The sequence below is a fragment of the Mycobacterium montefiorense genome, from assembly GCF_025823255.1.
GTDB lineage: Bacteria > Actinomycetota > Actinomycetes > Mycobacteriales > Mycobacteriaceae > Mycobacterium > Mycobacterium montefiorense.
Map to the genome: position 1 here is coordinate 1 of NZ_JACKVL010000010.1, position 57,671 is coordinate 57,671.

Here is a 57,671-nt window from a genome sequence, read left to right on the forward strand (position 1 = left end):
GTAGGCCGCCCCCGACTTGAGCACCGCCAAAATCGCCACGATCGCCTCGGCCGAGCGCGAAAACATCACCGCCACACACCGACCCGGACTCGCACCCAGCCCAACCAGCAAGTGCGCCAAACGATTAGACGCCTCGTCAAGCTCTCGATAACTCATCGAGCGGGCCGCACAACTAATCGCCACCGCATCCGGCGTGCGAGCGACTTGGGCGGCAAACAATTCCGGTATCGACTCCCCGGCCACCGGCCGAACCAACATCGCGCGATTGCCCAACAGGTCCAACCGCGCCCGCTCATCGTCGCCGAGCAACGGCACCTCGCCCACCACCACGGACGGATCCGCCGACAGCAGACGGTCAAAGAGCGATTCCAGACGCGTGATGTGCCCGGCGATCTCGTCGGCGGCGTACCGGTCCGGATTCCAGGCGAAGTGAACCTGCGGTGCGCCGTCACCCAGCTGTGGATAGATGTTGACCGCGATGTCTTGGATGGGGAAGTTGCTCAGTATGTTGACGATGGCTTCGGACGAGCCGAAATAGAGCGGGGCCGCAAAGTCCAGCACGTTGACCGTCGGGCCGAACTCGAGGTTCATGTCGTGACGGTTTCCATCGCCGGCGATGTCCGGGAAGCCCCTGAACTGTTGATGCCGCAGTGCGCCCACCACGGCCGTGCCAACCCGATCGGTGAGTGCGCCAATGGTGTCTCCGTCGAGAACATCGATGACCAGCGGCACCATGTTGGACACCATGCCCGCACATTTTTTCAGCGCAGCGGTGGTGCGCGCCGAAACCGGCAGCGACAGCGAAACAGTCTGTTGCCCTGTCGTTTTCGCGAGGAATACCGCCATGGCCGCGACAACCCTCGCGACGTCGAACCGATGTGGGCAGGCCAATTCGCGCACCAGCGGGTGGCGCGGGGCCACTGTCCGCTGTCTTCCCGACAAGTCGGTGACTTCCGGGGACCCGCGCAGCACGTTCTGCCAGTACTCGGCATCGGCTTGACTGCGTGAAGAGCTCCGATATTTCTCGTCCGCGACACGGAATAGGTCGAACTCCGAGAAATCAACCTCACCCGTAGTGGCAGCCGCTCCGGAGTAGACCTCCGCCACGTGCCGCATGAAACTGTAGGAGCCGTAGCCGTCCAGAAGGACGTGGTGCACCCGCAGGTAAAAGTAGGCCAAGTTGTCGGTAATTCGAAGCAGCACGAAATCGGTGAGCCGGTCGCGAACCATATCGACCGGCCGGCGGTAGTCGTGGTCCATCCAGGCGCGAGCAGCGGCTACCGGGTCGAACTCGGCCCGCAGATCGATACATTGCAGGGTCTGCGGAACCGAATGGTCGAGCATGAACACCGGTTCGCCATCGTCGAGGGACAGCCGAGCACATGGTGTGCCGAACCGCGTCGCCGCCGATCTGCACGCGTCCATCAGCCTCTCGGCATCGACATCGTGATCGATCGCGACGTAACCGGCGAAGTTGTAGGGGACTTCGGGCAGCAGTTCCTGGGCAACCCACATCGAACGCTGCGCGGGGGTCAGCGGCCCCAACACTTCGGGTTGCGTACCGTAATTCAGCATCTACGACGGACCGAAATCATCAGCCGCGCAAGAATTTCCAGTCGATCGTCGCACTATGCGTGGCTATCCAGGTAGCCCCCGTGCCGAAAGTACTTCTCCCCAGAGCATTCGACTCCGTCCGACGAACGGACCCGAGTGATCAGCAATCCGCGATTAGAGCCCCGGCGTGTGTCGGACCCGCACACCACGACTCCGCCTTCTTCCTGCACCATCACCCGGCCCGGCGTCCCGCCGTAACGGGCATCGGAAACACTCGCCTCGAGGATCTCGATCCGCTCACCCCGATAGAAGGAGTACGCACGCGGATAGGGTTCGGACAGTGCGCGGACAAACCGCGCCAGGTCCTCGGCCGGCCAACTCCAGTCGATCAAACTGTCGCGCTCCGAACGCTTGTGGAAGTAGCTGCGCTCAGCCTTTTCTTGCGGCCGAAAGACAGCATTGCCGGACTCCAAAGCACTCAGCGCTTCGTCCAGCGCGCCTGGAATCAAACCCATTCCCCGCATTACCAATTCGGTGCCGGTATCGGTCGGACCTATCGGCAGCGAGCGCTGCACCAGGATGTCCCCGGTGTCCAGACCGCCATCCATCCGGTGCATGGTCAATCCGAACTCGGACTCGCCACTGATCAACGCCCACAGCACAGGAGAAAACCCGGTGAATTTCGGCAGCAGCGAATCGTGAAAGTTCAAGGTGCAGTGTCGCGGCAGGTCGTACAACTCGGCCGGCATCCGGTGGTACCAGCTATTGACGACTATGACATCGGGCTCAAAGTGATTGACCAAATCGATGGTCTCGGCGTCGACCCGCTCGGCGAAGTGGACTGGGATGCCGTGCTCCCGCGCGAGTTCGTCAACCGGCGCCGACCAGATCGCCTTGTAGGATTCGCTGCTGGCCGGGTGGGTGACGGCGAGTACGACTTCGTGCTCGAGATCTATCAACGCCCGAAGCGTCTTGTATCCCCACGTCTGAAATCCGAAAAACACAATGCGCATTACGCGAAACCCACTCACTCTGTTCGCCCCGGCAACGACGGCGCTAAGCGAGCACCGCCTACAAGCGTGAGAGCTTACCTTAGGCTCCCCTAACTTAGCGACCCGCCCGCGGCTGCATGAACGCGAAAAATCAGTCCTCGACTGCTGGCGTGGGCTGTGCTGTTTTTTTCCTCGGCAGAAATGCCGTGGGGACGATCGTGCAGGTGGCCAGAGCGGCAGCCACCACAAACACCGTCGTGTAGGCGTGCGCAAGGTGGGGGGAGGTACCCATGTCGTCATGGCGGCTGAGCTGATTGGTCAGCAGCACCGCCATCAACGCGGCGCCGATGGCGCCACCGAGTTGATCGTTGATGCCCAGCAGTGTTGTCGCCCGCGCAATCTGATTCGGTGCCAACGACTGCACACACCCCGCGGAAAGTGGCGTCGCCGAGCAGCCGATTCCCAGGCCCATGATCAGCAGGCCTACCAGCAGTGTCGGCGAATAGTCGGCTTGTCGGGCGACTCCGACGGTGAAAATGCCCAAGCCCGCTGCCATCAGCGGGAATCCGATCAGCACCATCCTGCCGGGACCGAATTTATCCATGACTGCCCCCGACAGCGGCGTGGTCACGATGACGCCGACTCCCATCGCAATCAAGTGCAGCCCCGACTGCATTGGTGTCTGGTGCAGCGCGACCTGGAAATAGCTTGGAATAAGCAGCAAGACGCCGACGTAGGTAGCGGCGAAGAGCAGCAGCGTCACGTTGGCCAATGCGACCACACGGTTGCCAAACAGTCGCAAGTCGACGAGTGGGTGATCGGTGCGACGCCAGGCATGAACGACAAAGGCAACGATCAATGTCAGGCCGATCAGGATAGGTAGCGACACATGCGGATCGGCGACCGTGTGATGCTCGGGAATCGATGACACCCCGGCCAGCAATGTCGCCACGCCGGGTGATAGCAGCAGCACACCGACGACGTCGAGTGCCTCCGATGGCGCCGGACGATCCTTCGGGAACAGGATTGCCGCGAGCGCGAGGGTCATCAGCCCGATGGGCAGGTTGATCAGGAATATCCACTTCCAGCCGTAGTTGCCGATCAACCACCCGCCCAGGATCGGCCCACCAATGGGGCCGAGCAAGAAGGGAACCGCTCCCACCGCAATTAACCGGCCGAGTCGCTTGGGGCCGGCCTCACGCGTCACGATCACAAAGCTCAGTGGTGACAAAATGCCACCACCGGCACCCTGAAGCACCCGGAAGATTATGAGCAGCAAGATGTTTGGCGCGATCGTGCACAGCAGCGACGCCACCGTGAACACCGCGACCGCGGCCATGAAAAGTCGCTTGGTGCCGAACCGGTCGACTGCCCAGCCGGTCACCGGGACCACGGCCGCGAACGCGAGTAGGTAGCCGGCGATCGTCCATGAGACCACGGCCGGCGTGGAACCGAATTGTGCGACGAAGGTGCGCTGGGCAACGGCGACCGCGGTGGCGTCCAGAAACCCCATCAGGGTCGCCAGCCCGCATACCGCACCGATGCGGAGCAGCCTGGCGTCTAGCTTGTCGGGGTGGTCGCTGTCATCCACGCCCGATTGCCCGGTGGTTGCGGACGACGCGTCGTTCATAGCGTTGCCGAGCATATAGACGGCGACCGATTGCTCCCAACCGGCCTGTGCGACCCGCGCGGACTAATCCTCGGAGTTGTCGGACTTATCGGAGGATTCGTCCTTGTCGTCCGAGCCGTCGGACTTATCGGAGTCCCCCGACTCGTCGAGTTTGTTGGCGAACTTCGTCAACAGGCCAGCAAGTTCGCGGGCCTCCGCTGCCGCCAGCGAATCTTCGGACACCTGGTCTTCGTCGGCAGAGATGCGCTCAAGGCAAATCGCGTTGCTCTTGATACTGACGTCCCACCGGCTCCCCTCTTGACTAGCCATTTGATCCCGCCTTCCCGAGTAGCAACCTGTTTTCTGAGCTCACGTCCCGCGCGCTACTGAGTCGTTTACCCACTTCCGCGATGCCGGAACGGTCTTAGATTCTTGGGTACTTACTCGGCCTGGCCGCGAGAACCGCGTTGCATTAGCGTCGTCGGCGTGACCCTCAAAAACATCGCCCTGACCACCCTCGACGGCACACCGACCACGCTGGCCGAATTGTCCGACGGCGCAACGCTGGTCGTGAACGTAGCCTCCAAATGCGGACTTACTCCGCAATACACAGCGCTGGAGAAACTGGCAAAGGACTACGGCGACCGTGGCCTGACGGTCGTCGGCGTCCCGTGCAACCAGTTCATGGGCCAGGAACCGGGCACCGCCGATGAGATCCAGGAGTTCTGCTCGACGACCTACGGAGTGACCTTCCCGCTGCTGGCGAAGGCGGACGTCAACGGCGGTGACCGCCACCCGCTGTATGACGAGTTGACCAAGGCCGCCGATGCCGACGGTGGGGCAGGCGACATCCAGTGGAACTTCGAGAAGTTCCTGCTAGCGCCCGACGGTGCGGTGACCAACCGATTCCGGCCGCGCACTGAGCCCGATGCCCCCGAGGTAATCACCGCTATCGAGGCTGTGCTGCCCCGATAGCCACACCCGCCACGAGCACGACTGTGTCGACCACGCAGACGTCAGCGCGATGTGGGGTGCCGCCTGCCCCAACCGGCCCGAACCGCCAACCGGTTCCGCATGTCCGGCTGGGAACGTTCGATCGGAGTAAGGATCACCGCAAGCCATCCCGCGCACAACACCAGGGTCATCAGATCGGCGAGCACCAGCCACGAGACCCCGATCGCCAAGGTTCCGGTACGCGCCCACCAGAAGGCGCCGATCCCGATCACCGCGGCTAATCCGCAGCAATACGCCGCGGCGCAGCACCAGCGAAAGCGTCGCAGCGCAAGTGCCAATGCCGAGAGGGCTGACGCCGCGACAAAGAACACGACAGCCGCAGCAGGCAAGGCGATAGCCGCACCCGACAATCCCCGGGCTACAGCCTCAAGCCACCACGCCCACGCCGCGATTGCCAGCACTACTGCCAAGGCACCGCCCGCGCCCCGCCGGGCGCGTGCAATCCAAACTTGTTCGAGGACCCGGTTTTCGATTCTTCGCAGCATGCGCCGTTGGCCGGAGGGGCACCGCTGATCGGTCATCCACTTTCTCCTCTATGCAGTTCCCGAGCGACGAGCGACGAGACGTCGGTGCTCGAGGAACGGTCTGGCCATCACCGCCGATTACGCGAGAGCTCGCGCAACATGGCGTTGTAGGCGTCAAGTTCGTCGTCGACGTAGCCGGAATCGGCATGCCGATCCGCTCGAGTTGCGGTTCGACGATCCTCGCGCGCCCACTGTGTGACAAGTGCAATCACCACCAAGATGACCGGCAGTTCGCTGGAACCCCAAGCGATCGCTCCACCCAAGTGCTGGTCACCACGGAGGCTGGACAGCCAGGGCAGCGCGACCTCGCGGTAGAACCGGCCACCGATGATTGTCGTCATCGCCATGGTGGCAATGCCGAAAAACGCATGGAAGGGCATTACGGCGAAAAGCAGCCCGAGCCGGCCCAAGAATGGCAGCTTCCGCGGCCCCGCATCGATACCGATGATGCCCCAGTAGAACAGGTACCCGACCAGCAAAAAATGCAGACTCATCAACTCATGACCCCAGTGATAGCGGCCCAGGGTGTCAAACAGCGGAGTGAAATACACGACGTACAAGGAGGACACAAAAAGCAGGAAGGCCGTGACGGGGTGCGCCAAAAACGCAACCACGTTGGAGTGAATCAGCCACCGAAGCCACTCCCTCGGGCCCGCGGGCTGATTGTCCCGAGCCGGCCGCAACGCTCGCAACGCCAATGTCACCGGCCCCCCTAACACCAGCAATGCCGGAACAAACATGTTCAGGGTCATGTGTTCGGCCATGTGGACGCTGAACATCGCCGAACCGTAGGCCTTCACCCCGGAACTAGTGGTAAACAACAAGATCAGGCACCCTAGAAGCCAGCTGACGAGACGCCCGGACGGCCAACTATCGCCACGGCGGCGCAGGCGGACAAAGCCCCACACATACCCCGCGGCCAACGCCGCAGCCGCGACACCGATAAAGGTGTCGAACCTCCAGACTGTCAGTATCCCCAGCACGCTCGGCGGTTCTGGCAACGTAAACCCCAGGAAGACATCCCACGTCGTGAATCGGTGCGCAAGCAGCCGCGGTGCCGTCTGCGTCGCCATCGATGAGGTCAACGCAACCACCGCGATCATCACGAGGGCACCCACGGCGCTGCGAGACCCGGACGCGGGCAGACTGCGGGTCCGCGGGAATGCCAACGACGTGACGTCGCCGAGCCAAACCAGCAACAGCAGAGCGGCGGCCGTGATGGCTGCCCGCCCGTACGTAGTTTCGCCCGGATGCGCTGAACCCACCAGCAAGCACAGCAGCACCGTGCCGTAACCGAGAGCGGTTGCACCGCAAACGGTTTCCAGGACAAGCACGCGGCGCACAAGCGCCGCGGCGGGTGGACTGATCACCGAGGCCACCTTGGTGCCGGTAAGCACTGCCAGCGCAACGGCGAACACGATGACGGTGCTCGTCGCGTAGTCGTGATCGGGTCCCTGCCCTGCGTTGCCATTCACCGGCACAGCGACGATGCCGAGCAGCGCGGGCACGATCAAAACGAAATGCGTCAGCCAACTCAAGGACAGCCGAATGCAAATCGCCACAATGACGCCGGCGACCGCAACCGCGATCCACGCCCGCGACATCTCGGAGGCAGCAATGGCGTCCGCCAATGCGGCACTCCGGATCAGCCGGGCCGCCGACACACCCGCGTCATTAGCGGCCTGCACCACCACCATTGCCATTGCGGTAACCGTCCATAGCACCGCCGACCGCTCGACGATCAGATGTGTCCGGAATACCCTTTCGTCGATCACCAGATGTACGTCGGGGCGCGCGACAACCACCACGTAGAGCAGCCCGCCTAAACAAACGCAGCCGGCCAAAGTTGCGACGAAGTAGCCCAACGGCTCCGCCGTCGCGGTTGGTGCACCTGGATACGAGTCACCCTTGGCGGTGTAGACCCGCTGGCCGGAGGCGAGTGCGTAATAGGCCAGGCCGCCCAACGCCGTGACACAGCCGACGGCCAACGACAGTAGGAACCCGCGTCGGTTCGCCGGCTCCGGCCGAACGGTCTGGCTCAGTTGCACCGTCGCTGCGCCCTTTCACTGAGCCAATGCGATCGTCAGCAGTCTACGACTGGCCGTCGTATCACCGGACTAGGCCGCCGAGCCGTCGGTGGGAAACAAATGGCCGCGACGATGCCCATGTGATGCGTTCTCGGGCAATACGATATCGAGTTCCCCCACCGCGTCCGGCGCCGACCGGGAGCGAGAGCTTTTTCGCCACAACGATATTGCGAGGACCGTACCGATCACCACCGGCAGGTGAGTGACCATTATCACGCCCTTGAGAGTGCCGGGCTCTGTGGCGATGACGACACCAACGGTGAGAACAGTGACGAATACTGTCAAAACGCCCGCCAGCCGCAGCACCGCGCGCGGACGCAGCGCCGCGCCCACGCCGGGCAGGGTGCAACGCCGCCAAGTCATTGCTGAACGGCACGGCGCCGGGCATTCCGCGTACCGGCCAACAGCCGCGATGACCGCCCGGGACTGGATCAGCTGGTGGAGCCCGGCCGCTTGGGTCGCTACCTGGTCAAACCATGCGCGGCACACGGCACACTGGTTCAGGTGCTCATCGACCCGGGCCGAGGGCACGGGCTCTCGCTCGGCGTCGATCCGGGCAGAAAGCGCCTCGCGAGCTACTTCGCAATCCATGTCCCTATAGTCGTGCAAAGGCGTTGGAATGTTCCCTGTGACCCAGTGGTCGTCGCCGGCGCCGCTGCCCGAAAATGCCGCGCCTCGGCGAAAGTTGCGTGGAACTTTTTGCCTACCAGCGACGACTTCCTCTGGGTAGCACGGGGGGGTTTGCGAGAGGATGTGAGAAATCACAATGTCGTCAGCGACGGCACCTGAGGCACGGCTCGTGCCTGGGCAGCGAGTACAACTCGAGATCACCGGGATGTCATGCGGTGCCTGCGCCGGACGACTCGAGTCCGCGCTCAACAAGTTGCCGGACGTTCGGGCATCAGTGAATTTCGCCACCCGACTCGCGACCATCGACACCACCGAGGACGTAACGTCCGACGCGCTGTGCGAGGCGGTTCGCCAGGCGGGCTATGACGCCGAACCAGCGGCGGCCGGCAGTCAAAGCGACAGCGACCCCGACAGCGATCACGCGCGGTATCTCCTGATCCGGTTAGCGGTCGCCGCAGTACTTTTCGTTCCGTTGGCCGACTTGTCGGTGATGTTCGCGGTGGTGCCCAGCACCCGTATCATCGGCTGGGGGTGGGTACTCACCGGGCTGGCGATCCCCGTGGTCACGTGGGCGGCGTGGCCATTCCACCGCGTTGCGTTACGCAACGCACGCCACCATGGCGCCTCCATGGAAACGTTGATCTCGACCGGTATCACCGCGGCCACGGTGTGGTCCCTCTACACCGTCTTCGGCAATCATCAATCCACCGATCGCAAGGGGATCTGGCAAGCGCTACTGGGAAGTGACGCCATCTACTTCGAGGTGGCCGCGGGCGTCACGGTATTCGTATTGGCGGGACGATATTTCGAGGCCCGCGCCAAGTCGAAGGCAACCGGCGCGTTGCGGGCCCTGGCAGCCCTGAGCGCCAAAGATGTCACTGTCCTGCGGCCCGACGGAGCCGAAATGGTCATTCCGGCCGCGGAACTCGAAGAACAGCACCGGTTTGTGGTGCGGCCCGGGCAGACGATCGCCGCCGACGGTCTCGTCATCGACGGGTCCGCCGCGATCGACATGAGCGCCATGACCGGCGAGGCCAAGCCGGTCCGGGTGGCGCCCGGCACCAACGTCATCGGCGGCACCGTGGTGCTCGATGGCAGGCTGATCGTGGAAGCCGCCGCGGTCGGTGCCGACACCCAGTTCGCCGGCATGGTCCGCCTGGTCGAACGAGCACAGGAGCAGAAAGCCAACGCGCAGCGACTCGCTGACCGCGTCGCCTCGGTTTTCGTGCCCTGCGTCTTCGCCGTCGCGGTACTGACCGCCACGGGATGGCTCGTGGCCGGCGGCGGGCTGGACCGGGCATTCTCGGCTGCCCTCGCGGTCCTTGTCATCGCCTGCCCGTGCGCGCTGGGACTCGCGACCCCGACTGCGATGATGGTGGCGTCGGGCCGCGGAGCCCAACTCGGAATATTCCTCAAGGGCCATAGCTCGCTGGAAGCCACTCGCGCGGTCGACACCGTGGTCTTTGACAAGACAGGCACTTTGACCACGGGTCGGTTGACGGTCAGCGCGCTGCGAGCCGCGCCCGGCTGGAGCACCGAAGAAATTCTCGAACTGGCCGCGTCGGTGGAAGCTGCGTCCGAGCACGCCATAGGGCTTGTGATCGCGTCGTCAACGGCACAGCGAGAACCGGTCGTCGACTTTTGCGCCGTACCCGGACGCGGAGTCAGTGGCACCGTGGCGGGACGAGAAATCCGGGTTGGCAAGCCGTCATGGATTGCGCCGGCGTGCAGCTCGACAGAGTTGGTCACCACTCGGCGTGCCGCCGAATCACGAGGCGAGACGGCAGTATTCGTCGAGATCGATGGTGAAGCGTGCGGGGTCATCTCGGTCGCCGATGCGGTGAAGAGCTCGGCGGCTGCCGCCGTGGCGGCACTACATCGCCGCGGCCTGCGAACCATCTTGTTGACCGGCGACAACCCCGCATCGGCAGCCGCGGTGGCCACCAACGTGGGCATCGACGAGGTAATCGCCGACATTCTTCCTGAAGGCAAGGTCGACGTCATCGAGCAGCTACGCGACCGCGGCCGGATAGTCGCCATGGTCGGAGACGGCATCAACGACGGACCCGCACTCGCGTGTGCTGATCTGGGTATGGCCATCGGACACGGCACCGACGTGGCCATCGGCGCCGCCGACATCATCCTCGTCCGAGATGACCTCAACGTCGTGCCGCTGGCCCTTGATCTTGCCGCGGCAACGATGCGCACCATCAAACTCAACATGGTCTGGGCATTCGGCTACAACATCGCCGCGATCCCCGTTGCTGCGGCGGGGTTGCTCAACCCCGTGATCGCCGGCGCGGCCATGGCGTTCTCGTCGTTCTTCGTGGTTTCAAACAGCCTGCGATTGCGCAACTTCGGAACACCCGTTGCGAATCAACCGAATTCGACCAGCGTCACGGGGCCCCGGAAGCGACGCAGCGGAGCTAGCCGGTAGACCAAAGGGATCGCCCACCGCAATAACATGCCTCGGCCCGGCGGCGCCGGCAGTTCACGCACCGCGCGGATACCGGCGATAGCGCGGAGTTCGTCGTACTGGTTGGCGGTGAACCAGAACGGCATCGAGGGTGCCGTGTAGTACTGGCTGAGCTTGAAGCCGCCGCGCCGCCGCGAATAGAAGCTCAGATACCACGGAACGCTGTCGAAAATAAGCTGACCGTTTGAAAAGCGTTCGGCACAGGCCGCAATCAGATCGAACACCACGTCGCGTTCCAGATACTGCAGCAGCCCCTCTGCCGTTATCAGCACCCCATTACTGTCGTCGACTTCGTCCATCCAGGAATAGTCGAGTACGGACTGAGCACACGAGCGCAGCCGCTCCGACGCTGGGAGAAGCTGCTCGCGCAGTTGGACGATCGGCGCTAGGTCGACCGAAAGCCAGTTCAGCGCACCGTTGTCGAGGCGCCAGAAGCTGGTCTGCAGTCCCTCCGCCAGCGCGACCACCGTTGCGCGCGGATGTGTATTCAGGTACTCACCGGATGCATGATCAAATGCCATGGCCCGCAGGGCAATCGTCTGATGCGTGCGACCGAAGTGATGGTAGTCGTAATCGATGCTGTCGTGCAGGACGATCGCCTCCGGGTCGTCGATGACACCGTCGGTCCGGGCCGCCTCGACCGCTCGTTGATGCAGTGTCAGGAGTGCGGTTTCGGAAATCCCGCCCAGATGACGAGCGTCGGTCGCTGGCATGAATCAGACTGTACTAGTTGATGGCTCGCGATGGGTGGGCGAGAACAATTGGGATTCAGGCAATTCCGCACACCTAGTGCGTCGTTCACTCATCCAACTCGTAGGAATTTGGCCTGAAAAGCAGCGTAGGGCTTGATTCACGACGAAAGCTCTGCCCCTCACGACGTTGCTGTGCGACAGCTCGCCACGACTTCGCAGCGATAGTCACACCTGGCCGAGTGACACGGAAGCCGATGACCCCGGCATTGAGAGCTGGCTATCAATGGGGCGGTGCCTAGGGATGCCTTTTCGGACCTGCATGGAAATGCATTGGACGACAACGACCTAACCACGACCAGCGGCGACCGCTGGCCTCAGCGCAGGTCGCTGCCCTGCGCCGCTGACGACTATCAGCGCCGACCGTGCCGAAGGGCAGGTGGTGCAGAAAACCAAAACCAGGCCAGATACAGCGGGAACTTTTTGTTTGCTCCAGCCGACTAACAACTCAGTGAGAGACGAAGCGGTTGGGGGACCGTCCGATCGCGCACTTGACGCTTGCGTAAGGAGGTTAGGCATTTGACGGTCCCCCTATGGATGGCTGTGCCTCCAGAGGTGCACTCCGCTCTGTTGAGCGCCGGGCCCGGTCCGGGATCATTACTTGCCGCGGCCGCGCAGTGGCAAGAGCTCAGCAGTCAATATGCTCGCACCGCCGCAGAACTGGCTCAAGTGCTGGCCGACGCACTAGCCGGCAGCTGGCAGGGAACCACTGCAACCCAGTACGTCGCGGCGCACACGCCATACTTGGCATGGCTCGAACAAGCCTCCGTCGACAGCGAACTGACCGCCGCACAACACGAAACGGCCGCAGTCGCGTACAGCAGCGCCCTGGCCGCCATGCCCACCCTGGCAGAACTGGCCACCAACCATGCCGCTCATGGCAACCTCACGGCCACAAACTTCTTCGGTATCAACACGATTCCGATCGCGCTCAACGAAGCCGACTACGTCCGGATGTGGATTCAAGCCGCCGACACGATGACCGCCTACCAGGCCGTCACCGAGGCAGCAAGCTCAGCGACACCACTCATCCAGCCGGCGCCACGCATCCTTGCCGTCGCTGGCGAAGCCGCGAACAGTCAGGCCAATGGATGGAATTCAATCGGTCAACTCCTCCAGGACATCCTGGATTTTCTCGCCGACCCGCTTAAGTACTTTCGCGAGTTCTTCCAACGACTCGGATTTCATCCCGCCACCGCCATCATCTTGGCATTCATCGCGCTATTGGCCTACGACGTGCTTTGGTACCCGTACTACGCTTCCTACGCACTGCTGCTACTCCCCTTCTTCGCTCCCGCACTGAGCGCACTGAGTGCCTTGGTGCTGTTGTTCGGCACGGACCCGTTCGACCTTGACATAGATGACCTCCCTGCGGGTTTCGCAGAACCTCACCCTGCCAACGACATTGGCCCAAGCGCGATGGCTGCCGCGCCCGTGAGCCTGACCACGTCCAGCGCAAGCCCGTACCCAACGAGCCCCGCGCCGAACTCCGCTCCGGCTAGCGCGCCCGCACCCCCACCCACCGTCAACTACGCAGTCTTGGGTCTGGCTCCCCCCGGGGTTGGTTCTGGCCCCAAATCTGACGCCAAGTTGCCCGACACCACCCCTGACAACGTTGTCGCCGCCGTGGCAGCACGCAGCGGCATCCCCGCCGCAGCCCGACGCAAAAGGCGTCGCAAGGGCACGGCCGGCGCGCGCGGCTATCGCGAAGAATTTCTCAACGGAACAGCCACTTTTGGCGATGCCGACCCCTTCGCCGACGCTGACTGCACTGCCCGTTCGACGAGCAGCCAAGGCTGCGGACCCCTCGGGTTTAGCGGGACCGCAGCCAGAGCCACCGGCGGCACTCCCGCCGGACTGGTACAGCTGCCGTCGGACAGCGCTACCGCCACCGCGCCGTTGCTTCCCGCCACTTGGACAACCGACAAAGCACCGGGGGCGAACGGGAGGGGCCCTTAACACCATGCATGCGATGGGACGACCCAAGGTTGGACGGAACACGACAAACTTCACGAGGAGAAGATTCCGATGACGCTGAATGTGAAAGGCGAGGGACTCGGTGCACAAATCACTGGGCTCGACGCCGAAGACTTGGACAAGATGTCCACCGGTGAGATACGCGAAATAGTTTACGAGAACAAGCTTGTCATCCTCAAAGACGTCCATCCATCGCCGGAGCAGTTCGTCAAATTGGGCAGAATAATCGGCGACATCGTGCCGTATTACGAGCCCATGTACCACCACAAACAGCATCCGGAGATTTTTGTTTCGTCCACCGAGGAGGGCCAGGGCGTTCCGCGCACCGGCGCATTCTGGCACGTCGACTATGGCTTCATGCCAAAACCCATCGCGTTCACCATGGTTGTGCCGCTCGCTGTCCCCGGGGCTGACCGCGGTACCTATTTCATCGATCTCAACAAGGTGTGGGAGTCCCTGCCGACTAAGACGCAAAACCCGGTCCGCGGGACATTCAGCACACACGACCCGCGGAGTTTCATCAAGATCCGCCCGAGCGACGTCCACAAACCCATCGGAGACATTTGGGACGACATCACTCGAACCACGCCGCCCAGAACATGGCCAACAGTGATCAGGCACCCGAAGACGGATCAAGAGATCCTCTACATCTGTGCGAAGGCAACGACCAAGATCCAGGACAGGGACGGCAATGTCCTCGACCCGACGGTGCTGCAAGAACTGATGACAGCAACCGGGCAACTCGATCCCGAGTACAGATCACCGTTCATCCACACTCAGCATTACCAGGTCGGGGACATAATTCTGTGGGATAACCGGGTCCTCATCCATCGGGCCAAGCACGGTACCGCCGAGGGCACGCTGACAACCCACCGTCTGACGATGCTCGACGGTCTCGAGACACCCGGATACGCGGCATGAGCACCGAGTTGAGCGCGCCCGCACCGTCCACCCAGACCGAAATGGAACTCAAGACCACGGTTCCGATCACCGAGGAGCTGATCAGTGAAGTGCTGGAACCTTACTCCCACAAGGGATGCCGCTATCTGCTGGACGCGCAGTACGGCGCTGGCCCCACTCACGTGATGGCGTACGGGAACTTCAGCATCGCCGAGTCCGCCTACATTCGGAGCACGGGACACTTCAATGCGGCCGAACTGATGATTTGCTTCAACCAACTCGCTTACTGCGCTTTCGCTCCCGCCGTCATCAACAAGCAGATCCCCTCGGTCCCAGGCTATTCCATCGAAGACTTCTTCGACAATCAGCTTCCCGCCATGCTGATCAAGAGCACGTCGTCTCGATTCAGGAAGCCGATCAACGCCCAGAGATTTTCCGCACGTCTGATGTGCCAAAACTTCAGAGTCGTCGAACGAGCGTTGCGCTACCTGTTGATTCCGTGCGTCATCGAGTTTTGGGACGACAACGGCGGGGCGGCATCCGGCGAGGTCGAACTCGCGGCCCTCAACATCCCCTAACCCATTGGAGGGAACCACTTATGGCTAAATCTCACCACCCAGCGCGCACGGTGCTGGAACGAGTCTTCGAGCAGGCGAGGCAGCGGCCGGGGGCGATAGCCATGCGTCGCTGCGATCAGACGAGCGTAATCCGGTACGGGGAACTCGTCGCCGAAGTGGACAGGTTCGCTGCGGCGTTACGGGAGCGGTCTGTTTCTCAGGGCTGCCGGGTGCTCATCGTTTCGGACAACGGGCCCGAGACGTATCTTTCGGTGCTGGCATGCGCGAAGCTCGGGGCCATCGCGGTGATGTCCGACGGCTATCTCCCGCCCGCAACGATCGAACGTTTCTGTGAGATCACTGCCCCCAGTGCAATTCTCATCGCGCCGGGGAGCAGGGTTTCGCTGCCGCAGACACTCGCCTCGATACCGGCGATCACGGTAGACATGGCGGTCGTCATGGACGACACCGACGTAAGAGTCCAGGCGGATTGGCTTGCCGGAACGCCGGCATTGGGTCCCGATGATCCCCTGGCGATGGTATTCACCAGTGGCACCACGGGCGAGCCCAAGGCCGTGTTGCTGGCCAATCGCACCTTCTTCGCGATCTCGGATATCTTGCGGGACGAAGGTTTGGACTGGATCACCTGGGTCGCCGGCGAAACCACCTACTCGCCGCTGCCCGCTACGCACATCGGTGGGCTGTGGTGGATCCTCACCTGTTTGTCGCACGGCATGCTGTGCATCACCGGTGCAGAGAACACGACGTCACTGCTGGAGATTCTCAACACCAATGCGGTGACGACGACATGCCTGGTGCCGTTTCTTATTTCGAAGCTCGTTTCCGAGCTGAAGTCGAGTGACACGACAGTTCAGTCGCTGCGAGAATTGGGATATGGTGGCTCGCGCGCAATCGCGGCCGATCTGCGCTTCATCGAAGCCGCCGGTATCCACACCGTTCAGGTCTACGGTTTGAGCGAGACCGGTTGCACCGCCATGTGTCTGCCGACCGATGATGGCTCGATCTCCAAAATCGAGGAGGGTGCGGTGGGCCGCCCGTACCCCGGCGTGGACGTCTATCTGGCAGATCCCGACGGCCATGGACCCGCCGCGGCCGGTGCACCGCCTTCCGCCACGTTCGGCACACTGTGGATCAAGTCACCGGCGAACATGTTGGGCTACTGGAACAATCCCGAACGCACCCGGGAAGTACTGGTTGACGGATGGGTGAATACCGGCGACCTCCTCGAGCGTCGCGAGGACGGGTACTTCTACATCAAGGGAAGATCGTCGGAGCTGATCATCTCCGGCGGCGTCAACGTGGTGCCCGACGAGGTCGACCGCATCGCGCAAAGCGTCACTGGGGTTCGCGAGGCCGCGTGTTACGAAATTCTCGATGATGTATTCGGGGCGCTCGTCGGTCTGGCCGTAGTCCCCGCGACGGCCATCGACGAGTCCGGGGCCCGCAAGCTCAAGCAGACGATCGCGGCCCGATATCGGCGTGAGTCCGAATCGATGGCGCGGCCGTCGGAAATCGTTCTTGTCGCCGATATTCCGCGAACGCAATCCGGCAAGGTCATGCGGACATCGCTGGCCGCGACAATCAACGGCGACGATGCCGCAGTGATGGTAGGTGGCTGAGGCGGTGCGGGAACGGATCTTCGATGCACTCCGTGAGGTGCTGTACATCGACGAAGCAGATCTCATCGACGGCGACGCAACCGATCTCCGCGACCTCGGTCTGGACTCCGTTCGATTCGTTCTCCTGATGAAGCAACTCGGCGTGAACCAAGAATCCCAGTTACCGGCCCGACTGGCGAAGAACCTGTCGATCAGCGGCTGGGTTGCGGAACTCGGGAAACCCGAGCTGGAAAAGTCCTCGTGACGGTGCCGGCAGAGGCTCCCGTGGATCGAGTTGCCTTAAGTAAGTCTCAGCAGAACCTCTATAACGGGGTGCAGCACGATAACGACCCCGCTTTGTATCTGATCCGCAAGAGCTATCGGTTCCACCCTTTGAAGTTGCCGAAGTTACTGGCCGCCCTGGAAACGACGATCCTCGAAAACCCGTTGCAACTCTGCGTTCTCCAGGCACCACCGGCGGGGGTTGACTATCCAGATCTGGTGCCACGCCTGCAGCCCGGCGACATAGTGCGGGTGCGGCGAGACAATCAGCACCAGACAGAGCACTGCGACGATGAGCTCGAACGCACCTGGTCTCCCGATATCTTCGCCAAGCCACTTGTGCGCTACACCGTGCGGACCGACGAACGCGGTTGGGTTTCGGGCCTCGACGTCCGCACCCATCACATCCTGCTCGACGGCGGCGCAACGGCAATCATCGAGGCCGATCTGGCTCGACATCTCACCACCAACAGCCCAACTGAACTCCCTTGCGTGACAAACTCTCTGCGCAAGGTAGCGGCGGCGAACCTGCGTGAGACGACGAAGGTCGAGGAATCACAGCAGCGTCTCGCGGGCCGCGTCCGGCGTGAGTTTGCCGACGAGGCGCGCCACGGCGGGCACGGCCGGCATTCGTACGACGCTCCCGGGACCACAGCCAAGGGCGTACTTTCCGAATCCGCGCTGATATCCGGCCGCACCTTCGATGCGATCCTCGCTCTCTCCGAGGCCGAGCAGATACCACTCAATGTGCTGGTGGCCGCCGCGGCGGTGGCCGTGGATGCGAGCCTGCGACAGAGCACCGAGAGCTTATTGGTGCACGCGGTGGACAACCGCTTCGGTGATCCCGATCTGAACGTCGCGACGTGTCTGGTCAATTCGGTGGCACACTCGGTCCGGTTTCCGCCATACGCTTCGGTGGAGGATGTCGTACGAGCGCTTGACCGTGACTATGTCAAGGCCGCCAGACGCCGGTGGCTTCGTGAAGAGCACTACCGCCGAATGTATTTGGCGGTCAACCATACACCCCACGTAGAGGCATTGACGCTCAACTTCATCCGCGAGGCATGCGCGCCCGGGCTGCGGCCGTTCTTGTCGGAAACCCCGGTTGCGACCGACATCGGTCCCGTCGAGGGCATGACCGTGGCCTCCGTTCTAGACGAAGACCAACGCACACTCAGCGTCGCCATCTGGAACCGGGCCGACCTGCCCGAACCGAAGATCCACCGCGGCGTCGCGAAGCGGATCGCCGCGGCGTTGGAATCGATGACCGCGCTGTGGAATCAACCTGTCGCAATGATCGTCAGCGAGTGGTTCGGCGTCGACCCGGACGGGGCCTGCCACCCGCCCGGTGCGGCAGTCGGAACGCACCGAAAAGCCACACCCGCCTGGTTTCTCGAGCCGGCAAGCCAGCAGTTTCTCGAAAGGCGTCGCCACATTTTTCCGTGGGTTGCCTGGCTGGTGCGCAGCGGCGTAGCACCGGGTGACGTCGTGGTGTTCAGCGACGACGACACGGACAAGACCATCGACCTGCTGATCGCGTGCCACCTTGCGGGGTGCGGTTACAGCGTCTGCGACGACGCCGACGACGTTTCCTTACGCGCGAACGCGATTGCCAACTCGGGTGATGGAATCTCGGTGCGGGTGGCCGACACCGCTGCCACCAGTCTCGCGGTGATTCCGGAGGGCGAACTACGAGACTTGGTCGACGCCCGCATCGAACAGGTGGCTGCCGACGACGCGCTCGCCACCAAAACGGCGTACATCATGCCGACCTCAGGGTCGACCGGGCAGCCCAAGCTCGTCCGAGTCTCACACGGCTCACTCGCACTTTTCTGTGACGCGGTCAGACAGGCCTATGGATGGGGACCCCGCGACACCGTCCTGCAATGCGCACCGTTGACATCGGACGTCAGTGTCGAGGAAATCTTCGGTGCTGCGCTGTGCGGGTCCGCGCTGATCCGATCCGCCGCGACGAGAGCCGGTGACCTGGCCGCCCTCGCGCGAGACCTGGTCGCCAGCCAAGCAACTCTCCTCGACCTACCGACCGCCCTCTGGCATCTGCTGTGCGAGGACTGCGACGCGATGGACGCGATCCGCCGCTCACGCCTGCGCCAGATCGTCATCGGCGGTGAAACCGTCCGCCCGAGCGCGGTCGACAAGTGGATCGATTCCGGTTGTTCACAAGGGATCTCGCTAGTCTCGACATACGGACCGACAGAGGCCACCGTGGTCGTCACCCATCTTCGGATCGCCGACCACAACGCAACCGTCGCCGGCGACGCTCGACTGAGGCTGGGCGGGCCGATGGTTGCCGGCACCGTGTTCATCGCCTTCGGTGAAGTCGTCATCGTCGGAGATCTGGTCGCCTCCGGTTATCTGGGGATCGATGGTCACGGCTTCGGAACCGTGACCACCACAAACGGCCTGCGATACCGTGCATTTGCCACTGCCGATCGGGTAGTCATCGACGACGAAGGCTTTCCCGTCTTCGCTGGGCGTAAAGACGCCATCGTCAAAATCTCCGGCAAGCGAGTCGACACCGCCGAGGTGACAAGACGCATCTCTGGTGACCCCGCGATCGTCGATGTTGCCGTCGAGCCACACAACGGCAGCCTGGCGGTGTGGTTCGAATCGCACCGGACCCGCAACGGCATCGAGGACGCGGCGACAGCGGCGCGAATCAGGCTCGTTCTGGTAAGTCTTGGGGTGTCATCGTTTTTCGTGCTCGATGTGCCGACTATCCCCCGGAAGGCAAACGGGAAGGTCGACAGCGAAACCCTGCGGGCAATGCCCGAGGTCGTCGACGCTCTGCCGGCCCAGACCGCGGGGGGTGAACGAGCGACTGGCTTGGCGCAGCTGTGGAGTCAGCATCTCGGCAGGGCGGTAACGCCTGAAACATCGCTGCTCGGCACGGGAATCGGCTCGTTGGATCTCATCAAGATCCTGCCCGATACACGCAGGTATCTGGGCCGGCACCTCTCGATCTTTGATCTGATCAGTGCCGACACGGCCACCAACCTGGTCTCCGACATCGGCATGGGCGCTCCGACAGATACCTGGATGGACGCCGACACCGCTGCCGAGATAGAACACGATCTCGCCGCGCTGTCGGTGCAACCCCCTTCTGTCGCGGCAACCCTGGCACCCCCCACAAACGGCCCGACAGACCGGCGCGCGATCGTTGTGCTGGGCGCGTCCGGAATTCTCGGCACTGGGTTCGCCCAGGCGGTCCTGGACCTGCGACGGCCTGGGGCGCCTTCTCCCAAGGTAGTTCTGGCTACCAGATCGGCGCTGCCCGAACATGATCCGTGGACGACGCTGCGCGATGTCGCTGGGGTGCGGATTGAACAACTCCCGCCCGAGTTCGGCGCGGCAGAACTAGAAGCCCTGCTCCGCGAGGCTGACGCCGGAGCCGTGGTGAACTGCATCGGCAACACCAATGTGCTGGTGGGATACCGCGCGCTTCGGTCGGCGAATGTGGAAATGGTTTCGACGATCGCCGAGGCGTGCGCGACCCGCGGGACGCGACTGGTGCATCTGTCGACGTTCGTTGTCAACGGCCAGGTCACGGTGCCGCGAGTCACCGACCCCCGCAGCGCGCCCTACCCGTATGCGGCATCCAAGTCACTTGCCGAGCTGGCACTGACCACCTCACCCCCGGAACTGGACTTCACGATCGCACGTCTGCCCCGAGTGCTCGGCGACGACTACCAATTGCGCGACTCTGCCGACATTCTGGTTTCGGTAGTCGATGCCTGTATTGCGTTGCGGGCCTACCCTTCCGTGACATTGACGGAGGAAGTCACCACGGCCCGAGCCGTCGCGAATGCCCTATTGGGTGTGCTGGCAGACGTGGCCGGACCACCTCGACTGGGACGTGGAATCACCGTGGTGCGCGGTGCAGCGGTGGCATACGCGGATTTTCTGCGCCAATACGAGCTCGAAGAGGTCGATCCCCTCGAGTGGAAGGATCGGCTGGATCAAAGCGACTGGGCGAAGCGAAATCCGGGCAGGTGGTCGGTGCTCGACGCGTGGGTCACGCTGGGGATGAGATTGGGTACCCGGTCCTACGCGGAGTACCTCGCGGACTACCCCACGATCGCCCTCGACGTGGCGTCAGTCGCCGAACTCGATGCGAAGCCACTGTCGGTTCGGGCGCTTATCGACGCACTCGGCGTAGGCGCTGTATCTCACCATCAGGAAGGTGTCTAGCATGGAAAGCATTGTGGCACACGGAAATATCGCGTGAGCAACACCGGATCCGAACCGTCCGGTGCCATCCATGCCAACCGGGCATTCATCGCCAGGACGATCCACACCTTCGCGGTGCCGATCATCCTCTTCTGGCTGGCAGTCGTTGTCATCCTCACCGTGTTCGTCCCCCCGCTGGAGGTGGTCGGACAAGAGCGGTCGGTGGCGCTAAGCCCTACGGCAGCACCGTCGTTGGTGGCCCTGAAACGTATCGGCCACGTCTTCAACGAGGGAGAAACGGACAGTGTGGCGCTCATCCTGCTGGAGGGTGACAAGCCCCTGGGCGTTGACGCCCACAAGTTCTATGACGCCGTGGTTCGCAAGTTGCGTGCAGACAAGCAGCACGTGGTCGGTGTCCAGGACTTGTGGGGAGATCCGCTGTTGGCGGCGGGCTCGCAGAGCAACGATGGCAAGGCCGCATACCTGCAAGTGAACCTCGCCGGTAACCAAGGCGAGCAGCTCGCCAACGATTCGGTTGACGCGGTCCGTAGCACCGTGGACAGCACGCCGGCGCCGCCCGGGGTCAAGGCCTACGTCACCGGGCCGTCGGCGCTGGCCTCGGATCTGCATCACAGCAGCGACAAGTCCATCGCGAAAATCACCCTCGTCTCCGTCGTGGCAATCTTCGCTATGTTGCTCCTGGTCTATCGGTCGCTTCCCACGGTGATTCTGCTACTGCTCACGGTTGGCGTCGAATTATCAACGGCGCGAGGAGTTGTCGCGCTTATCGCGCACGGCGGGCTGGTCGGGCTGTCGGCCTTCGCGGTCAGCTTGCTCACTTCGCTGGCGATTGCCGCCGGAACGGATTACGGGATATTCCTGTTCGGTCGCTACCAGGAGGCCCGTCAGGCCGGCGAGGACCGGGAAGCGGCTTTCCACACCATGTACCGGGGAACGGCCCATGTCATCTTGGGCTCGGGCATCACGATCGCCGCTGCGACGTTGTGCCTCAGTTTCGCCCGGATGCCGTACTTCCAAACCCTGGGAATTCCGTGCGCGGTGGGGATGCTGGTCGCGGTTCTCGTCGCGCTGACACTCGGACCGGCCGTCCTGGCCGTCGGCAGCCGATTCGGTCTCTGCGACCCGAAGCGACGGCTTGACGTCCGTGGCTGGCGACGAGTCGGCACGGTGGTAGTGCGCTGGCCGCTGCCCGTTCTTGCCCTTACCTGCGCGGTCGCCCTGGTCGGCCTGATCAGCCTGCCCGGCTACCGTCCCAGCTACGACGATCGGGCCTACCTACCCAGCTTCATCCCGGCCAATCAAGGCTTGGCGATCGCGGATCGCCACTTTCCCCAGGCACGGATGAAGCCGGAGGTATTGATGCTGGATTCCGACCACGATTTACGCAATCCGACGGACTTTCTGACCTTGGATAAGTTGGCCAAAGGCATCTTTCACGTTCAGGGGATCTCGCGCGTTCAAGCCATCACCCGACCCGACGGGGCGACGATGGACCACACATCAATACCGTTCCAACTCAGCATGCAAAACGCCGGGATCGCACAGGACATGAAGTTTCAGCGCGATCGGACGGACGACATGCGCAAGCAGGCTGACGAGATGGGCAAGACGGTCGCCACGATGCAGCGGATGTATGACTTGATGATGCAACTTGCGGCCAACACGCATCGGGTGGTGGCCGATACCGAAGAAATGCAACAAATCACGAACGACCTGCGCGATCGCATTGCCGACTTCGACGACTTTTGGCGGCCCATCCGGTCCTACTTCTACTGGGAGAGGCACTGTTACGACGTTGCGATCTGCTGGTCGGTCCGATCGATGTTCGACGCGGTTGACGGCGTGGACCGGATCGACGAGAAACTGAACACATTGCTGGCTGACGTCAAAGGGTTCGATCGGCTGATGCCCGAGATGATCGCCCAGCTGCCACCCATGATCGAGACCATGGCGAACATGCGGACCATGATGCTGACGCTGCACAGCACCATGTCCGGCATTTTCAATCAGATGGACGACATGACCAAACATGCGTCGGCCATGGGTCGTGCTTTTGACGGTTCCAAGAACGACGACTCGTTCTACCTTCCGCCGGAAGTCTTTGAAAATGCCGACTTCCGGCGGGCTATGAGTAACTTCCTGTCGCCGGACGGCCACGCGGCACGCTTCATCATTCTGCATCGGGGTGACCCTGCGTCTGATGAGGGGATCGCGAGTATCGACACGATACGCACGGCGGCCGAGGAGTCGCTCAAGGGAACTCCGCTGGAGAGCAGCAAGATCTACGTCGCCGGAATTGGCGCCGTCTTCAAAGACATTTCCCAGGGCGCCAAATGGGATCTCGTGATCGCGGGCATTTCCTCGCTGTGCCTGATTTTCATCATCATGCTGATCTTCACCCGAGCCCTGGTGCCGGCTGGGGTGATTGTGGGGACGGTCGCGATGTCGCTCGGCGCTTCGTTTGGGTTGTCGGTGTTGGTCTGGCAGTACATTCTCGGCACCCCGTTGCACTGGCTGGTGCTTGCGATGTCCGTCATCGTCTTGTTGGCGGTGGGCTCGGACTACAACCTGCTGCTGGTCTCCCGATTCCGACAAGAGATACACGCCGGCCTCAATACCGGAATCATCCGGTCCATGGGCGGCACCGGCAAAGTCGTGACGAACGCCGGCTTAGTGTTCGCATTCACGATGGCGTCGATGATAGTCAGCGACGTGAAGATGATCGGTCAGCTCGGCACCACCATTGGTCTGGGTCTGCTGTTCGACACCTTGATCGTCCGGGCGTTCATGACGCCGTCCATCGCTGCGCTGCTGGGTCGCTGGTTCTGGTGGCCCATCAGGGTGCGCTCACGACCGGCCCGGCGGTCGACCGTGCCCGTCCAAGCCGATCCGTCCGATCGTTCTCTGGTGCCGCAAACGTCAACTTGTTAGTAGCGAATTCGAGTAGTCGACTACGCATGCTCGATGTCGGGCAGCTGCCTACGTTTAAAAGGTGCGGCCACATCGAATCCGCAACCGGTTTCAGGGAGGACGAATGTCTCAAATCATCGGTGACCACAACCCCTTGGTGAACTTCACCTTGAATCCGGGCGCGGGCGTTCAGGTGTGGTGGACCGGCGTCGGTGCCTACAACATCGGGTTTCCGTTCCCATCGGCGGTATGGACTCAGTCGAGCCGCGTCGTAGCCGACAGTCACTCGATGGACTGGTCTCGCGGCGCGGGTCCCAGCGGAATCGTGTACACGGTGAATCTGCATGCGGAGGGCAACGGCACGGGTAGCCCGGCCGCTTTCCGAGTCCAAATTGGTCAATTGAGCTGAGGAGGATCCATGAAGCGACTCGTTGTGAGCGACAAAAGCGGACACATCATCGCGACCGGTCCGCATCCAGACGAAAAGCCGAACAGCCACGTGATGTACGGCTTCAACGCACTCGATGGGCAGCAGATCCATGAACTCGAGCTGCCCGAGCACGTCAGGACGATCGAGCACGTCGTCGAACTGCATACGACGCACGTCGTCCGGGTGCAGGGCAACAAGGCGACCTTGATGGCGGCAAAGAGCTCGTGATTGTCGGCCAAACATGGACGTGGCCCCCGGAGGATCCCGGGGGCCACTCGCTAGTAGCGGGGACAGGATTCGAACCTGCGACCTCTGGGTTATGAGCCCAGCGAGCTACCGAGCTGCTCCACCCCGCGTCGGTGAATGCAAGGTTACCGGCCCGGTGTCGAGCCGACCAAATCGCGGGCTCAGCGGGGGTAGCGGAAGGGTCAGTGCGAAGGCGGGTTCAGCCCATAACGCTGCGCGATGTCGTCCATCCAGGCCGGCGACCCGTAGGTCAGCCCGTACTTGTCGGCCAGTTCGCCGAACTCGGGCAACTCATGCAGCGGCGTACCCACCGGGTCGTTGGCGTGTTCGACGAGCAGCTCGCCGAGCTCCCGGAAATAGTTCTCGAATCCACCCGGGGTGATGATCTCGACGATACGCCCGGGCTCGTTGCCGGCGTTCCACATCGCGTGCATCTGCCCGCGCGGCTTGGTGATGTAGCCGCCGGGACCGAGCACCACTTCGCTGTCATCGGAGCGGAAGCCGATCTCGCCCGCCAGCACAATCGAATGCTCGTCCTCGCGGGTGTGCCGATGCGCCGCGGTCAGCAAGCCGACCCCGAACGGGTGCTCAACAATGGACACCTCCCCGCCGTTGGTCTGGCCGGAAAGCTTGAACACCGCCCCGAAGCCCGGGAGCGCGACGACATCGCCCTCCCCCGGCTGCACGACGGTGACCCCAATTTGGTCCATCTGATCCACCTTCCTCGGAAATCCCTTGCGCTGCAAGCCTCATTCATCCCACCATGGCTGACAGGGCGTTCCGAGGCGGCCAGAGTGGCTGCGGCACTTCGATTCCGAACGGCTTGCCCCAACCGTTTCGAGATGAAACCTCGTGCACCGGATGGCGATTGGCCGCGATGCCCCACTTACCCAACGGATAACCCAGGGTCAGCATGGCCGACATCTTCCAGCCTTCGGCAACTGGCACGCCCAGTAACTCGTTCACCCTGTCCTCGAAATTGCGGAGCACCATCGTCATGACACCGCCGACGCCCTCGGCTCGGGCGGCGAGCAACACACTCCAGATCGCCGGGTAGATGTTGGCACCGCCGAGGTCGTCGATGGCGAAGACGAAGAGCAACAGGGGGATCTCTTCGAAATGGTCGGCCAGGTAATCCCCCGAGCCTTTCATTCGACGCATTGTGTCGGCGTGAGCGGCCGGGTCCGCCCCGGGCGCTGTCGCGACCATCGGTCCCGTGCCCGTTTTGAATTTGTCGTATTCCAGGGCGCGGGCCCGGCGGAACAGCTGGGCGAATTCGCGGATGAGTTCGCGATCGTCAACGGCCAGGAAGTGCCAGCGTTGGGTATTGCCCCCGTTGGGAGCGCGAACGGCCGCGTCGAGAATGCGGGCCTGCGTATCCAGCGGAATCGGATCCGGCCGCAACAGGCGCATCATCCTGGTGGTGTAAAGGCCTTCATAGATGTCCATTTCGCTGCTCCTACTCGGGCCAGCTGTTGCCCACGATGATGTCGACGAAGTTGTCGCGGATGAATGCGGGGTCGAAGTGCGCAAGTACGTCGTCGTTGACGGTGCCGAAGGTGCTGTGCGGGCGGTGCTTCATCCCGTCGTTGAACGCCGTCAGGATGCGCTGCTTGAAATTCGGGCGCGGATGGACAGCGGTGACTGCGGCAAGATCCTCGGGTGAAAGCTCGTCGCGGTCGATGCCCAGCACGTCGGTTTCGACACCGGCAGTGACCAGAGCGACTTCGGGTGCCAAGAACTCAGGGATGCCGGGAGTGGTGTGCAACGCGATGCTCAGCCACACCTTGTCGGCGTCGGCCTGATCAACGTCGCGCTCCAACAGGAACTTCCGTGCCGCATTGGCGCTGTCCACCTCGAAGCGCAGCTGCGAAGTCCGGTATCGCTCGGTGAGACCCAGGTCGTGGAACATCGCTCCGGCGTAAAGCAACTCCAGGTTTGGCTCCAGCCCCCGGCGGCGCCCCTGCAACGCACCGAAGAGGAATACCCGGCGGGAGTGGTCAAAGAGCAAGTCGTCTTCGGCCTCGCGGATGACCTCGGTGATCTCGCGTACCAGTGCAGTGTCGGGTATCGCGATGTCGGCAATGGTGTCCATCAACTGAATATCCATGAGCTGCCTCCTGGTGTGGTCTTGCTAGCGAGTGTGCGACGTCGCGAGCCAACCGGCCCATGTCGTTCCAGCCGTCTTTTCCACAGAAAGCGACACAATGACTTCGTGGCCGAAGCCGGAGCGCGTTCGCGAGTGATAGTAATCGTCGTCTTCGACGAGGTGACGCTGTTAGACGTCGCGGGAGCGGGAGAAGTGTTCGTCGAGGCCAACCGGTTCGGCGCCGACTATCAGCTCAAAATCGCGTCGCTGGACGGCAGCGACGTGAAGACCTCGATCGGCACCCCGTTGGGTGTCACCGACGGCATCTCGTCGATCGATTCCGCCGACACCGTTCTGGTCGCCGGCAGCGACAGCCTGCCCGGGCGGGCGATCGATCCCGCGCTCGTCGAGGCCATCAGGGCTCTGTCGGCGCGGACCCGGCGCCTGGCCTCCATTTGCACGGGGTCGTTCCTCCTCGCGCAGGCCGGCTTGCTCCGCGGCCGCCGCGCCACCACCCACTGGCACGACACCCGGCTACTGGCCCGGGCCTTCCCCGACACCACCGTCGAGCCGGACGCGATCTTCGTCCGCGACGGCGATGTCTTCACCTCGGCCGGTATTTCGTCGGGCATCGACCTGGCGCTGGCGCTGGTCGAAATGGATTACGGCACCGAGCTGGTGCGCGACGTGGCCCGGTGGTTGGTCGTCTACCTCAAACGCGCCGGTGGGCAATCGCAATTCTCGGTGCTGGTCGAGGCCGATCCGCCGCCGGGTTCGCCGCTACGTACGGTCACCGATGCGATCACCGCCGATCCCGCTCGCGACCACAGCGTCAAGAAGCTCGCGGCGCGGGCATCGTTGAGTACCCGTCAGCTCACCCGGTTGTTTCAGGCCGAACTGGGGATGACGCCGGCTCGCTACGTCGAGTCGGTGCGCGTCGATTTCGCCCGTGCCGGCCTGGAATCCGGCCGCACCGTGACCGAGGCCGCGCACCTGGCGGGCTTCGGTAGCAGCGAAACGCTACGGCGGGTATTCGCCAGACACCTGGGTATCAGCCCGAAGGCCTACCGAGATCGGTTCCGCACCGCCTGCGCGTGAAAGTTGCTGTAGCTCAACTAAAATCGGTTGGTATCAGCAGATCCGAAAGTCCGACGCGATGCAGCATCTCGGCCTTGAGCCGATCGAGCACGGCGAAGCCGACGTCGGCGCCGTCCTGGGACGGATCGATGGTAACCCGGAACGGGCGCTTGCCGAATGGCGTGTCGACCACGTCGACCAACGCATCCGCAACCTCGGCCACATCGGCGTCGGCGGGCACGATGGCGTTGAAGGCCTGCTGCACTCGGGTTCCGAAGTCCGGATAGGGGCCCTGTTCGTATTCGTCCACCACGGCCTGGTCCCCGGGCGTGCCGGCATTGGCAAAGTGGTTGGTACCACTGGTAAATGCGCCGGGCACGATGATCGAAGTCTCGATGCCCCACCGGGTCAGCTCGCGTGCATAGGACACGGCCAGCGAATCCATCGCGGCCTTGGCTGCGAAGTACGGCGCCAGATACGGCGGCGTGCCCCCGGCCGAGCTGCTGCTGGACACCCACACCAGCAGACCTCGCTGCTGGCGCCGCATGTGCGGCAGCACAGCCTTGTTGACCCGTTGTGTGCTGACCACATTGATGTCGTAGAGCTGCGCGATCTGTTCGGGCGTAAACGCCTCGGCCGGGCCGAACACCATGTGGCCCGCGTTGTGCACCAGCACATCGATGCGGCCATTGGCGCTGACAACTTCTTGGATCGCGGTATCAATCGAAGGCTGCGACTGCACATCCATTTCCACGGTCCGCAGGTCGACGCCGTTCTCCTTGGCGAAGTTGCCGGCAGCCTGAACCTGGGATGCGTTGCGGCCCTTGATGTCACGCATTGACGCGTAGACCGTGTGGCCGGCGCGCGCCAACGCTTCGGCGCTCAGCCGGCCAAAACCGCTCGATGCGCCGGTAACCACGATGACGTGACCCATGGCGCGCTACTTGGTGTTGTTGTACTTGGTGATGGCGTCGTCGAGCCGCTGCAGCGCGGCGCCGTAGCCGGCGAAATCACCCTTCTTCTGGGCGTCCCGGGCCGCGTTGATCTGGGTCTGAATGTCCTGTAGGGCAGCGGCTTTGGCCGGCGATAAGGTCGACGATCCGTCCGGAGCGGGCGGCACCGCCGTCGGCGGCGGCGGCGATCCCGGTGGCCCGGCCTGTGGCGTGGGTGGACCGGCAGGCGGGCTCTGCGGCGCACCCCCGTCGGTAGGAACGATCCCCGTCGCGGCCGCACCCGCACCGGGCCCGAACAACCCGGTGAGCGCGTCGCCGACGGTCGGGCCGTAGCCGATCTTGTCGTTGTACATCATCGCAACACGGATCAACCGCGGGTACGACGAGGCGGCATCGCTGGCCCCCGGAGAGGCGTAAACCGGTTCGACGTACAGCAGCCCACCCTGAGCAACCGGCAGCGTCAGCAAGTTGCCCCACCGTATTCGGTTCTGGTTGTCTCGCCCGATCACACCAAGATCCTGGGACACCGCCGGGTCGGTGGTGATCGCGTTATTCGCCAGCTTCGGACCGTTGACCTGACCCGGGATGGTCAGCACCGTGATCTTGCCGTAGGTCGCGGGATCGGAGCTGGCGCTGATGTAGGCAGCGAGATAATCGCGCTTGAACCTGTTCATCGCGCTCGTCAGCTGATACGAAGACGTATTGTCGTTCTTCGCAATGTTTTTCGCGACGATGTAATACGGCGGCTGATAGCTGCTGGCTGTCGGGTTCGGGTCCAGCGGCACATCCCAGAAATCCGAAGTGGAGAAGAACGTCACGGGGTCGTTGACGTGATACTTCGCCAGCAGCATCCGCTGCACCTTGAACAGGTCTTCGGGATACCGCAAGTGCTCGGCGAGCTCGGGGCTGATGTCACTTTTGGGCTTGACCGTCCCCGGAAAGACCTGCATCCAGGCCTTCAGCACCGGATCCTGCTCGTCTTGCTGGTAAAGCGTCACCGTCCCGTCGTAGGCGTCCACCGTGGCCTTCACCGAGTTGCGGATGTAGGAGACCTGCTTGTCGGGACCCAGCTTGTTGAACGCCACCTCGGTCGAGTCGGCGGTCGCGGATTCCAAGGAAGTCAGCTCGGAATACGGGTAGTTGTCCAACGTGGTGTAGCCGTCGATGATCCACACCAGGCGCTTGTTGACGATCGCCGGGTACACCGAGCTGTCGGTCGTGAGCCACGGCGCCACCGCCTCCACCCGCGCTGCCGGATCGCGGTTGAACAGAATCTTGCTGTTGGAGCCGATCACGCTGGAAAACAGGAAGTTCCGCTCGGCGAACTTGGCGGCGAACACGCTGCGGGATAGCCAATCGCCGATCGGGACTCCCCCGATCCCGGTGTAGGTGTAATTCTTGGTTTCGGTGTTGGTCTCGTAGTCGTATTCGCGGTCGGCGCCGCTTTTCCCGACGATCGCGTAGTCAGCCGAGGTGTTGGAGATTACGGGTCCGAAGTAGATACGCGGCTGATCGAGCGGTGCCGGTCCGTCGGACACGACGCTGCCGTTGGCGCCGACGACGTTGGCGAGAAACTCTGGGTAACCGCCGTTTTGGGTGGGATCGTTGGCGATGCCGCGCACCGTGTTGGCTGGAGACGCGATGAATCCGTTGCCGTGGGTGTAGACGGTATGCCGGTTGATCCAGTCGCGCTGATTGTCGATAAGCCTGTCCGGGTTGAGTTCTCGGGCCGCGACCACGTAATCACGCAACGAGCCGTTGCGATCCAGGTAGCGGTCGATGGACAGCTGGTCGGGGAAGTAGTAGAAGTTCTTGCCCTGCTGGAACTGGGTGAAGGCCGGGCTGATGATCGTCGGGTCGAGCAACCGGATGTTCGAGGTCGTCGCGCGGTCGGCCGCGACCTGCTGGGCGGTGGCCTGGCCGTCGCCGCTGTAGTTGCGATACGTCACCTGATCGGACGTCAGCCCATACGCTTCCCGCGTCGCGGTGATACTTCGGCCGATGTATTCGCTTTCCTTTTGCGCGGCATTGGGTCTCACGCTGATCTGCTCGACGATCAACGGCCAGCCGGCGCCCACGATCAACGACGACAGCAACAAAAGAACCAGGCCGATCGCCGGAATCCGCAAGTCGCGCAGCACGACCGCGGAAAAGACCGCGGCGGCACAAATCACCGCGATCGCCATCAGGATCAGCTTCGCCGGCAACACCGCGTTGATATCGGTGTATCCGGCACCGGTGAACGGCTTGCCGCCGCGCGTGTGCGACAACAGCTCGAAGCGGTCCAGCCAATAGGCAAGGGCCTTGAGTAACACCAGGGTGCCGATCAGGCTGACCAGCTGAATCCGCGCCGAGCGACTCAGCGCGCCGGTACGGCCGGACAGCCGGATGCCGCCAAAAATGTAGTGCGCCAGCAGGTTCGCCACGAACGCCAGGAACACCGACACAAACAGGTAGCTGAGCGCCAGCCGATAGAACGGCAGCTCGAATGCGTAGAAGCCCAGGTCCTTACCGAACTGCGGATCCCTGATCCCAAAGTCTTGGCCGTGCAAGAACAGCTGAATGCGCACCCAGTAGCTCTGCGCGATGATGCCGGCCAGCAGCCCGATCGCCGCCGGGACACCGATGGCGACCAGCCGCAGCCGCGACATGACCACGGTGCGATATCTGGCCACCGGATCGTTGTCATTGCTCGGGACGAACACCGGGCGGGTGCGGTAGGCCACCGCAAGTCCGGCGAACACGATGCCGCCGACCAGCAGGCCGGCGATCAGGAACACCACAATGCGGGTCACCAGGACGGTGGTGAACACCGACCGGTACCCGAGCTCCCCGAACCACAACCAGTCGACGTAGGCGTCGATGAGTCGCGGGCCGGCAAGCAGCAACGCGATCACACCAAGCGCGATCAAGATCAGAATCCGGCTGCGCCGGGTCAGCTTCGGCATCCTTGCGGTGGGCCGCATCCCCACTGGCTACGCTCCCTGATCAATGTGGCCGGGACGGTCACAACTGTACGCACCGCAACACGCGGAATCGCAGGCTAACAACTCGGTGCCTGACCTCCTTGTTGGATCGCGTGTAGCGCGTCCACGGCTTGACCGAGAGTCTCTACCTTGATCAAGCGCAAACCGTGCGGGTTGTCCGAGGTCGCTTCATAGCAGTTCTTAGCGGGCACCAGGAATACCGTGGCGCCTGCTTCCTGGGCGGCGACCATTTTGTGCGTGATGCCACCGATCTGGCCGACCTTGCCGTCGGACGTGATCGTTCCGGTCCCCGCGATAAACGTCGAGCCGGCCAGATCGCCGGTGGTCAGCTTGTCGACGACCGCCAGGCTGAACATCAGGCCGGCCGAGGGCCCGCCCACGTTGGCGAGGTTGAAGTCCACCGAGAACGGCGCCCACGGCGCATCGAGCACCGCGACACCCAGGAAGCCGTAGTCACGGTCCTTGTTTGTGCCCAGCGTGATCTGCGCGACGCCGGCCGGTTCGTTCTTGCGACGGAAGTCGATCGTCACCTCCTGGCCGGGCTTGGTGTTCTTCAGCAATCCGGTGAACTGCTCGAGATTGACCACCGGGGCGCCGTTGACCGCGTCGATCGCATCACCGGCCTTCAGCTTGCCCGTCGACGGACCGGTGTCGGTGACGGTCGCGACGGTGACCGCGGGTGCGAATTTCAGATAGCCCAGGGCGGCATAGGCAGCGCTGTCCTCGGAATCTTTGAAGTCGGCGGTGTTGGCCTTGTCGACGTCGTCGCGGGACTTGCCGGGCGGGTAGATCAGATCGCGCGGTACCAGCTGTTCCTGGCCTGAGAACCACAGCGTGAGGGCTTCGCCCAAGGTCAGATCGTCGCGCTGGGACACCGTCGTCATGTTCAGATGGCCAGTGGTCGGGTGGGTCTGGGTGCCTTCGATCGCGACCACCTGCTTGCCGTCGACCTCACCAAGCGTGTCGAAAGTGGGTCCGGGGCCCAGCGAGACAAACGGCACCGTCACCACCGCGAGCAACACGCCGAAGACCAGAATCGGCACCAGCGCGACCATCAAGGTGAGAATCCGCCTGTTCACGCCGCTTACCCTAACCGGACACCGCTGCGGCTCGTTCAGCTACAAGCGTGACGGCGGATGGATCCTTCTGTTCCCGCGGTGGGTACCGTTGGGGTTATGGCTGACCTGCCTTTCGGCTTCAATTCCGGAGAGGACCCCGAGCCCGACAAGCACGGGAAGAACGATCCCGAGTCCGGCTCGGGCGCGTCAGACCCGCTCGGCGCATTCGGCATGGGCGGGGATTTCAACATGGGTGACCTCGGCCAGATCTTCACGCAGCTGGGTCAGATGTTTTCCAACGCGGGCACGATGCCCGGCGGTGGCACCCCGTCGGGACCCGTCAACTACGAACTGGCCCGGCAGGTCGCGTCCAGCTCGATTGGATTCGTCGCTCCGATCCCCGCCGCGACGAACTCGGCGATCGCCGACGCGGTACACCTCGCCGACACCTGGCTCGACGGCGCCACCGCGCTGCCCGCCGGCACCACCAAGGCGATCGGCTGGAGTCCCAGCGACTGGGTGGACAACACTCTGGAGACCTGGAAGCGGCTGTGCGACCCGATGGCTCAACAGATCTCGACGGTGTGGGCGTCTTCGCTGCCCGAAGAGGCCAAGGGCATGGCAGGCCCGCTGATGGCGATGATGTCGCAGATGGGCGGCATGGCATTCGGCTCGCAGCTGGGCCAGGCCCTGGGCCGGTTGTCCCGGGAGGTGTTGACGTCAACCGACATCGGTCTGCCCCTGGGTCCCAAGGGCGTGGCGGCGATCATGCCGGAAGCTGTCGAAGCGTTCGCCGCCGGACTCGAGCAGCCCCGCAGCGAGATCATGACGTTCCTGGCCGCCCGTGAGGCCGCCCACCACCGGCTGTTCAGCCACGTTCCCTGGCTGGCCAGCCAGCTGCTGGGCGCCGTCGAGGCCTACGCGATGGGCATGAAGATCGACATGAGCGGGATCGAGGAGCTGGCGCGCGACTTCAACCCCGCCTCGCTGTCCGATCCGGCCGCGATCGAAAACCTGCTCGGCCAAGGCGTTTTCGAGCCCAAGGCAACGCCCGCGCAGACCCAGGCGCTGGAACGGCTGGAGACGCTGCTCGCGCTGATCGAAGGCTGGGTGCAGGTCGTGGTTACCGCGGCCCTGGGCGACCGGATTCCGGGCGCGGCCGCGCTCAGTGAAACGCTGCGCCGACGTCGCGCCAGCGCAGGCCCGGCCGAGCAGACGTTCGCCACGCTGGTCGGCCTGGAGCTGCGGCCGCGCAAGCTGCGGGAGGCCGCCGCATTGTGGGAGCGCCTGACCGAAGCCGCGGGCGCCGACGTCCGTGACCGCGTGTGGCAACACCCCGATCTGTTGCCGGGCGCCGAGGATCTCGACGAGCCAGCCGGCTTCATCGACGGGGTCATCGGCGGTGACACCTCCGGTATCGACGAAGCGATCGCGCGACTCGAGCAGGACGACTCGGGTTCTGACGGCGGCTCCGCGGATAACTGATCAGGCCGGCTGCCGCCTTATTGGAATTGTGTTGAATTCAGCCCCCGCTGTTTGCTGAGGGGTGCTACTTTGTCGACCAACCAATTGTCCGACTGGCCTTGGCGGCAACATGTTCAACTCTCGGATTGCAACCGCGCTGCGCACTGCTTTGGTTTGCGCGTCTGTCGGCGTGGCCAACATTTCGGTGGTCTCGGCGTGCGGTACGGCGCCGCCATCGGTGCACGCGACGACGTCACCTGCTCCCCCCGCCGGCAGCACATCGGGCAACCCGCCCGCGACGGCCAAGGCGAGCGCCAGCGGTGTATACGGCGACCCGGCGGCGGCCGCCAAGTATTGGGTGCAGCAGTCGACCGAGGACACCTGCGGGCTGGCTTCGGTGGCCGACGTCGTCGGTGAGGTCACCGGCACCGCTCCGACGGAGCAGCAGATCATCAAGGTGGCACAGAACACTCCCTCGTCGATCCGCGACGGTCCGATCTACCTGCCCACCGGCGACCCCGGCCACGAAACCGAGAAGGGTGGCATCGATGCGGCCGACACCGTCGTGCTGCTCGAGCACTACGGCGTGAAATCGCGCATGACCTGGGACAAAAACCCCGACGAGGTGACTCTGCCCGCGCTGGAGGGGTACCTCGGCGCCAACCGTAAGCTCATTGCCTGGGTCAATGGGGGAACCATCTTGGACAGCAACGATCAGCGTAAAACGGCCGATCACTTGCTCGTTGTCACCGGGATCGACACCAACAACGAGACCGTTCACCTCAACGACCCCTACGCCGACTCCGGCAACACGAAGGTCAGCATCACCAGATTCATGACCGCTTGGAAAACCGGGCAGCAAACGGTCATCGTCACCGCGCCGACCAGCTGACCCCCGGCGCTCTGTGGATAACTGATCGGGGCAGCTGCCCCGGCCGTGGCACAGTCTGGATCCATGCCGAGGGCCGCTGTCTACGCACTGGACCCGGCGATGCCGGTGCTACTGCGCCCCGACGGCGCCGTGCAAGTGGGCTGGGATCCGCGCCGTGCGGTGCTGGTTCGTCCGCCAGGTGGGTTGGCCGCCTCGGCGCTGGCGGCGCTACTGCGCTCGATGCGATCACCCGTGGCGATCACCGAGCTGCAGCGCCAAGCGATCGAGCGCGGGTTGTCCGACGCCGACGGCCTGGCGCACCTAGTCACGCAGCTGATCGGCGCCGGCGTGGTGACCCGCGGCTGCCGGCAGACCGGCGGGCGGGCGGCATCGATCCGCGTCCACGGCCGCGGGCCGCTGTCGGACCTGCTGATGGAGTCGTTGCGCTGCTCGGGCGCCCGGATCGCGCACAGTAGCCAGCCGCATGCCGCGGTGTCGCGCGCCGCCGTCGATCTGGTGGTGCTGGCCGACTACCTGGTCGCCGACCCACATATGGTGCGCGACCTGCACACCCAGGGCGTTGCGCACCTGGCGGTCCGGGTCCGAGATGGCACCGGGCTGGTCGGGCCGCTCGTCATCCCCGGCGTCACCAGCTGCCTGGGCTGCGCCGACCTACACCGCAGCGACCGCGACGCCGCGTGGCCGGCGGTCGCCGCCCAGTTGCGCGAGACCGTCGGGGTGGCCGATCGAGCCACCCTGCTGGCGACCGCGGCGCTGGCGCTCAGTCAGGTGAATCGCGTGATCGCCGCGGTGCGCGGGCACGACGCGGGGCATGATCCCGGGCCCCCGCAGGCTTTGAATGCCACCCTGGAATTCGACCTCAACGCCGGCGCCATCGTCACCCGGCAGTGGGCCAGGCATCCGTTGTGTTCGTGCTGATGGAGCCGGTATCCGAGCGGTCAGAAAAGCCCGCCGCAACGTGACCACCGGTCGCCCTGACACCCCACTGTTGCCTAGATCAACCCCGGCACCCCCCTGCCATCATGGATGATGGGTGTTGTGTCTGAGATCAAACGGGGGCGCGCTGCGCGCAATGCGAAGCTGGCCAGCATTCCGGTCGGGTTCGCCGCGCGGTCGGCGCTGGGCTTCGGTAAACGGCTGACCGGTAAGTCAAAAGACGAGGTCCAGGCCGAATTATTGGAGAAGGCGGCCAACCAGCTGTTCACCGTGCTCGGTGAGCTCAAGGGCGGGGCGATGAAGGTCGGCCAGGCCTTGTCGGTGCTGGAAGCCGCCATTCCCGAGGAGTTCGGCGAGCCCTACCGCGAAGCGCTGACGAAGCTGCAGAAGGACGCCCCGCCGCTACCCGCCGAGAAGGTGCACCGCGTGCTCGACGCGCAGCTGGGCACCAAGTGGCGCGACAGGTTCAGCTCGTTCGACGACACCCCGGTGGCCTCGGCCAGCATCGGCCAGGTGCACAAGGCGGTGTGGTCTGACGGTCGTGAGGTGGCCGTCAAGATCCAGTACCCGGGCGCCGACGAGGCACTGCGGGCCGACCTCAAGACCATGCAGCGGTTGGTCGGAGTGGCCAAACAGCTCGCACCCGGCGCCGACGTCAAAGGCGTGGTCGACGAGCTGATCGAGCGCACCGAGATGGAGCTCGACTACCGGCTAGAGGCCGACAACCAGCGCGCATTCGCCAAGGCGTATCAGGACCACCCGGACTTCGCGGTGCCACACGTGGTGGCCAGCGCGCCCAAGGTGGTGGTCCAGGAATGGATCCAGGGCGTGCCGATGGCCGAGATCATCCGCGACGGGACCCGCGAACAACGCGATCTGATCGGCACCCGCCTCCTCGAGCTCACTTTCGATGCGCCACGACGGCTGCAGATGCTGCACGGCGATGCCCACCCGGGCAACTTCATGCTGCTCGATGACGGCCGGATGGCCGTCATCGACTTCGGCGCCGTCCCGCCCATGCCCGGTGGCTTTCCGATCGAACTCGGGATGACCATTCGGTTGGCCCGCGACAAGAACTACGACCTGCTGCTGCCGACGATGGAAAAGGCCGGCTTCATCCAGAAAGGCCAGCAGGTGTCGGTGCGCGACATCGACGACATGCTGCGCCAGTACGTCGAGCCGGTCGAGGTGGAGGTCTTCCACTACACCCGTAAATGGCTGCAGAAGATGTCCACCATCGAGATCGACCGGTCGGTGTCGCAGATCCGGACGGCCCGGCAGATGGACCTCCCGCCCAAGCTGGTGATCCCGATGCGGGTGATCATGTCGGTGGCCGCGATTCTGTGCCAGCTCGACGCCCACGTGCCGATCAAGGCGCTGTCTGAAGACCTGATCCCCGGGTTCGTCGAGCCCGACACAGCCGCCATCTAGGCGGCAACCACACCCTTGCGGGGGCGTCCGCGCGGACGTTTGTAGCCCACGACCGAGCCCCGCTCGAATATCTCGCCGCCCCAGACGCCCCACGGTTCGGCACGGTCCAGTGCAGCCGTCAGGCATTGCCGCCGGACCGGGCAATCCGTGCAGAGCGTCTTGGCGCGCTCCAGGTCGGCCGGGGTCTCGGCGAACCATAGGTCGGGATTGCCGGCGTGACATGGCAACGCCGGCTGCGGCTGTCTGGGGACTGTCAGTGCCGACATGTCCTGCTCACCTACTTCCTGGTTGGGTGTCCTTTTCGGTGATCCGGACCAGGTTGCGGGCTTTGAAAAAATTCAGGTCCCAAAAACTATGGCCACGGATCCTTGTGACTTCGGGTCCGTGGCCATTTGAAATTCGGGCTGATTACGTAGTTCCCCGATCCACGGACGCGTCAGTCGCGGCGGCGCGATGCTTTGCACCGGCCGCCGGTACGGCGGCGTGGGTGGCATGGGAGGTCCCCGCGATCAGCGCCGCGCCGGCCACTACTACCGCGAACGTGTCGTTGATCATCGTGGCCACCTCCTCTCGCCTAGACGTGCGCCGGCCTGCAGCCGGCAGCGGAATGCGTTTCTGAGGATAGATGCTAGCCGACGGCACTGACAAACGATTTTCTGACCTGCACATTTGTCTGCGGGATCGCGTCGTCGCCGATCAAGACCGGCCGCGGACCAGCTCCAACACGTCGGACCCGTACTGCTCAAGTTTGCGTGCGCCGATACCCGGGATCGCGATCAACGCGGCTTCGTCGCCGGGCAGCAGTTCGGCGATCGCGATCAGCGTGTTGTCGGTGAACACCACATACGCGGGCACCTTCTGCTCCTTGGCGACGTCGAGGCGCCACTGTCTGAGCCGCAACAACAACTCCTCGTCGACGTCGGCGGCACACGTCTCACAACGCCGCAGCATGACGGCCGCCGGCGTGCTCAGGTTCTTGTTGCAGATCCGGCAGCGGGTCGCGCCTTGCTTGCGCCGGGATTTGCCCGGCGCAGGGTCGGCCCGTGTCTGTGGCGCAATACCGTTGAGAAACCGCGACGGCTTGCGGCTCTGCCGACCGCCCGGGCTGCGCGACAGTGCCCAGCTGAGCGCCAAATACACTCGGGCCCTTGTGATTCCGACGTAGAGCAGGCGACGCTCTTCTTCTACCGGCTCGCTCTCGGCGCCGTGCGCCAATGCGTGCGAGATGGGCAGCGTGCCGTCGGCCAATCCGACCAGGAACACCGCATCCCATTCCAGCCCCTTGGCGGCGTGCAACGACGCCAGCGTCACGCCCTGCACCACCGGTGGGTGCCGCGCGTCGGCCCGAATCCGCAACTCGGCCACCAGGCCGGGCAGTTCCAGCTGCGGACGCTGGGCTGCCTCGTCGTCCACCAATTCGGCCAACGCGGTCAGCGCCTCCCAGCGCTCCCGGGCACGAGTACCGACGGGTTCGTCAGCCGTCAGACCCAGCGGTTCCAGGACCGCGCGCACCACCTCGGGCAATGGGCCTTGCAGGCCGCGCTCGGCGGCCCGATGCAGAGCCACCATCGCCTGTTTGATCTCCTGGCGATTGAAGAAGCCCTCGCCGCCGCGAACCTGGTAGGCAATGCCCGCCTCGGTCAAGGCTTCCTCGTAAATCTCGGACTGCGCATTGACGCGGTAGAGCACCGCGATTTCGGATGGCGCGGTGCCGGATTCGATCAGCCCGGCGATCGCCTTCGCGACCGCGGCCGCCTCGACGGTTTCGTCGGGATGCTCGCGAAACGTCGGAACCGGACCCGGCGCACGCTGGCCGGACAGTTGCAGCTTGCTGCCGGCGACCCGGCCGCGCGCCGCGGCGATCACCTGGTTGGCCAGCGAGACGACCTGCGGGGTGGAGCGGTAGTCGCGCTCCAGGCGCACCACGGTGGCGTCCGGGAACTGCCGCGAGAAGTCGAGCAGGAAGCGCGGGGAGGCCCCGGTGAACGAGTAGATGGTCTGGTTGGCATCGCCGACGACCGTCAGGTCGTCTCGATCGCCCAGCCACGCCGACAGCACCCGCTGCTGCAGCGGGGTGACGTCCTGGTACTCGTCGACCACGAAGCAGCGGTAGCGGTCGCGGAATTCCTCGGCAACCGCGGCGTCGTTCTCGATCGCCGCCGCGGTGTGCAGCAGCAGGTCGTCGAAGTCGAGCAGCGTCACCGATTCGTCGCGAACCTTGAGAGCCTCGTAGGCGGCGTAGACCTCGGCGATCTTGCCGGCGTCCAGCGGGATGTCGCGGCCCGAGCCGGCCACCGCGCCCGGGTACGCCTCGGGGCTGATCAGCGACGCCTTGGCCCATTCGATCTCGCCGGCCAGGTCGCGCACGTCGTCGGTGCTGGCGTTGAGCCTGATGCGGCTGGCGGCCCTGGCCACGACGGCGAATTTGGTGTCCAGCAGTTGCCAGCCGGTGCCACCGACCACCCGCGGCCAGAAATACCGCAATTGGCGGTGTGCGGCCGAGTGAAAGGTCAGGGCCTGCACGGCGGCGACGCCAGATCCGGACCGCGCGGCCGCGTCCAGCGTCCGCAATCGCGACCGCATCTCCCCCGCGGCACGCTGGGTGAACGTGACCGCAAGCACCTGCCCGGCGGCGACATGCCCACTCGCCACCAGCTGGGCGATGCGGTGAGTGATGGTGCGGGTCTTGCCTGTTCCGGCTCCCGCAAGCACACAGACCGGTCCGCGCGGTGCCAGCACGGCCTCGCGCTGTTCGTCGTCCAGTCCGGCGGTCAGTGGGTCGGCGACCATCGGCATGATGTCCATCTTGGCAGCGGTCGCCGACAAACCGGGTGTTTCGCCACGCCCGAACCTGGCGCCCCCGGTGCACAACGCAGCGCGGCAGGGCTACGTTATCGAGTTATGAGCAACGCTGCGATCACCGTTTACACGACATCATGGTGCGGCTATTGCCACCGGCTCATGACGGTGCTGAAGTCCAACGGAATCCCCTACGAAACCGTCGATATCGAACACGATTCGGCGGCCGCGGAATTCGTGGGTTCGGTCAACGGTGGCAATAAAACGGTGCCGACGGTGAAGTTTGCCGACGGATCGACGCTGACCAACCCGAGTGCCGCCGAGGTAAAGGCAAAGCTGGCTGAGGTCGCCGGCTGAGAGCGGCAAAGTCTGGTACTGCGCGATGCTTCTCAATCGTTTTACGGCGCAATGCGTCTCAATCGTTTTACGATACGGACTATGGCGTCGAAGTTGCGGTGGGGAAAAGGCGGCGCAATTTGTAGCACCGTATTGGCTTTCGCTTGCTGCGCGGTGATGCTTATCTCGGGTTGCTCGCATTCGAGCTCTCCGGCTAAGTCGCCGAGCACCGTCACACATGTCGACGACATGATCGTCGGCCTTGACACTGTCCGGCGCATCGCCAAAGCGGACGACCTCATCCCACGCGACGAGGACACCTCGCACAGGCCGGTGCCGTCGGAAGCCAACGCTCCGGGGCCGTGCCGGGCGGTGGGTCACAACGACCTCACCTTCGGTAGCAACTGGACCGAGTTTCGCAGTGCGGGCTATCACGGCGTCACCGACGACGTCAAACCGCTGGGCCGGGATATGATCAACGGAGTCACTCAAGCGGCGGCGCGATATGCGAACCCCGATGCGGCGCAGGGCGCATTCCGCCAGCTGGAATCGTCGCTGCAGGCCTGTACGGATCTGCACGATCCCAACTACGACTTCGCCCTGGACAGGCCGGCGCCATCGACGCTGAGGATCGGCGCCCACAAGTGGAGCCATCTGTACCGCCTCAAATCCGCGGTGATCGTATCGGTCGGCGTGGTAGGTCTTGAATCGGCCGATGAGATCGCGAACTCGGTCATGCAAATCATCACCGATCGCATCAGTTGACGTCTCAGTCGAGCGCAGCCCACAATTCGATAATGACCCGCGCAATCGAAATCGAGCCCGGCAGAAGCAGTTTGGAATCCGTAGAGCTGCTCCAATCGCCCGCTTCCAGCGCTGTGCGCACCTCGTCGCGAGTGAACCACGCCGCCTCGGCGATCTCCCCGTCGTTGAACGAGAAGGCCTCGTCGGGGTCGCCCAGGGCATGGAAGCCAACCATCAGCGAACGCGGAAAAGGCCAGGGCTGGCTGCCCAGATAGCGAACGTCGCGCACGGTCAGGCCGATCTCCTCACGGATCTCGCGAACCACGCAGACCTCGAAAGACTCACCGGCTTCGACGAATCCGGCCAGCAGCGAGAACATTCGCTCGGGCCACACCGCCTGGCGGGCCAGCACCGCACGGTCACCGCCATCGTGCACCAGACAGATGACCGCTGGGTCGATGCGCGGGAACTCCTCGTGACCGGTGACCGGGTTGACGCGCGACCAGCCCGCCCGGGCCGGTTTCGTCGGGGAGCCGTCCACGGCGCTAAACCGTGCTCGCTCATGCCAATTCAACAGTGCGACTGCCGACGACACCAGTTGGCTGCTGGTGTCGTCGAAGATCGGGCCGAGACTGCGCAGGTTCACCACTTCGGTCGCAACGTCGGGGTCCTCGGGTGCTTGCAACGCGCCCCGGATGGCCCAGACGTGCTGGCCGTTCTCGATGCGGCCGAGAAACACCGCGTCGTGCGGTGGCTCATCGCCCAGTCCGGCCGCCGAGCCGAGCACGACGCGGCCGTTTGCGACCAGCACCTGGTTGCGCGAATCCACCCGCAGCAGCGCCGCGTCCGCCCATCCGGCGGTGGCGGCGTCGACATCGGTGCGCAATTGATCGGCTCGGTCGGCGCCGACGCGCGAAAGCAACGGAACACTCCGCAGCTGAAAGTCCACGCTATTCCTCCTGGTGCCGAGCCGCGCCCGGCTTCGCCGCGCTCGTGATCGCCGCTAATGTCCCGCGTGTTTGATGTAGAGCAGCCGGTCGGTGGCCTCGATGGCGTCCACTTCGGGGGCGCCGATGCGAACGAGGTGTCCGTCGCGCACCACGCCGAGCACGATGTCGCGCAGGTGTCGCGGGGATCCGCCGACTTCGCTCGGCTCCACTTCGCGTTCGGCGATGGCCAGGCCGGCGTCCGGAGTGAGCAGATCCTCGATCATCTCCACGACGCTGGGCGTGGTGGTGGCAAGACCGAGCAGCCGCCCCGCGGTGTCCGAGGAGACCACCACCGAGTCAGCACCCGATTGCTGCAGCAGGTGCGAATTCTCGGCCTCCCGGATGGCGGCCACGATTCTGGCCTTGGGCGCGATCTCCCGCGCCGTCAGGGTCACCAACACAGCGGTGTCGTCACGATTGGTGGCGACGATGATCGACGACGCGTGTTGGGTGCCGGCCAGCCGCAACACGTCGGATTTGGTGGCGTCGCCGTGCACGGTGACCAGACCGGCGGTTGCGGCATGCTCGAGGGCGCCGCGATCGGTGTCGACGACCACGATCTCGCCCTGCGCGGCCTCATCGCTGACGCGGGCATCGACGGCCCGTTTGCCCTTGGTGCCATACCCGATCACCACGGTGTGATTACGCACTCTGTTCCTCCAACGCTGGATCTTCCATCCTTGCCGGGACCGCTCGGAGAGCAGCTCGAGCGTGGTGCCGACCAACAGGACCAGGAACGCAATCCGCAACGGCGTAAAGACCACGGTGTTGACCAGACGCGCCACCTCGCTGTACGGCGTGATGTCGCCGTATCCGGTCGCCGAGAGCGAGACGACCGAGAAGTAGAGGCAGTCCAGGAAGCTCAGCGGTTCGCCGCGTACGTCGCGATAACCAGTGCGGTCCGCGTACACAGTGACGGCGGCCCCGAACAACAACACCAGCGCAATGAGCAGCCTGCGGGCGATGACACGGCCCGGGCTGCCAAGGTCTTCGGGGATGCGCAGCACGCCGACCAGCAGATGTCCGGGCTGGGCGGTCAGTCTCTCGTCGAGACCCCTCAGCCGTCGCAACCTACCCTCGGCCACAGCGGCCCGTCATCGGGAAAACACCACCGCACGCCGCACCCACGATTCACATGTAACCACGATCGCCGGTTCTCAGACACTTGATCGCCTCAGACGGCGACATCGCCCTCGCCAACGCGACCGGTTAGCAGCCCGGCCAGCTCGGTGGGATCGGGCAGCTCGCCGGGGACAACGGTGACCCCGGTGCGCACGTAATGGAACGCGGTCCGCACGCAGGATTCCGGGCATCCGGACAACGCCGCCCACGCCAGGCGGTAGACGGCGAGCTGGACGGCGGCCTGACGCATCGCCTCGGGCTCGCGCGGGGGCTCGCCCGTCTTCCAGTCCACCACGGTGGCTCCGCCGTCGGGTTCGGCGAAGACCGCGTCGATGCGCCCGCGCACCACGGTGTCGCCGATCGGCATCTCGAAGGGGACCTCGACGGCGACGGGCGTGCGGGCCGCCCACTGCGATCGGGTAAACGCCTCTTGTAGCGCGGCCAATTCTTCGGTGTGGCCAAGATCGGAGTCCGCCGCACCCGGCAGATCGCCAAGGTCGAACAACCATTCGGTTCCGTAGAACTGTTGCACCCAGGAGTGAAAGGCATTGCCCCGCAGTGTATGTGGATCGGGTCGAGTCGGTAGACGATGCACCAGCCGCTGCACCGCGCCCTCGGGGTCGCGGGCCAGGTCCACCAGACCGCTGACCGAAAGCTGGCTGGGCAGCGCACGGGCGACCCGTCGCTGCGAGCGCGCTCGCTCGGCCAGTAGCGCGTCGACATCGGCCGACCAGCCGTCGACGTCGACGCAGTCTGCCACCGCGTCCGCCCTCATCACCCCGGCCACCAGCGCCGCCCCATATTCGACCTCGGCACGACGCCCGGCCAGCGGATCTGCGGGCCAGATAGCTTCGATAGTGCTGTTGCGCAGTGGGTTTCGCTCACCATCCGCGGGCGCGGCAGCCCACTCTTCGACCACTCCGCAGGGATCACCGTCCGCGGTGGACCTTTCGATGACGTCCTTGAGCTCGCACAGGAACTCCGACGGGCCGCGCGGTTTGATCCCGGTGGGGCCCCAGTGATGACCAGAGACCAGCAGCGTGTCCTCGGCCCGGGTGATGCCGACATACAGCAGCCGGCGCTCTTCGTCGACGCGACGCTGGTCCAGCTGGCGACGATGTTCGGAAATCTTGTCCGACAGCTGCTTTCGATTAGTGACGTCCGAAAGGTCCAACACCGGGATGCCCAGTGCACCTTCCGAAGCACGGTCGCCGCGTAGCAACGGCGGCAGCTCGGCGGCATCGGTGAGCCAGCTGCTGCGCGACGCGGTCGACGGGAATATTCCGCCGCACAGGTGCGCCACCGCGACCACTTCCCACTCCAGGCCCTTGGCGGAGTGCACGGTGAGCACCTGAACCCGATCCCGCGCGACCGTCAACGGCGCTGGTGCCAAGCCATTTTCGACAACCTCGGCCGCGTCCAGGTAGGCCAGCAGCCCCGTGACCGATGCCGCTGCCGACACGTCCGTTGCGCTGGTTCGTTCCGCGTAGCCGGCGACCACATCGGCGAAGGCGTCGAGGTGTTCGGCGCCGGCCCAGCCGCCGTGGCCCGCGGCGGCGCGGACTTCGCAGTCGACACCCAGCAGGCGTCGCACCTCGGCAACCAAGTCGGGCAGTGAATGACCGAGATGGCCGCGCAGCGCGCTCAGCTCGGCGGCCAGCGCGGCGATGCGTTGATACCCCGCAACCGAATACGCGGCGGCCGGGCCGGGATCACCGATCGCGTCGGCCAGGCATGCGGTGTCGGCATCCGGACCGGCTGCCATCGCGATCGCCTGGGCGCAGGCCGCGTCAGCGCAGCGTCCCGCACCAAGAGCCAGCGCGCGCTGCCAGAGCGCGGCGATGTCCCGGCCACCGAGCCGCCAGCGCGGGCCGGTCAATACCCGCATCGCGCCCGCGCCGGCCGTTGGGTCGGCGACCAAGCGCAGCATGGCCACCAGTTCGGCCACCTCTTGGATGGACAACAGGCCGGCCAGCCCGACGACCTCGACCGGAATGCCGCGCGCGCGAAGCGCATCGGCGATCGGTGCGGCATCGGCGTTGCGGCGCACCAACACCGCGGCGGTCGGCGGGTTGACGCCGTCGGCGTGCGCGCGCTGGTAATGCCCGTGTAGGTGGTCGGCGATCCACTCGCGTTCGGCGGCGGCGTCGGCGAGCAGCGCGGCGCGGACGGTGCCCGGCGGGGCGTCCGGGCGAGGTCGCAACGCGTGCACGGCCACGGACCGGCGTCGTGCCTCCGCCGAGATCGCGTTGGCGATATGCAGTGTGCTGGGCGGGTTGCGCCAGCTGGTCCGCAGCTCCAGCACCGGCGCCGGCGTGCCGTCGGATCGCGGGAAGTCGGTGGTGAACCGCGGCAAGTTGGTTGCCGAGGCGCCGCGCCAGCCGTAGATCGACTGAATCGGGTCGCCTACAGCGGTCAGGGCCAGCCCGTCGTCGACGCCGCCGCCGAACAACGCCGACAAGGCAACTCGCTGGGCATGGCCGGTGTCCTGGTACTCGTCGAGCAATACCACCCGGTAGCGGTTGCGCAGGTCGTCGGCAACCTGCGGGAAGTTCGCGGCTAGCCGTGCCGCCGAAGCCATCTGCACGCCGAAGTCCATCACCTTGTCGGTGCGCATGCGGTCTTGCAGGGCGTCGAGCAGCGGCACCAGTTCGGTGCGCTCGGTCTGGGCGGCCAGCAGCCGCAGCAACCATTGACTTGGTCCGCGGTCGCGCTGGTAAGGGCCGGCGGGCAGGGCGTGGATCAGCCGCTCCAGCTCCAGGTGGGTGTCGCGGAGCTGGCCGGTGTCGACCAGGTGCTCGGTGAGCTGGCCCCACAGTCGCAGCACCATCGAGGTGACCGCGGCCGGGGTCTTGTCGGTGCGCAGCTGCCCGCCATGCCGGTTCACCACGTCGAAAGCCAACTGCCACAGCTCGGTCTCGCTGAGTAACCGGGTATCGGGCTCGACCGGCAACAGCAGCCCGTAGTCGCGCAGCAGTGAGCCTGCGAACGCGTGATAGGTGCTGACCGTCGGGGTGCCTGCCGATTCGGGGGCCCCCGGACTGGTCGCGCCCAACCCGATGCCGGCCAACCTGGCCAGCCGGGAGCGGACCCGGCGCAGCAGCTGCCCGGCAGCCTTGCGGGTGAACGTCAATCCCAGCACCTGGCTTGGGTCCGCGTACCCGTTGGCGATCAGCCACACCACCCGCGCGGCCATCGTCTCGGTTTTGCCCGCGCCCGCCCCCGCGATGACGACGAGCGGACCCGGCGGCGCGGCGATCACGGCGGCCTGCTCGGCGGTGGGCGGGAAAAGCCCTAGTGCGTCGGCTAATTCGTCCGGGCTGTAGCGCGCCGTCACAGCGCGGACCCTTCGCCGTAGGCAGGGCACGACGGCCGAATCGGGCAGTGCGAGCAGCCGTCGTTGCGCCGCGCGACGAACTGCGGGCCGGCCGTCGCGTCGGCCGCCCGCATGACGAGGTCGCGCCATTCGTCGCGGACCGCCGGTGTCAGCGGGTCCTGCTCACGCACGGTGGCGCCCCCTGCCCCGCTCTTGCCGATGTAGACAAGCCGCGCGCCGCCGGGCTCGTCGCCGTCGGGTATCAGGCCTTCGGCCACGGCCAGCTGGTACATCGCCAGCTGAGCGTGCTGTTGGGCATCGTCCTTGCTGACCGGCGTCTTGCCGGTCTTGATGTCGACGATCACCAGCCGGCCGGCCCCGTCGCGTTCCAGCCGATCGACCCGGCCGCGCAATCGGACATCGCCGCCGCCATCGCGTGAGGTGGCGAGGACTCCGTCGACGGCGATCTCGACGCCGACCTCTGTCAGCTCGCCTCGCGTCTGCGCACGCCACTCGATGAATGCCTCGATCATGGCGCGGTGCCGGGTCAGCTCGTTAGCCGAATGCCATCGAGCGTCAAAAGGCAGGTGCTGCCAGGCACGTTCCAGCTCGGACAGCAGCTGCGCTTCGCTCTTGTCCGATTCGGCGATCAGCACGTGCAGCACCGAGCCAATCGTTGACCGCAGCTCACGCGGGTTGGTTCCGCCGTGCCGTTCGACCAGCCAGCGCAGCGGGCAGTCGTTGAGGGTTTGCAGGGTCGATGGCGTCAAGGTGACGCGATCACCGCCTGCGCAGAGCGGATCGCTGGTGCTGACCGCGGTCAGCCCGTGCCAACTGGACGGGTCGGCGCCGGGCACGCCGGCGCTGGCCAGTCGGGCCAATTGCGTTGCCGCGCAATGGCGAGCGGCATCATCGACGGCACCGTCCGGGGCACAGACGACCCCACGCAACCGGCCGACCAGCGCCGCTGTCGACAGCACGCGTGGGGATGAAACCGGCGCCACCGCAACGGGGCCGGCATCATCGTCGGCCCATTGGGCAACCTCGAAGAAGAAAGGCGATGGCAGCGCGGCCCCTTGGTCCGCCCCGCCGGTTTCGCTGTCGACTGCGGTCACCAGCAGCCGGCGCCGGGCCCGGCCCATCGCAGCCACCAGCAGCCTGCGTTCCTCGGCCAACAGCGGTGCACGCACCGAGGCGTCCTCGCCGACGCCGTCCATGACGTCGAGCAGTCGCTGCGTGGCCAACACTCCCCCGCGCGGAACGGTGTTGGGCCACAATCCATCCTGTAATCCTGCGATCACCACCACATCCCATTCATGCCCCAGCGCGGCATGTGCGCTGAGCACCCGGACCTGTTCGGCCGTCGACGCCGGCTCGGTCTTGCCCCCCGGCAGCTGCAGCGCCGCGACGTGCTCGATGAGGCCACGCAGCGACGCACCCGGAGTGCGCGACACGTACTGATCGGCGACGTCGAACAACGCGGTCACTGCCTCGAGGTCGCTGGTGGCCTGGGCCCCGGCGGTGCCGCCTCGCTCGCTGGCCGCCAACCAGCGACGCTGCAGACCAGACCGGCTCCACGCCGCCCACAGCGTGTAGCGCGCATCTTGGCCGTCGCGGTCGCAACGCGCAGCGGCGTCCAGAACCGCACGCACCCGTTGCAATGGGCGAGACGCCGAAGCCGGCGTCCGGGCACTCAGCGCGGCGACCACCACATCACCGAAACCGCTTGCCGCGTCGGCTGTTTTGCCGCGCATCAGGGTGCGGCGCAGCTGCCGCAGCGAGATCGGGTCGACTCGACCGATGGGCCCGGTCAGCAGCGCCAGCGCCTGGTCGCCGTCCAGACCGTCGGCGGTCGCTGCCAGCACCGTGAGCAGAGCGCGCACCGCGGGCTCCTCGGCCAGCGACCCGCCGACCGCGGCTGCGGCCACCGGGACCCCGGCGGCCGACAGCGCCCGCGGCAACCGGGCCCCGGCGCGCGGCACCGACCGCACGATCACCGCCATCTGCGACCACGGCACCTTATCGACGAGGTGCGCACGCCGCAGCGCGTCCGCGATCATCGCGGCCTCCGCATGCGCCGAGGCCGCCAGCCGCACGGTGACCGATCCCTCCTCGGCGCCGGTGCCGTCGATCTGCCTGCCGCCGCTGCTGCCCGGCAGTCGTCGTGCGATGCCGCTGACGGCGCGCGCGACCGCGGGCGCACACCGATGCGAGTCCGTCAGGGTCACCGAGGGCGTTTCGCCGTCCACCAGCCCGGCCGGCTCGCCGCCCCGGAAGCCGAACACGGCCTGGTTGGGATCCCCGGCGATCAAGGCCAGTTCGCTGCCGGCGGCCAGTACCCGGACCAGGCGGGCCGCCTGCGGGTCGAGCTGCTGGGCGTCGTCGATCAACAAGACGCGGAGCCGGGCACGCTCGGCGGCCAGCAGCTCGGCATCGACCGCGAAAGCCTCCAGCGCGGCACCCACGAGTTCGGCGGCGCCCAGCGCCGGCGTCGTCGCCTGCGGCGCCGCGGTCCCCACCGCCGCGCGCAGCAACATCACCTGCTCGTACTGTTGGGCGAACCGGCCCGCCGCGGACCATTCCGGTCGCCGGCACCGACGTCCAAGGCGCTGCAGCTCGTGGGGATCCACACCGCGTTCTGCGCAGCGTGCCAACAGGTTTCGCAGTTCGGTGGCAAAGCCCGCGGTGCTCAGGGCGGGCCACAGATGCGCAGGCCACGCGCCGGTTCCCGCGCCTTCGAGGTCGCCGGCCAGCAGTTCGCGGATGATGGCGTCCTGTTCGGCGCTGGTTACCAGCCGCGGCGGTGCGTCACCGGCGCGCTCGGCGGCTCGCCGCAGGACGGCATAGGCGTAGCTGTGCACGCTGCGGACCACCGGCTCACGGATCGCGGACCGGCACGAGCCGGCGCCGCGGGCACGCAGCAATGCCATCGTCAACGCGCTGCGCTGCCGCATTCCGATCCGACCCGAACCGGTAAGCAGCAGAACCGATTCGGGTTCGACACCGCCGTCGACCGCAGCGACCGCGGCGTCGACCAGCAGGCTGCTCTTCCCGGTTCCCGGGCCGCCCAGGATACGGATCAGCCCGCGGGTACCCGGCGCCAGCACGGCATCCGCCTCGGCACCCCAGGTCAATGACATACCGGCATGACATCACGAGGGTCTGACAAGTCCATCCGGCTACGACCGGCGGTGTCTGCGGAGCCTGGCATCATCGACGCGTGACCACCGACCTTCACGTGCACCGCTTCGGTCCGGCTGGCCCGGTGCAATTGCTCGCCCTGCACGGACTGACCGGACACGGCCAGCGCTGGCAACAGGTGGGCGACTATGTGCCCGAAATCTCCATCGCCGCGCCTGATCTGCTGGGCCATGGCAGGTCATCGTGGGCCGCGCCGTGGACCATTGACGCCAATGTCACGGCGCTGGGCGCGCTGCTCGATGAAGTGGCTCAGGCCCCGGTGCTGATTGTTGGGCACTCGTTCGGCGGCGGCCTGGCGATGCATTTGGCAGCGGTCCGGCCGGACTTGGTGGCAGCGCTGCTGCTGCTAGACCCCGCGATCGGTTTGGACGGCGGGTGGATGCGCGACATCGCCGAGGCGATGTTTTCCTCCCCGACTACCCGGATCCATCCGAAGCTCGCATGGAAAAGGCCACGGGCTCATGGTCGGACGTCGATGCGGATGTGCTCGATGCCGAGCTGGACGAGCATCTGGTCGCGCTGCCCAACGGACGCTACGGCTGGCGGGTCAGCGTGCCGGCGATGATGTCGTATTGGAGCGAGTTGGCCCGTCCCACCGTGCTTCCGCCGGCAGGGACGGCAACGACGCTGGTGCGGGCGAAGTGGACGTCGCCGCCCTACGTCACCGACCAACTCATCGACGGACTTCGAGAACGCCTGGGATCCGATTTCGAGCTGCTCGATTTCGAGTGCAACCACATGGTGCCCGGCGCCAAGCCGACGGAGGTCGCCACACTGATCCGCAAGCAGTTGCAGGTCCGCTGACCGTGGCGCCGGTGACCGACGAGCAAGTCGAGCGGGTGCGTGCACTGGTGGCTGCCATCCCGCCTGGCCGAGTCTGTACCTATGGCGACATTGCCGCCGTCACAGGGCTTTCCAGCCCACGGATCGTTGGATGGATTATGCGCACCGACTCCTCTGACCTGCCCTGGCATCGGGTGATCACCGCATCCGGGCGCCCGGCACGGCATCTGACCACCCGGCAACTGGAACTACTGCGCGCCGAAGGAGTTCTTTCGGTCGACGGCAAAATCGCGCTGAATGAAGTGCGCCACGCGTTTCCTGAGTGACACATGCCCGTCGAGATCGACGTTACCGTGCGGGTTTTCGGCGTGTCGTCACGGTAGCGTCGATGTCGGCGTGGCCGACTAGAGCACCAGCCGGATCAGGGCCGCCGTACGCGCCAGACCCGGGAAAGCCTCGGCGGTCGACCGCGGATGCAGCGCATGTACCGCCAGACGAAACATCAACGCACGCAACAACATTTGCGGCCATTCCGGCAGGGCGTTCCAGCGTTCGATCAGTCCGTCATCGGCCTCGCCCCAGGACAGCGCGTCGACGACGACCACACCGGCCGCCCACGACGCGGGACGCCAGTACGGCGTGACGTCGGTGATCCCGGGCGCGGCGGTGCCGACAAACAGCACCGTGCCGTAGAGATCCCCGTGCACCAGCTGGTTGGGACTCTTGGTCGGCTTACGTAACGTGGCGAGCTGACTGATCAGCTCTACCGAACGCTGGCCGTCCGCGGGCGGTGGGGCCGTCCGTGCGCCGGGCGGAATCGACTGCAGCGGGCGTTCTTCCCACGCCGAGCGGTCGGCGGCGATGAACACGTCGATGTCTGACCACGGCGTGGTCGGTCCCTGGGTCAGGAAGCGCGGCCGTTCCAGTTTGCCGGTGGCTTCGTGCAGCCGCACCGCTGCCGAGACGACTTCGTCATGCCGGGGCTCCGGCGTGCCGGCGACAAACGTGTCAGCCCGCCATCCCGACACCACATAGCGCCCGTCGGTCGAGCGGACCGGCCGAGCCAGCCGCACCCCGTCCACGAACAGCGTTTCCCGCACTCGCGCAGACCAGGCCGCGCGCGCATGGTCGGCCACGACCGAGAGAACGACTTCGCCGCATCGCCAGCCGCCTTCCCAGCTGGCGCCCAGCGCGACGGGTTTGACGCCGGCCAAACCAAACGCCGAAAGCACGTGCTCCGGCGGTGGTTCGACAGTCACGGGGGTTAGCCTAGCCGGGCAGCGATGCGCGTCGTTACGACGCGCTGAGGAGCAACGCGACGCACTGCTGGGCGGTTAATACATCACCATATCGGGCTGCATCTGCTGGGCCCACGCCACGATTCCACCCTGCAAGTGCACGGCATCGGAGAAACCGGCTTTCTTCACCGCGGCCAACGCCTCGGCCGAGCGCACGCCCGTCTTGCAGTACAGCACCGCCTTGCGGTCGTGCGGCAGCTTTGCCAGACCCTCACCGGAAGTGATCAACGACTGAGGAATCAGCTCCGCGCCGTCGATGTGATTGATGTTCCATTCGACCGGCTCGCGGACGTCGATCAGGGCCAGCTTTTTGCCGGAGTCCAGCAACGCGCGCAGCTCCTTCGGGGTGATCGTCGAGCCTGAAACGGCCTCGACCGCATCCTCGGACACCGCACCGCAGAATTCCTCGTAGTCGATCAGCTCGGTGATCTTCGGCGTCGCCGGGTCCTTGCGGATCTTGATCGTGCGATAGCTCATCTCCAGCGCGTCGTAGATCATCAACCGGCCCAGCAGCGGCTCTCCAATGCCGGTGATCAGTTTGATCGCCTCGGTGCCCATCACCGACGCAATGGAAGCGCAGATGATGCCCAGCACGCCTCCTTCGGCGCACGACGGCACCATGCCGGGCGGCGGCGGCTCGGGGTAGAGATCGCGGTAGTTCAGGCCCAGGCCGTCAGGGGCGTCCTCCCAGAACACCGAAACCTGACCCTCGAAGCGGTAGATCGACCCCCAGACGTAGGGCTTGCCGGCCAACACCGCGGCATCGTTGACCAGATACCGGGTGGCGAAGTTGTCGGTGCCGTCGACGATCAGGTCGTACTGCCTGAACAGGCTCACCGCGTTGCTCGCCTGTAGCCGGAACTCATGGAGTCGCACTTCCACCAGCGGGTTGATGGCCAGGATCGAGTCGCGGGCCGACTGGGCCTTGGCGCGTCCGACGTCGGCCACGCCGTGGATGATCTGGCGCTGCAGGTTCGACTCGTCGACGACGTCGAATTCGACGATGCCGATCGTCCCGACGCCGGCCGCGGCCAGATACAGCAACGCCGGAGCTCCGAGCCCGCCGGCGCCGATCACCAGCACTCGCGAATTCTTAAGCCGCTTCTGCCCGTCGACACCCAGGTCGGGAATGATCAGATGGCGGCTGTAGCGCGCCACTTCATCGCGACTCAGCGCGCCGGCTGGCTCAACTAGTGGCGGCAACGATGTGGACACCGAATATCTCCTCGGTCAGCTTCGCGATGCACTACCCCTAGTGAACGCCTCGGCCGCCGGCAATGCTTCCCCGGCCGCTAGGCGATCGGATACGGCCAGGGGTTGAAGCGGCAGGTTTTGCCGTCGGCCTTGACGTACTCGGGGTCGAACTTCGCGGCGTCGTCGTTGGAGGTGGAGAACGTCTGCTGCATCATCACCGGCGCCAACCCGCCCTGCTTGTCGCACGGCTCATGGCGCACATAGCCGATGGCGTGGCCCACCTCGTGATCGATCACGTACTGCCGGTACGAACCGATGTCTCCTTCGAAGGGCACGGCCCCGCGGACCCAGCGTGCCTCGTTGATGAACACCCGCGCGTCCCGGTCCGGTCCGAACACCGGGTTGTAGCAGGAGGTCTCCAGCCGGAATTCATAGCCGCACCCCTCGCGCACCGTCACCGGAGACACCAGCGAAATCCGGAAGTCCGGCTTCCCGTTGTCGATCCTGACGAAGGCGAATTGCGGGTTGTGCGTCCAGCCCTTGGGATTGGCCAGCGTCTGATCGACCATCGTGGCGAATGCGTCGTCGCCGCCGAACATCGCGGGGTCCAGACCGTTCTCGACCTCGACGCTGTACTTGAACACCTTGGCGGTGCCCTGACCGATCTGCGGCGTGGTGCCGGGCACGACACGCCAGGTCTTTTCGCCGGCTTCGGTGAACGGACCACCGTCGGGCAGCGTCCCGGCCGGGAGGTTGGCGTCGAAGGTGGCCAGGCCACGAGGCGGTGCGTCGAGGATGGCCGTGCCCACCGCCCCGATCGCCGGTGGGTCTTGGATGGACGGCTTGCTCGCGGTCGGTTTCGGTGCGCCGACGCCGGTCACCGTCTGATAGATGACGACGGCGGTCAGCGCTACCAGCACCGGCAGCGCATACGCGCGCCAGCCGTAGGTGGAGATAAAACGGCCCAGCCACGATTGTTTCCGCCACTGCCGAGGACGTTCACGGTCGCCCCGGGACCGTCCGGTGCCCCGCCCGATCGGGTCACGCAGCGCCCGAAGCGGTTCGCGCCACTCGTCACGCAGCACAGGCACTCGACCAGTGCCGGGCATTGGCGGCTCGGACGTCATTGCCCCAGGATGGCACAGCTGGGACCGACGGAGTCCATGGCGCGCCCGAGCGCACCCCACCGCACCGGTTCAGCCTGCGCCTACGGCGCCGATGCCGGTGCCGGGTAGACCATGGGTAGTAATGTCTGTGCGACGAGCGGCGCGCGACTGGCCCGTCTATAGCGAATGGCCAGTCGCCACAATTCAAATGAGGACCAAGTGAGCGATCTCGCCAAGCCGGCGGCACGGCGTGCGGTCAGATCGGGTGACCGCGGTCGGCCGAGTGACGGCATTGCGACCTCGAACCGGCGGGGTAATCGGCTACCGCGCGACGAGCGTCGTGGCCAGCTGCTGATCGTGGCTAGCGATGTCTTCGTCGACCACGGCTACCACGCGGCCGGCATGGATGAGATCGCCGACCGCGCGGGTGTCAGCAAACCCGTTCTGTATCAACACTTTTCGAGCAAGCTCGAGCTGTATCTGGCGGTGCTCGATCGGCACGTCGAAAACCTGGTCTCGGGTGTGCAGAGTGCACTGAGCACCACCACCGACAACCGGCAGCGGTTGCGTGCGGCGATCCAGGCGTTCTTCGATTTCATCGAGCACGACAGCCAGGGCTACCGGCTGATTTTCGAGAACGACTACGTCACCGAGCCCGAGGTCGCCACGCAGGTGCGGGCGGCTACCGAATCCTGCACCGACGCCGTTTTCGCACTGATCAGCGCCGATTCCGGCCTGGACCCGCACCGCGCCCGGATGATCGCGGTGGGGCTGGTCGGCATCAGCGTCGACTGCGCCAGATACTGGCTGGACTCCGACCGCCCGATCTCCAAGTCGGACGCGGTCGACGGCACGGTTGCGTTCGCGTGGGGCGGGCTGTCCCACGTCCCGCTTACTCGCTCTTAGCGGCCTTCCCGCCGGCCTTCGCGCCGGCGTCCGCCCCGATTCCGAAGCCGACCCGACGGCCGTCGGCGGCACCGATCTCGACGTAGGCGATCTTGGCGGGGTGGATCAGGTAGCGGCGGCCCTTCTCGTCATTGAGGCCCAGCAGACCCGAACCGTCACGCAGCGCGGCGCTCACGGCTTCTTCGACCTCCGCAGGCGTCTGCGCGCTGGAGAAGACCAGCTCGCGCGGACTGTCCGTGATACCGACCTTGACCTCCACGATGGCCCCTTCCGTTGATATTCCGTCGCAGGCGTGTCAGCAGCAGGTTAGTGGACGCGGCCGGTGTGTCCCCGCGCAGAGGGTGACCGGCGCCAGTTCGCCGTAAGCGAAACACTGTCTAACGGCAGATAACGATTGGCTCCCAGCTAGATCAAGGTGGCGCGCGGCGGGGGGTCAGGCACTTCCACGTCCGTAACATCGGCATCATCAGAAACACGCTCGATGACCGTGCCGGCCTAGATCGTGGCCTTGTCCACGACTACCCCGGCGACGCGACTTATGACGGAGCCGACTACGACGGCTACGACGATGACGAGTACGCCGACGACAAGTACCCCGGCGACGAGTACGACGAGTACAACGAACTGCTGTGGCCAGTCGGCGGCTGGCGCCCGGCCGTCGCGGTGCTCGGCGCGGTGGTGGCGATCGGCGCGATCGCGACGGCCGTCATCATCAACAGCGGCGACAGCGCATCGACGAAAGCCACGGTGGGGGCGCCGGCTCCCAGCTCCGTGACGTCCGCGCCGCGGACCACCAGCCCGCCGAGCGCGTCGCAACGCCCCTCACCGAGCGCCTCGCCACAGCTACCACCGGAGACGGTCACCACGGTGACACCGCCGAGTGTGGCGCTAACGACTCCGCCGCTGGTCGCACCGCCTCCCGCACTCGTACCACCAAGTGCCACAGTGAATCCGGGCACCGTCTACTACAGCGTAAGCGGGACGAAGCAGCTGCTGGATTTGGTGAACGTCGTCTACACCGATGCCCGTGGCTATCCGCAGACCGAGTTCAACGTGTCGCTGCCGTGGACGAAGGTGATCGTGCTGAATCCCGGCGTGACGACCCGATCCGTCGTCGCGACCAGCATCGTGAGCCGGATCAGCTGCGCGATCGTCAATGCCCAGGGTCAGGTCGAGGTGGCGTCGGCCAACAACTCGAACCTGGCGACCTGCACGAAGTAGGGGTCAGCTCAGACCGAGCTCGCGCATCCGCCGGTCATGTGTTTGCTGCAGACGTTCGAAGAACGCGCCGAGGTGGCCCAGGCCCCCGGTTCCGGCTACCACCAAATCGACCAGCTCGTCATGGTCGGCCAGCAGGTATTGCGCCTGGGTGAACGCTTCGCCGTACAGCCGGCGAGCCCATAGCGCCAATCGGCTGCGCTGTTTGCCGCTCGCGGTCACCGCGGCGCGCACCTCGGCGACGACGAACTGCGAGTGCCCGGTTTCGGACAGGGCCTCGCGCACCACGTCGGCGACCTCGTCGGGCAGCACGTCCGCGATCTCGAGGTACAGATCAGCGGCCAGCGCGTCACCGACATACGTCTTCACCAGTGCTTCCAGCCACGTGCTGGGCATCGTCAACCGGTGGTAGTTCTCGAGCGCCGAGACGTACCTCGACATAGCCGAAACGACGTCGACGCCGCGCTTTTCCAGGGCGTCGCGCAGCAGCTCGTAGTGCATCATCTCGGCGGCGGCCATGCTCGCCATCGAGATCCGGCCCCGCAGGTCAGGCGCCATGCGAGCCTCGTCAGTCAGCCGATAAAACGCGGCCACCTCGCCATAGGCGAGCACTGCGAACAGCTCGTTGACACCCGGGTGGTCCGCGCTCGGTGCCGAGGAAGGCGAATCGTCTACTTGGTCGGCAGAGGAGGCCGAAGTCATGGCCATCACTCTAGTGGGCGGACTTGGAAGAAGATGGGTCTGCGCTGTCGACCAGCTATCATGCAGATAGATAGCGGCTGTATTTCTTCAAATGCTGCTGTCGGCGAAATGTGCGTGCACCGCTGGCCCCCATCTCAGCAGGGCTCGGCGACTCGGCGACTTGGAGTCGGAATTCGTGCGCGCGTGACCGCGACAGAGAACCGACCCAAACGAATAAGTCACCGAAAGGTACATCACCCACGCATGACTGCATTGACAAGCAAAACTGAACCCACTTTTGCCGAACTCGGCGTCCGCGACGA

At 65.0% G+C, this 57,671-nt stretch carries 50 protein-coding genes, 1 tRNA gene and 1 pseudogene (1 of these 52 running past the window's edge); 24 read left to right on the top strand and 28 right to left on the bottom strand.

What is annotated here, in order from left to right:
- The 4 genes from H7K34_RS09225 to H7K34_RS09240 form a co-directional block, all read right to left on the bottom strand.
- Positions 1-1,575: condensation domain-containing protein (locus tag H7K34_RS09225; protein WP_264061593.1), on the bottom strand; the 1,575-nt coding region annotated here is incomplete at its 3' end.
- A gap of 53 nt (positions 1,576-1,628) precedes the next feature.
- Positions 1,629-2,567 carry a methionyl-tRNA formyltransferase gene (locus H7K34_RS09230; RefSeq protein WP_264061594.1) on the bottom strand — a complete coding sequence of 313 codons (939 nt, stop codon included), beginning with the start codon at positions 2,565-2,567 and terminating at the stop codon, positions 1,629-1,631.
- Positions 2,568-2,697: 130 nt separating this feature from the next.
- Positions 2,698-4,191: a DHA2 family efflux MFS transporter permease subunit gene (locus H7K34_RS09235; protein ID WP_372510724.1), complete on the bottom strand. Its 1,494-nt coding sequence runs from the start codon at positions 4,189-4,191 to the stop codon at positions 2,698-2,700.
- Positions 4,192-4,239: 48 nt separating this feature from the next.
- Positions 4,240-4,485, bottom strand: a complete 246-nt coding sequence (locus H7K34_RS09240) for a hypothetical protein (protein WP_264061596.1) — start codon at positions 4,483-4,485, stop codon at positions 4,240-4,242.
- A 156-nt stretch (positions 4,486-4,641) separates the two neighbouring features.
- Between H7K34_RS09240 and H7K34_RS09245 the strand changes: the two genes are divergently transcribed.
- On the top strand, positions 4,642-5,130 hold the full coding sequence (locus tag H7K34_RS09245) for a glutathione peroxidase (protein ID WP_108920903.1): 489 nt from the start codon (positions 4,642-4,644) through the stop codon (positions 5,128-5,130).
- A 41-nt stretch (positions 5,131-5,171) separates the two neighbouring features.
- Here H7K34_RS09245 and H7K34_RS09250 read toward each other — a convergent pair whose 3' ends face one another.
- From H7K34_RS09250 to H7K34_RS26745, 4 genes and pseudogenes are all read right to left on the bottom strand, one after another.
- A complete protein-coding gene (locus tag H7K34_RS09250) occupies positions 5,172-5,690 on the bottom strand; it encodes a hypothetical protein (protein ID WP_264061597.1) in 519 nt (172 codons plus the stop codon).
- Between the two features lie 71 nt (positions 5,691-5,761).
- Positions 5,762-7,735: a cytochrome c oxidase assembly protein gene (locus tag H7K34_RS09255; protein WP_276059453.1), complete on the bottom strand. Its 1,974-nt coding sequence runs from the start codon at positions 7,733-7,735 to the stop codon at positions 5,762-5,764.
- A gap of 75 nt (positions 7,736-7,810) precedes the next feature.
- The gene (locus H7K34_RS26740; RefSeq protein WP_264061677.1) at positions 7,811-8,113 is read right to left on the bottom strand and encodes a hypothetical protein; all 303 of its coding nucleotides are present in this window, start codon (positions 8,111-8,113) and stop codon (positions 7,811-7,813) included.
- 159 nt (positions 8,114-8,272) lie between these two features.
- Positions 8,273-8,371 (bottom strand): annotated as a pseudogene (locus tag H7K34_RS26745) (zf-HC2 domain-containing protein); the annotation flags it as partial.
- 175 nt (positions 8,372-8,546) lie between these two features.
- On the opposite strand from H7K34_RS26745, the gene H7K34_RS09270 reads away from it, so the two are divergent.
- Positions 8,547-10,847, top strand: coding sequence for a heavy metal translocating P-type ATPase (locus H7K34_RS09270; RefSeq protein WP_264061599.1), 2,301 nt, complete (start codon positions 8,547-8,549; stop codon positions 10,845-10,847).
- Here H7K34_RS09270 and H7K34_RS09275 read toward each other — a convergent pair.
- Positions 10,787-11,599 (bottom strand): class I SAM-dependent methyltransferase, encoded by an 813-nt coding sequence (locus H7K34_RS09275; RefSeq protein ID WP_264061600.1) that lies wholly within the window; start codon positions 11,597-11,599, stop codon positions 10,787-10,789. The genes H7K34_RS09270 and H7K34_RS09275 overlap by 61 nt on opposite strands.
- A gap of 573 nt (positions 11,600-12,172) precedes the next feature.
- Here H7K34_RS09275 and H7K34_RS09280 point away from each other — a divergent pair.
- From H7K34_RS09280 to H7K34_RS09320, 9 genes are all read left to right on the top strand, one after another.
- Positions 12,173-13,594: a PPE family protein gene (locus tag H7K34_RS09280; RefSeq protein ID WP_264061601.1), complete on the top strand. Its 1,422-nt coding sequence runs from the start codon at positions 12,173-12,175 to the stop codon at positions 13,592-13,594.
- A gap of 69 nt (positions 13,595-13,663) precedes the next feature.
- Positions 13,664-14,533, top strand: coding sequence for a (3R)-3-[(carboxymethyl)amino]fatty acid oxygenase/decarboxylase (gene scoE / locus H7K34_RS09285; RefSeq protein ID WP_264061602.1), 870 nt, complete (start codon positions 13,664-13,666; stop codon positions 14,531-14,533).
- Positions 14,530-15,090 (top strand): FcoT family thioesterase, encoded by a 561-nt coding sequence (locus tag H7K34_RS09290; protein WP_264061603.1) that lies wholly within the window; start codon positions 14,530-14,532, stop codon positions 15,088-15,090. The genes scoE and H7K34_RS09290 overlap by 4 nt, the downstream gene beginning before the upstream one ends.
- Before the next feature lie 20 nt (positions 15,091-15,110).
- Positions 15,111-16,709: a fatty acid--CoA ligase FadD10 gene (gene fadD10 / locus H7K34_RS09295; RefSeq protein ID WP_264061604.1), complete on the top strand. Its 1,599-nt coding sequence runs from the start codon at positions 15,111-15,113 to the stop codon at positions 16,707-16,709.
- A gap of 4 nt (positions 16,710-16,713) precedes the next feature.
- The gene (locus H7K34_RS09300; RefSeq protein ID WP_264061668.1) at positions 16,714-16,953 is read left to right on the top strand and encodes an acyl carrier protein; all 240 of its coding nucleotides are present in this window, start codon (positions 16,714-16,716) and stop codon (positions 16,951-16,953) included.
- Complete coding sequence (locus H7K34_RS09305) at positions 16,950-21,182, top strand: AMP-binding protein (RefSeq protein ID WP_264061605.1); 4,233 nt, start codon at positions 16,950-16,952, stop codon at positions 21,180-21,182. Before H7K34_RS09300 ends, H7K34_RS09305 begins: the two co-directional genes overlap by 4 nt.
- A 33-nt stretch (positions 21,183-21,215) precedes the next feature.
- Positions 21,216-24,113, top strand: a complete 2,898-nt coding sequence (locus H7K34_RS09310) for an MMPL/RND family transporter (protein WP_264061606.1) — start codon at positions 21,216-21,218, stop codon at positions 24,111-24,113.
- Between the two features lie 103 nt (positions 24,114-24,216).
- On the top strand, positions 24,217-24,501 hold the full coding sequence (locus H7K34_RS09315; RefSeq protein ID WP_264061607.1) for a hypothetical protein: 285 nt from the start codon (positions 24,217-24,219) through the stop codon (positions 24,499-24,501).
- Between the two features lie 9 nt (positions 24,502-24,510).
- Complete coding sequence (locus tag H7K34_RS09320; RefSeq protein ID WP_108920914.1) at positions 24,511-24,750, top strand: hypothetical protein; 240 nt, start codon at positions 24,511-24,513, stop codon at positions 24,748-24,750.
- Positions 24,751-24,804: 54 nt separating this feature from the next.
- Here H7K34_RS09320 and H7K34_RS09325 read toward each other — a convergent pair.
- From H7K34_RS09325 to H7K34_RS09340, 4 genes are all read right to left on the bottom strand, one after another.
- Positions 24,805-24,878: transfer RNA gene (locus H7K34_RS09325), tRNA-Met, on the bottom strand.
- A 72-nt stretch (positions 24,879-24,950) separates the two neighbouring features.
- Complete coding sequence (locus H7K34_RS09330) at positions 24,951-25,478, bottom strand: cupin domain-containing protein (RefSeq protein ID WP_264061608.1); 528 nt, start codon at positions 25,476-25,478, stop codon at positions 24,951-24,953.
- Positions 25,479-25,521: 43 nt separating this feature from the next.
- On the bottom strand, positions 25,522-26,217 hold the full coding sequence (locus tag H7K34_RS09335) for a nitroreductase family protein (RefSeq protein WP_264061609.1): 696 nt from the start codon (positions 26,215-26,217) through the stop codon (positions 25,522-25,524).
- A gap of 10 nt (positions 26,218-26,227) precedes the next feature.
- On the bottom strand, positions 26,228-26,878 hold the full coding sequence (locus tag H7K34_RS09340; RefSeq protein ID WP_264061610.1) for an HD domain-containing protein: 651 nt from the start codon (positions 26,876-26,878) through the stop codon (positions 26,228-26,230).
- Positions 26,879-26,983: 105 nt separating this feature from the next.
- Here H7K34_RS09340 and H7K34_RS09345 point away from each other — a divergent pair, with 105 nt between their 5' ends.
- Positions 26,984-27,955: a GlxA family transcriptional regulator gene (locus H7K34_RS09345; RefSeq protein ID WP_264061612.1), complete on the top strand. Its 972-nt coding sequence runs from the start codon at positions 26,984-26,986 to the stop codon at positions 27,953-27,955.
- A 13-nt stretch (positions 27,956-27,968) separates the two neighbouring features.
- Here the strand turns inward: H7K34_RS09345 and H7K34_RS09350 are convergent, their stop codons facing one another.
- The 3 genes from H7K34_RS09350 to H7K34_RS09360 form a co-directional block, all read right to left on the bottom strand.
- Positions 27,969-28,868: an SDR family oxidoreductase gene (locus H7K34_RS09350; RefSeq protein ID WP_108920918.1), complete on the bottom strand. Its 900-nt coding sequence runs from the start codon at positions 28,866-28,868 to the stop codon at positions 27,969-27,971.
- Between the two features lie 6 nt (positions 28,869-28,874).
- Positions 28,875-31,859: a UPF0182 family protein gene (locus tag H7K34_RS09355; protein WP_264061613.1), complete on the bottom strand. Its 2,985-nt coding sequence runs from the start codon at positions 31,857-31,859 to the stop codon at positions 28,875-28,877.
- Positions 31,860-31,930: 71 nt separating this feature from the next.
- A complete protein-coding gene (locus H7K34_RS09360; RefSeq protein ID WP_264061614.1) occupies positions 31,931-32,953 on the bottom strand; it encodes a YlbL family protein in 1,023 nt (340 codons plus the stop codon).
- A 78-nt stretch (positions 32,954-33,031) separates the two neighbouring features.
- On the opposite strand from H7K34_RS09360, the gene H7K34_RS09365 reads away from it, so the two are divergent.
- The 4 genes from H7K34_RS09365 (at position 33,032) to H7K34_RS09380 (ending at position 37,655) form a co-directional block, all read left to right on the top strand.
- Positions 33,032-34,417, top strand: coding sequence for a zinc-dependent metalloprotease (locus tag H7K34_RS09365; protein WP_264061670.1), 1,386 nt, complete (start codon positions 33,032-33,034; stop codon positions 34,415-34,417).
- Positions 34,418-34,586: 169 nt separating this feature from the next.
- Positions 34,587-35,288 (top strand): C39 family peptidase, encoded by a 702-nt coding sequence (locus H7K34_RS09370; protein ID WP_264061615.1) that lies wholly within the window; start codon positions 34,587-34,589, stop codon positions 35,286-35,288.
- Positions 35,289-35,351: 63 nt separating this feature from the next.
- Positions 35,352-36,206, top strand: a complete 855-nt coding sequence (locus tag H7K34_RS09375) for a cyclodehydratase (RefSeq protein ID WP_264061616.1) — start codon at positions 35,352-35,354, stop codon at positions 36,204-36,206.
- A 108-nt stretch (positions 36,207-36,314) separates the two neighbouring features.
- On the top strand, positions 36,315-37,655 hold the full coding sequence (locus H7K34_RS09380) for a macrolide-binding ATPase MABP-1 (RefSeq protein ID WP_264061617.1): 1,341 nt from the start codon (positions 36,315-36,317) through the stop codon (positions 37,653-37,655).
- Here H7K34_RS09380 and H7K34_RS09385 read toward each other — a convergent pair.
- The 3 genes from H7K34_RS09385 to H7K34_RS09395 all read right to left on the bottom strand — a co-directional run bounded on the left by H7K34_RS09385 (position 37,652) and on the right by H7K34_RS09395 (position 40,451).
- Positions 37,652-37,921 (bottom strand): WhiB family transcriptional regulator, encoded by a 270-nt coding sequence (locus tag H7K34_RS09385; RefSeq protein ID WP_264061619.1) that lies wholly within the window; start codon positions 37,919-37,921, stop codon positions 37,652-37,654. The two genes, H7K34_RS09380 and H7K34_RS09385, sit on opposite strands and share 4 nt — an antisense overlap.
- Before the next feature lie 142 nt (positions 37,922-38,063).
- Positions 38,064-38,210 (bottom strand): hypothetical protein, encoded by a 147-nt coding sequence (locus H7K34_RS09390; protein ID WP_264061678.1) that lies wholly within the window; start codon positions 38,208-38,210, stop codon positions 38,064-38,066.
- Positions 38,211-38,351: 141 nt separating this feature from the next.
- Entirely contained in the window at positions 38,352-40,451 is a 2,100-nt protein-coding gene (locus H7K34_RS09395) for an ATP-dependent DNA helicase UvrD2 (RefSeq protein ID WP_264061672.1), read from the bottom strand.
- 105 nt (positions 40,452-40,556) lie between these two features.
- Here H7K34_RS09395 and mrx1 point away from each other — a divergent pair, with 105 nt between their 5' ends.
- Together mrx1 and H7K34_RS09405 are read left to right on the top strand one after the other, a co-directional pair.
- Positions 40,557-40,811 carry a mycoredoxin Mrx1 gene (mrx1, locus tag H7K34_RS09400; RefSeq protein WP_108920926.1) on the top strand — a complete coding sequence of 85 codons (255 nt, stop codon included), beginning with the start codon at positions 40,557-40,559 and terminating at the stop codon, positions 40,809-40,811.
- Between the two features lie 81 nt (positions 40,812-40,892).
- Complete coding sequence (locus H7K34_RS09405) at positions 40,893-41,555, top strand: sensor domain-containing protein (protein ID WP_165839739.1); 663 nt, start codon at positions 40,893-40,895, stop codon at positions 41,553-41,555.
- Between the two features lie 4 nt (positions 41,556-41,559).
- On the opposite strand, the gene nudC is transcribed toward H7K34_RS09405, so the two are convergent.
- The 4 genes from nudC to H7K34_RS09425 form a co-directional block, all read right to left on the bottom strand.
- Entirely contained in the window at positions 41,560-42,483 is a 924-nt protein-coding gene (gene nudC / locus H7K34_RS09410; protein ID WP_264061621.1) for an NAD(+) diphosphatase, read from the bottom strand.
- 54 nt (positions 42,484-42,537) lie between these two features.
- Positions 42,538-43,608 (bottom strand): potassium channel family protein, encoded by a 1,071-nt coding sequence (locus H7K34_RS09415; RefSeq protein ID WP_264061623.1) that lies wholly within the window; start codon positions 43,606-43,608, stop codon positions 42,538-42,540.
- A gap of 89 nt (positions 43,609-43,697) precedes the next feature.
- Complete coding sequence (locus tag H7K34_RS09420) at positions 43,698-47,012, bottom strand: ATP-dependent helicase (RefSeq protein WP_372510726.1); 3,315 nt, start codon at positions 47,010-47,012, stop codon at positions 43,698-43,700.
- Complete coding sequence (locus H7K34_RS09425; protein ID WP_264061626.1) at positions 46,979-50,101, bottom strand: ATP-dependent helicase; 3,123 nt, start codon at positions 50,099-50,101, stop codon at positions 46,979-46,981. Before H7K34_RS09425 ends, H7K34_RS09420 begins: the two co-directional genes overlap by 34 nt.
- An 80-nt stretch (positions 50,102-50,181) precedes the next feature.
- Between H7K34_RS09425 and H7K34_RS09430 the strand changes: the two genes are divergently transcribed.
- The 3 genes from H7K34_RS09430 to H7K34_RS09440 are packed head-to-tail and all read left to right on the top strand — an operon-like array spanning position 50,182 to position 51,271.
- Positions 50,182-50,727 carry an alpha/beta fold hydrolase gene (locus tag H7K34_RS09430; RefSeq protein ID WP_264061628.1) on the top strand — a complete coding sequence of 182 codons (546 nt, stop codon included), beginning with the start codon at positions 50,182-50,184 and terminating at the stop codon, positions 50,725-50,727.
- Complete coding sequence (locus H7K34_RS09435; protein ID WP_264061629.1) at positions 50,724-50,966, top strand: hypothetical protein; 243 nt, start codon at positions 50,724-50,726, stop codon at positions 50,964-50,966. The genes H7K34_RS09430 and H7K34_RS09435 overlap by 4 nt, the downstream gene beginning before the upstream one ends.
- Before the next feature lie 2 nt (positions 50,967-50,968).
- Positions 50,969-51,271: an MGMT family protein gene (locus H7K34_RS09440; RefSeq protein WP_264061630.1), complete on the top strand. Its 303-nt coding sequence runs from the start codon at positions 50,969-50,971 to the stop codon at positions 51,269-51,271.
- Between the two features lie 78 nt (positions 51,272-51,349).
- Here H7K34_RS09440 and H7K34_RS09445 read toward each other — a convergent pair whose 3' ends face one another.
- The 3 genes from H7K34_RS09445 to H7K34_RS09455 form a co-directional block, all read right to left on the bottom strand.
- Positions 51,350-52,204 (bottom strand): TIGR02569 family protein, encoded by an 855-nt coding sequence (locus H7K34_RS09445; RefSeq protein ID WP_264061631.1) that lies wholly within the window; start codon positions 52,202-52,204, stop codon positions 51,350-51,352.
- Between the two features lie 75 nt (positions 52,205-52,279).
- Entirely contained in the window at positions 52,280-53,458 is a 1,179-nt protein-coding gene (gene moeZ, locus H7K34_RS09450) for an adenylyltransferase/sulfurtransferase MoeZ (protein WP_264061632.1), read from the bottom strand.
- Positions 53,459-53,535: 77 nt separating this feature from the next.
- Entirely contained in the window at positions 53,536-54,564 is a 1,029-nt protein-coding gene (locus H7K34_RS09455; RefSeq protein WP_264061633.1) for a DUF3152 domain-containing protein, read from the bottom strand.
- Between the two features lie 198 nt (positions 54,565-54,762).
- Between H7K34_RS09455 and H7K34_RS09460 the strand changes: the two genes are divergently transcribed.
- The gene (locus tag H7K34_RS09460) at positions 54,763-55,449 is read left to right on the top strand and encodes a TetR/AcrR family transcriptional regulator (RefSeq protein WP_108920937.1); all 687 of its coding nucleotides are present in this window, start codon (positions 54,763-54,765) and stop codon (positions 55,447-55,449) included.
- On the opposite strand, the gene H7K34_RS09465 is transcribed toward H7K34_RS09460, so the two are convergent.
- Entirely contained in the window at positions 55,436-55,708 is a 273-nt protein-coding gene (locus H7K34_RS09465) for a DUF3107 domain-containing protein (RefSeq protein ID WP_264061634.1), read from the bottom strand. The genes H7K34_RS09460 and H7K34_RS09465 overlap by 14 nt on opposite strands.
- Positions 55,709-55,905: 197 nt before the next feature.
- Between H7K34_RS09465 and H7K34_RS26625 the strand changes: the two genes are divergently transcribed.
- Positions 55,906-56,670, top strand: coding sequence for an MmpS family transport accessory protein (locus H7K34_RS26625; protein ID WP_372510727.1), 765 nt, complete (start codon positions 55,906-55,908; stop codon positions 56,668-56,670).
- Between the two features lie 3 nt (positions 56,671-56,673).
- Here the strand turns inward: H7K34_RS26625 and H7K34_RS09480 are convergent, their stop codons facing one another.
- Positions 56,674-57,369, bottom strand: coding sequence for a ferritin-like fold-containing protein (locus H7K34_RS09480; protein WP_108921014.1), 696 nt, complete (start codon positions 57,367-57,369; stop codon positions 56,674-56,676).
- 243 nt (positions 57,370-57,612) lie between these two features.
- Here H7K34_RS09480 and H7K34_RS09485 point away from each other — a divergent pair, with 243 nt between their 5' ends.
- A protein-coding gene (locus H7K34_RS09485) for a DEAD/DEAH box helicase (protein ID WP_264061640.1) crosses the window boundary here: on the top strand, positions 57,613-57,671 show its start. 1,441 nt of this gene lie beyond the right edge of the window; only the first 59 of its 1,500 coding nucleotides appear in the window; the start codon lies at positions 57,613-57,615; its stop codon lies beyond the right edge, outside the window.

Coding starts and splice junctions, on each gene's coding strand:
- H7K34_RS09230 (WP_264061594.1), bottom strand. CDS start 2,567: ATGCGCATTGTGTTTTTCGGATTTCAGACGTGGGGATACAAGACGCTT.
- H7K34_RS09235 (WP_372510724.1), bottom strand. CDS start 4,191: ATGCTCGGCAACGCTATGAACGACGCGTCGTCCGCAACCACCGGGCAA.
- H7K34_RS09240 (WP_264061596.1), bottom strand. CDS start 4,485: ATGGCTAGTCAAGAGGGGAGCCGGTGGGACGTCAGTATCAAGAGCAAC.
- H7K34_RS09250 (WP_264061597.1), bottom strand. CDS start 5,690: ATGACCGATCAGCGGTGCCCCTCCGGCCAACGGCGCATGCTGCGAAGA.
- H7K34_RS09270 (WP_264061599.1), top strand. CDS start 8,547: ATGTCGTCAGCGACGGCACCTGAGGCACGGCTCGTGCCTGGGCAGCGA.
- H7K34_RS09275 (WP_264061600.1), bottom strand. CDS start 11,599: ATGCCAGCGACCGACGCTCGTCATCTGGGCGGGATTTCCGAAACCGCA.
- H7K34_RS09280 (WP_264061601.1), top strand. CDS start 12,173: ATGGCTGTGCCTCCAGAGGTGCACTCCGCTCTGTTGAGCGCCGGGCCC.
- scoE (WP_264061602.1), top strand. CDS start 13,664: ATGACGCTGAATGTGAAAGGCGAGGGACTCGGTGCACAAATCACTGGG.
- H7K34_RS09290 (WP_264061603.1), top strand. CDS start 14,530: ATGAGCACCGAGTTGAGCGCGCCCGCACCGTCCACCCAGACCGAAATG.
- fadD10 (WP_264061604.1), top strand. CDS start 15,111: ATGGCTAAATCTCACCACCCAGCGCGCACGGTGCTGGAACGAGTCTTC.
- H7K34_RS09315 (WP_264061607.1), top strand. CDS start 24,217: ATGTCTCAAATCATCGGTGACCACAACCCCTTGGTGAACTTCACCTTG.
- H7K34_RS09320 (WP_108920914.1), top strand. CDS start 24,511: ATGAAGCGACTCGTTGTGAGCGACAAAAGCGGACACATCATCGCGACC.
- H7K34_RS09330 (WP_264061608.1), bottom strand. CDS start 25,478: ATGGACCAAATTGGGGTCACCGTCGTGCAGCCGGGGGAGGGCGATGTC.
- H7K34_RS09335 (WP_264061609.1), bottom strand. CDS start 26,217: ATGGACATCTATGAAGGCCTTTACACCACCAGGATGATGCGCCTGTTG.
- H7K34_RS09340 (WP_264061610.1), bottom strand. CDS start 26,878: ATGGATATTCAGTTGATGGACACCATTGCCGACATCGCGATACCCGAC.
- H7K34_RS09350 (WP_108920918.1), bottom strand. CDS start 28,868: ATGGGTCACGTCATCGTGGTTACCGGCGCATCGAGCGGTTTTGGCCGG.
- H7K34_RS09375 (WP_264061616.1), top strand. CDS start 35,352: ATGCCGAGGGCCGCTGTCTACGCACTGGACCCGGCGATGCCGGTGCTA.
- H7K34_RS09380 (WP_264061617.1), top strand. CDS start 36,315: ATGATGGGTGTTGTGTCTGAGATCAAACGGGGGCGCGCTGCGCGCAAT.
- H7K34_RS09385 (WP_264061619.1), bottom strand. CDS start 37,921: ATGTCGGCACTGACAGTCCCCAGACAGCCGCAGCCGGCGTTGCCATGT.
- H7K34_RS09390 (WP_264061678.1), bottom strand. CDS start 38,210: ATGATCAACGACACGTTCGCGGTAGTAGTGGCCGGCGCGGCGCTGATC.
- H7K34_RS09395 (WP_264061672.1), bottom strand. CDS start 40,451: ATGCCGATGGTCGCCGACCCACTGACCGCCGGACTGGACGACGAACAG.
- mrx1 (WP_108920926.1), top strand. CDS start 40,557: ATGAGCAACGCTGCGATCACCGTTTACACGACATCATGGTGCGGCTAT.
- H7K34_RS09405 (WP_165839739.1), top strand. CDS start 40,893: ATGGCGTCGAAGTTGCGGTGGGGAAAAGGCGGCGCAATTTGTAGCACC.
- H7K34_RS09425 (WP_264061626.1), bottom strand. CDS start 50,101: ATGTCATTGACCTGGGGTGCCGAGGCGGATGCCGTGCTGGCGCCGGGT.
- H7K34_RS09435 (WP_264061629.1), top strand. CDS start 50,724: ATGATGTCGTATTGGAGCGAGTTGGCCCGTCCCACCGTGCTTCCGCCG.
- H7K34_RS09455 (WP_264061633.1), bottom strand. CDS start 54,564: ATGACGTCCGAGCCGCCAATGCCCGGCACTGGTCGAGTGCCTGTGCTG.
- H7K34_RS09480 (WP_108921014.1), bottom strand. CDS start 57,369: ATGACTTCGGCCTCCTCTGCCGACCAAGTAGACGATTCGCCTTCCTCG.